This window comes from Mycolicibacterium llatzerense (assembly GCF_000878195.1).
Taxonomy (GTDB): domain Bacteria; phylum Actinomycetota; class Actinomycetes; order Mycobacteriales; family Mycobacteriaceae; genus Mycobacterium; species Mycobacterium llatzerense.
Genome location: NZ_JXST01000002.1, coordinates 57317 through 114987 on the forward strand (window position 1 = coordinate 57317; position 57671 = coordinate 114987).

A 57671-nucleotide genomic window follows, 5' to 3' on the forward strand; every position below is an offset into this window, starting at 1 on the left:
CGCGCTGATGCGGTCCACGCTTGCTAATGGCCCTCAAACATTCAGTCGGGTGGCGACAGCGACCTTTGGCAACTCAGTGAATAGCGAAGCAGGACTCGCGGCAATGGTGGACCTCGCCAGCTCACTGAAGGAGCGAGACCAGACCACTCCATTGTCGGCCCGCTATCACCTGTTTCTCAGAGCGACGGAGGGCGCCTTCAGCTGCCTCTCGTCGAAGGGGCCGCATGTCCAGTTGGCGCGGCACTCGGTCTGCCCTGAGACGGGATGCGAGGCACCCGTATTCGAGATCGGGTCGTGCAAGCGATGCGGCGCAGTCCATGTCTATGGCACGCCGACACCGGAAAACGGAGCAATCTACTTGCGGCCGAGAAAGGCTGGCAGCAAGGGGATTTGGCTTGTTCTTGGTGACCATGACGGGCTTACCGACGAAGACGAGGAAGCCGTAGTTGATGACCTCGACGAGGTCTCAGCCGACGGGGCGAAGCTGTGTACACACTGCGGTGTATTGGCGACGGCCGACGCGCAAGCGTGCGGCGGCTGCGGTGCTGCGGAGATGCGGTCGGTTCGCAAGCTCAAGCAGCGGGGCGACGAGATCGCGGGTTGCCTTGTCTGTGGGGCGCGCGGGACAGGCACTGTCCGTGTTTTCGAGACAGGGTCCGATGCCAGTGGTGCCGTTGTCACGACGGCGTTGTACCAAAACCTTCCGGTTGCAGACGATTCGCATGGTGCGCTGTCGCCGGGCGAGGGGCGAAAGCTGCTAGCTTTCAGCGACAGTCGACAGGCAGCGGCGTATTTTGCTCCCTACCTTGGAGATTCGTATGCGCGACTTCAACGGCGGCGTCTGATTTCGCAGGGCATGCTTGCGGCCCATGCTGATGAAGAGCCGGTCGGCATCGAAGACGTCGTGTTCAAAACACGCGCGAAGGCGACCACGGTGAAGCATTTCCCGACTCGAATGACCGCGCAGCAATCAAGCAGGGTTGTCGCGCCGTGGGTTATGGCCGAGGTGCTAGCGACAGATGATCGGCAATCGCTTGAGGGGCTTGGGCTTATCAGCGTGACGCTTGACCGAGACCCACGCTGGCCAGCTCCTGGGCCGCTACTTCAACTGGGGCTTACCGAAGATGAAGCATGGTCCTTCATTCAGGAGTTAGTCAGGACCTTGCGCCAGCAAGGCGCGGTGACCATGCCGGAAGACGTTGCACCGAATGATGAGATTTTCGCTCCACGCTTGGGGCCGATCCGTGTTCGCGGCGAAGCGCCGGAAGCGATACGAAAAGTGCTGTCCTGGATGCCCGGAAGGGGAACGAACCGCCGCGTTGACTATGTCCGCCGTGTCCTCGCCAAGCTGGGTAGTGCAGCTGATGCAGAAGTGCTGCTGAAAGGCGTCTGGGAGTTTCTTCGAAGAAAAGAGACTCCGGTTGATTGGCTGACCTCGTCAACGGAATCTGGCCTGGGACAGGTCTACCAAATTGATCATGAGTGCCTACGGCTGCGATGGGCAACTGGCGATGCGCCGGTCTATCAATGCGGAACGTGTAGGCGCACAGCCCCATTCTCCGTCTGTGGCGTGTGCCCTGCTCTTGGGTGCGAGGGTGCGCTTGAAGTGTTTGTGCCGCCGCCGTTGGGGCAGGACCGTGATCACTACCGGACGCTTTATCGTTCGATGAACGCAGTGCCTATGACGGCGAAAGAGCATACAGCCCAATGGGTTAACACCGAGGCGGCGGCTATTCAGCACCAGTTCGTCCGTGGCGAGATCAACGCGCTGTCCTGTTCGACGACATTTGAACTCGGTGTCGATGTTGGTGAGTTGCAGGCGGTGATGCTGCGGAACATGCCGCCGAGCACTGCCAACTATCTCCAACGCGCAGGCCGTGCCGGTCGGCGAGCAGGTGCAGCGGCTCTGGTGGTTACTTATGCCATGCGGCGATCGCATGACCTCACCCGGTTCAACGAACCTGAGGTGATGATCTCAGGCCAGGTGCGTGCACCCTACGTTCCGCTCGACAACGAGAGAATCGACCGCAGGCACGCCCATTCGGTTGCTATGGCCGCGTTCTTTCGATGGCTTTTCAAAACAACTGGCCGGATTGACCGCAGAGCCGGTGAGTTCTTTCTCGAACAGGACGGAAACGAGCCGTCAGTCAACCTCGTCAACGGGTTCCTCTCGCCGGTTCCAACCGAGGTCACGGAGGCGTTGCAGCGGGTCCTTCCTTCCGGCGTCGCAGCGGAACTGGATCTCGCTGGCGGTGGCTGGGCGACAGCCCTTGTGGTCCACCTGGAGAAGGTCCGAGAAGAGCTTGCAGAAGACGTCAAGACGATGCGGGAGTTGGAGCTGAAGGCGTCCGCCGACGGCAAACACACTCTGGCTCAGCGCTACCAGAAGGTTGGCAATACGCTCAGGGAGCGCGACCTACTCGGGTATCTGGGTAATCGAAATGTACTGCCTAAGTATGGATTTCCTGTTGATTCGGTGGAGTTGCGCACGGATTTTGGGACGGGTAAGTCTAAAGGCGGTCTACTCGATCTCACCAGGGACTTATCTCAGGCGATATACGAATACGCGCCGGGCGGGGAAATCGTAGCAGGGGGCAGTCTTTGGGTGTCGCGTGGTATTTACCGGCTCCCCGGCCGCGACCTGCAGGAGTACTTCTATTACATCTGCAAACGGTGTGGCGGGTTCCGTTATGGCATCGAATCTGCCGAGCAGTCGTGCCAGCACTGCGGACAAGTCGCCGATACCGTTGCTCGTACGGTTACGGTCCCGGAGTTTGGCTTCGTAGCGGCTCCCGATCCCGGTAAGCCGGGACCGCGGCCTCCTAGGCGTTCCTGGGGTGGCGCTGTTCACGTCCTGGCTGAACCCCCCGAAGCTCGCACTTACACAAGGCAATTGAGTGGAGGGTCAATCGCAGTAAAGGCCGGCCCGCGCGGACGACTCATCGCCCTGGCCGACGGGCCGAGTGGTATGGGCTTCTGGGTGTGCGACTGGTGCGGCCACGGGTCAGCCCGAGTTGCAAGCCCTAAGAAACCGCCGAGGCATAACCATCTGCTCAAGAACCAGCCATGCCCAGGGCATCAACGCCTGCTTGACCTTGGACACACGTACGAGACAGACCTTCTCTCGATCGACGTCAACGTCTTTGGAGCTCATGCTGGCCAATCCACCTGGCTCTCAGTGATGTATGCGATTGTTGAAGCGGCATCGGAGCTCCTGGAGATCGCTCGCGACGACATAGGTGGGTCGCTAACACCTGTTGGTGCCGACCGGTGGGCGATCACGCTTTTTGATGCTGTGCCTGGAGGCGCGGGACACGTACTTCAGGTTGAGGCGAATCTTGAGCGGGTCCTCCAACTGGCACTCAGACGCGTGAGTGACTGTGAGTGCGGTCCAGAGACCTCTTGTTACGGCTGCCTGCGCAGCTATCAGAATCAGCGTGATCATGATGATCTGTCTCGGGGCGCAGCGGCGAGTGTCCTCTGTCGGTTGATCGATGACATAGAGATGTCCGACATTCCGGACGTCGATATCGAGGTCATTCCTGACGTGATACCTCAAGACTGGGTTTACCTGTACGAATCTGCATTTGGCTCCGAGCGCGACCTATTGGTTGCTCTAGCAGAGGCAGACGTGACAAGGCCCGAGCTGGGGTTCGAGAGCGCCGGCGGGATTCCGATCGCTATTGCCTGGCCTGACCGGTTGATCGCAGTGGACTACGCGCTGGACGCCAACGACCGAGACGAACTCAAAAAGGACGGGTGGACTGTCTACCCGCTGGAAAAGTTGATCGACGGAAAGAGTCCAGTCTCCATCCAGCATGCCGGTTCATAGGAACCTTGGATTGATCAAGAGCGGCTGGCTAAGGTCACAAATGGAGGGATCGACCGGGAGGGTGGTTCAAACGGCTAGTCGGTGGGCGCGCTGTGCCTAGGTACAAGTTTCGGTGGTCAAACCTGTCCGGCGATCTTGTCGGCGAGCTCTGCCAGAACTTGTTCGACGACTGCACCGGACTCGACCCTGCGGTGGTACTGCAGGAAGCGTACGGCGCCCGCCCGAAGGAGAACTTCGTCGCGGAGGCCTGGGACACGCTTCGTGAATGCTGGTTGCTTCACGACAGCGAGTCGCGTTACCGCATTGTCGAGGAACTGCGGACACTCCGCCACGAAGATGGGCAGCTGAGAACCCGCAAAGACCAAATGGCCTATCTACGCGGGCTGAGTAATGCCAAGAATCTGCGAGCCGTCGTCTTGCAGACCTTCATCGACCGCGGCGAGGTCGAGGCAGAAGAGCCCGAGCCGCCCGAGATCGAACCCAAGCCACCCGCCAAGGCGAAACCCCAACCACCGATCGCAAAACCGAAACCCTCAGCACCACCGACCGGAGATGACGTGCAGACCGCCGCAGTAGACAAACCACAAGACCTCAACGTCGCCCCCGGATCGATCGTGGTCGTCCGCGACGAGGAATGGCTGGTCACCTCGGCCGAGCAGGGAGCCGACGGCTGGCTGGTCCGGGTGCGTGGCCTCTCTGAGTTGGTGGCCGAAACCACCGCCGCTTTCTACTCCAGTCTCGACAAGATCCAAGTACAGGATCCCAAGAAAGCGAAAGTGGTCCCCGATGGCTCGTCGGGCTACCGCGACTCCCGGCTCTGGTTGGAAGCACTGATCAGGAAGACGCCAGTTCCCTACGGGGACCAAAACCTGACCGTCTCGACCCACATGCTTGCCGATGCCCTGGCCTACCAGCGGGCGGCGGTGACCAAGGCACTCGATCCGCAGCACATCCGGCCACGCATCTTGCTCGCGGACGCGGTTGGTCTGGGTAAGACGCTGGAAATCGGCATGATCCTGTCCGAGCTGGTGCGACGTGGCCGTGGTGAACGCATCCTGATCGTCACGCCCAAGCACGTCTTGGAGCAGATGCAGCATGAGCTGTGGTGCCGCTTCGCGCTGCCATTCGTCCGCCTCGACTCGATTGGCATCCAGAAGGTCCGTCAGAAGCTGCCGGCCACCCGTAACCCGTTCACCTATTTCAAGCGGGCCATCATCTCCATCGACACGCTCAAGAGCCCCCGCTACAAGGCCCACCTGGAACGCCAGCAGTGGGATGCCGTGGTCATCGACGAGGCGCACAACGTCACAAACGTTGGCGTCATGAACAACGAGCTGGCTCGCGTCCTGGCCCCGAACACGGAGGCGCTGATCTTGGCGTCGGCAACGCCGCATAACGGGAAGAACGAGAGCTTCGCCGAACTGCTTCGCTTGCTGGACCCAACCGTGGTGCACGCCGACGGCACCTTCACCAAAGACGATGTCGAGTCGCTGCTGATCCGTCGACACCGGCACAGCCCGGACGTCGCGGCCGAGGTCGGCAGCGATTGGGCCGAACGCGCCGAGCCAGTGCACCTGCTGGTCAAGCCGTCCGTAGCCGAGGACGCGGTCGCCGCGGAGCTGTCGCAGACCTGGCTGCACCCCGCGTCCGGAAGCTCTCCCTACTCCGGTGACACCACGGCCCTGTTCCCGTGGACGCTGGCCAAGGCGTTTCTGTCGTCGCCGGCCGCGCTGGCCGAGTCGATCAAGCAGCGCCGCGCCAAGCTCGATCAGAGCGATCCCAAGCCGCGCGCTGAACTCAAAGCCCTCAACATCCTCGACGAGCTCAACAAGGAAGCCCTGGGCGAGCAGGCCGGCAAGTTCGCGGCATTGGTCAAGCGCCTCAAGCAGATTGGCGTCAGTAAAGGATCCGAGACACGCGCAGTGGTGTTCGCCGAGCGGATTGCCACGCTGACCTGGCTGCGCAACAACCTGCCCACAGCGCTCGGTCTGAAAGCCGAGAACATCGCCATGCTGCACGGCGGGCTGTCCGACGTCGAGCAGCAAGAACTCGTCGACAGCTTCAAACTGGAAACTTCACCCATCCGGGTGCTGGTGACCGGCGACGTGGCCTCCGAAGGCGTGAACCTGCACGCGCAGTGTCATCACCTGATCCACTACGACATCCCGTGGAGCCTGATCCGCATCGAGCAACGCAACGGCCGCATCGACCGCTACGGGCAGAAGCATCCGCCGGTGATGTCCTCGCTGATCCTGGAACCGTCCGACCCCGAATTCTCCGGTGACCTGCGGGTGCTGTCGCGGCTGCTGGAACGGGAGAACCAGGCCCACGAGACGCTCGGCGATGTGGCGTCGCTGATGGGCAAGCACAGCGTCACCGAGGAAGAAAACGTGATCCGCGATGTGCTCGCCAAGGGTGCCGAGCTCGACGACGCCGTCCGTACTGCTGCCGAGGTCGCTGCCGGGGACGACCTGGATGCGTTCTTCGCCGAATTCGACGCCGTCGAGGCCACCGCGATACCGCTGCCGGCATCGACACGCCAAAGCCTCTATCCTGATGACCTGACCTTCCTCGACGAGGCGCTGCACGCGGGATTCCACGACAAGCCGCACGCCAAACCCGAGCAGGGCGGCATCGGCTGGACGGTCAGTGCGCCGCACGGCATCGCCGAACTGTCCCCGCCGCGCGATCTTCGGCAACGGCTGGCTCAGCTTCCACAGAACTATCTGCACCACGGCCGGGTACTCGAGCGGCTCAAGCTCGCCACCAACCCGACGGTCGGCACCGCCCAGTTGCGCATCGCGCGAGAAGGCAAGGGCATCAACAACACCACCTGGCCCGAGGCACACTACCTTGGCCCGCTGCACCCCGTGCTGGACTGGGCCAGTGACCGCGCGCTGACGGCGCTGGGCCGCAACCAGGTGTTCGCGATCCGGGGCGACGTCGACGCCCCCACCGTGTTGCTCATGGGCACCTTGAGTAACAAACGGGGACAGCTGATCTCGCGGGTGTTCTCCACCGCGGTGTTCCCCAACCCGGCCAATCCTGATTTCTGCATGGTCGAAGCCCTTGAGGACATCAGCTTTCTCACCACGCAAACCGGCCTCAAACCCGGCTCATCCAATCCGGGACCGATAGCCGAAGCCGAGCGCTATCAGGCGCTGATCCCGATCGCCGTAGAACAGGCCCGCCTCCAGATGCGCACGGTACTCACTGCACAAGAAGCAGCCACCACCGAACGCCTGGCCCAGTGGCGCAAGCGGGCGCAGCGCTGGCACAACGATGCCGATCAACTCGAACTCTTCGGGGCGCAGCGCTCAAAGGTGAGCAAGCTCGGGCAGCGCATCAACGACGAACAGCGGCTGGCCGACCTGCTGGCCCCCACCCAGCAACTGGTCCGCCCGCTGCTGGTCATCGTGCCCACCGACATCCCCGTCGCCGGAAAGGAACTCTGAGCCATGCCGTCCTACGATTCCATCGTCGTCGGCGAGGACTGGATCAGCGAGCACTACTTCACCACCGACTCCACAAAGGAATCCTTCCAGGGCAAGGTGGTCGAGCTGCGCAAGCAGTGGGATGCCGAGGCAGCCGAGGGTCGGGATACGGTGCGCCGCCGGCTGTTGGCCGCTGCCGGCGAATTGCAGACCGAGTTGTCGACGTTGGCCGAGAACCCGGATGGGGCGCCCCCTGCGCACGCCACGATTCGGACCGTGCTCGGGTTTCCCGAGACGCTGGCCGACTACGCCGGCGAGCGCGCTGGTACCGAGCTGACACTGCCCAACGCCCGGCCGGCCGGTGTGACGAGCATGTTGTTGCTGCAGGCCCGCCCGGTCGAATCGGTCGATGACCTGCTCGACCCCGAAACCGGGCTGCTGCTCGACTCGGGGGAGGAGGACGGCAAGCCCATCGGCTCGGTGACCAAGGCGGTGTCGGCCGCATTCCGCGCTGATGAACCCCCTGCGTTCATCGTGGTGCAGGCCGGCCAGTGGGTGCTGCTGGCCGAGGCGCAGCGGTGGGCCGAAGGTCGGTACCTCGCCGTCGATTTGCTGGTGGTCACCGAACGTCGCGACGACAAGCGCGGTGGAGAACTCGACCGGGCAGCCGCGATCCTCGGCCGTCAGGCGCTACTGCCCGCGGCGGACGGAAATATCTGGTGGACAGGTGTTCTCGAAGATTCGGTCAAACACACCGTCGGGGTCTCCAAGGATCTGCGTGAAGGCATCCGGCTGTCCATCGAGATCATCGCCAACGACGTGGTGCGCCGCCGCGCCGACCGCGGCCTGTCACTGGAGGAGATCGATGCCCAACAGCTCGCCAAGCACTCGCTGCGCTTCCTTTACCGCATTCTGTTCCTGCTCTACGCCGAAGCTTCCCCGGAGATGCGGGTGTTGCCCTCGGGTGCACCCGAATACGGTGAGGGGTACGGCCTGGATCGACTGCGTGAGCTGACGTTGACCGAATTGGTGTCGCCCACCGCGAAATCCGGTACGCACCTGTATGAGTCGCTGGCCAAGCTGTTTCATCTTGTCGACGGCGGTCATCACCCGCGCACTTCCGAGGCGGGCGATGGAACCGACGATCCGGCCCCCGGTTTGGAGTTCAACGAGCTGCGCGCCGACCTTTTCGCACCTGTTTCAACTGAACTCATCGACCAGGCCGGGCTCAGCAACGAGGCCACGCAGCGGGTACTGCAACACCTGCTGCTGTCCAAGGAGTCGAAGGGCCGCAAGGGTACTGACCGCGGGTTCATCTCGTATGCCGAGCTCGGCATCAACCAGCTCGGCGCGGTCTATGAGGGGCTGATGTCCTACACCGGCTTCTTCGCCGACGAAGACCTCTACGAGGTGGCCAAGAACGGTGACCCGGAGAAGGGGTCGTGGGTGGTTCCGGTGACCCGCGTCGATCACCTCTCGGAGTCCGATTTCGTGACGACTGAGGACGAGGCCACCGGCGAAAAGATTCCGGTGCTTCACCGTCAGGGCACCTTCGTGTTCCGGCTCGCCGGCCGTGAACGCCAACAATCGGCTTCGTACTACACACCCGAGGTGTTGACGAAGTTCGTTGTCTCCCAGGCCCTCGAAGAGCTCCTCGACCAGAACGACGAGCGCACGACGCCGGAGCAGATTCTTCAGCTCACCATCTGCGAGCCCGCGCTGGGATCAGGTGCGTTCGCGATCGAGGCGGTGCGCCAACTGGCGGCGGAGTATCTCAAGCGTCAGCAGGAAGACCTGGGCAAGGTCATCGACGCCGACCGCTACCAGGTCGAACTGCAGAAGGTGAAGGCGTACCTTGCGCTGCATCAGGTGTACGGGGTGGACCTGAATGCCACGGCGGTGGAGCTGGCCGAGATCTCACTGTGGCTCGACACCATGGTCGCCGGGCTGCAGGCACCGTGGTTCGGTCTGCATCTGCGGCGGGGTAACTCGCTGATCGGCGCGCGGCGAGCCGTTTATGAGCCGACCTCGCTGGCGAAGAAGGCCTGGCTCAAAGCGGCGCCGAAAGATGTACCGTTTGGAGACGAGATCGGTGCCGCTATCCACCACTTCCTGCTGCCCTCTGAGGGCTGGGGCGCGGTCATCGACACCGTCGAGGCGAAGACCTACGCCCCGGACAAGCGTGAAGAACTGCGGCTGTGGCGCAACGGCATTCGCTCCAATCCAAGCCCGGCGATCAAGAAGAGGCTGGCTGGGCTAGCGCAGCGCGTGGAAACGTTGTGGGAGTTGACGTTGCGCCGGCTCACCATCGCCGAATCTGAGATCCGTCGTGACATAAACGTGTGGGGGCTGGAGGATCACGGCGCCTCGGGTGCGGTGGTTACCCGCGAACAGATCGAGGAAGTACTGCACAACGAGAACGGCGCTTACCGCAGGTTGCGGCGCGTGATGGATGCGTGGTGTGCGCTGTGGTCCTGGCCGCTAACAACGGACATCGAGCCGCCTGACTGGGATCAGTGGGTCGGTGGATTGGAGGCGATCATTGGGGTACCACCCAAGGCTGGCAAGTTTGAGAAGCATGGGCAGATCAGCCTGGCCGCCGACTTGAGCTGGCAGGACCTTGACCTCGCCGAGGACAACGACCGCACCTTCGCTCAAGCGCTTTCAATAGACAAGGCGCTCGATGGCTTTCCGTGGTTGAGGGTCATCGAGGCCATCGCCGAGACACAGGGCTTTTTCCACTGGGAATTGGACTTTGCACCGGTTTTCGCCCGCGGCGGGTTCGATCTGCAGGTCGGTAATCCGCCCTGGGTTCGGCCCGATTGGGACGAAGCGGCGTTTCTTGCGGAGATTGATCCGTGGTGGCAACTGGTCGAAAAACAAGCCGAGGAAATAAGAGTTTCGAAGCGCGACGAGACCATCGCTTGTGCGGGAGTGAGGAGCGCACTTCTGGCGGAGCGATCAAGCCTTGCCGGGTTAACTGAGCATTTGAGTTCAATTGCTGACCGGCCTGTGCTTGCTGGACTTCGTACGGATCTTTACCGGTGCTTCATGGACCGCACATGGCGGTCCATGGATTCTGCCGGGATTGTTGGTTTGATTCACCCTGAAAGCCATTTCACTGAATTGGCGGCAAATGGCTTGCGCCGCGAGACATACCGGCGTCTACGGCGGCATTGGCAGTTCCGCAACGAAAAGCGCCTATTTGAGATTCACAATGCAAAAGAATATGGCGTCCACATTTATGGCATCCCACGCGAAACGCAGTTCTTGCAGGCGGCGTCACTTTATCATCCAGAAACGATAGTCCGATCGTTTAAGCACGACGGCTCCGGTTCGGCGCCTGGGGTGAAGGATGAAGATGGAAACTGGGATCTTCGACCTCATGCCGAGCGCATCATCGAGGTGACGGAGTCTCAGCTTGCTACTTGGGCCACGCTCGTCGATGAGCCCGGAACGCCCGCTGCCGAGGCGCGAATGCTCTACTTGGTTAACAAGGCCAGCGCCCAAGTGCTGGATAAAATTGCAGCTGCTCCTCGGCTAGGGGACCTCGACTTTGAATGGACGCTAGGTTGGGACGAGGCGGCGGCGCGTAAGCGTGGGTTTATCGCAGTTTCATCAAGCGTTCCAGAGCGGTGGAACGATGTGATTTTGCAGGGTCCACACATCACGGTCGCCGCACCACTGCATCAGCAGCCGAACCCCACTATGCGTAGCAATAGAGATTACTCAACCATTGATTTGGAGAACATCGGCGAGAGCTTTATTCCCCGGACAAGCTACAAGATCGCCGCTCAACGTGACGAGTACTTCCGTGCATATCCGAGCTGGCACGGTGAGTCGAGTACGTCGTACTTCCGGCTTGGTTGGAGGGAGATGTGTAACGTCGCGAATGCGCGCACGCTGCATTCTGCGCTTCTCGCCCCTGGTCCGTCGCATGTCGGTGGAATCATGACGCTATCCACTTCGAAAGCTAGCGATCTCGTCGTATGCGCGTCGATTGCGAGCTCGTTGGAGTCCGACTTCCTGATCAAAGCGATGGGAAATGGTCATATCAAGGCTGGTGCCATTAGCAGGATCCCCCACGTCTCAGGTCACAGCCTCGAGGCTCGAATTCTTCTCCGCTCCCTGCGGCTTAACTGTGTAGTCGGTGCGTACGCGCCCCTCTGGGCTGAGCTATACAACGCAATGTGGCAACAGGATTCATGGGTACCGCATATCGGCGTCGACTACACCGGGCGCGCACCACTCGGGGCAGTCGGGCCGAAATGGGAGTGGCCGACACCGCTGCGTCGGGCAGCCGACCGTCGCCAAGCTCTTGTGGAGATCGACGCCATCGTCGCGATCATGCTCGGCATCACAGCCGAGGAACTACTCACGATCTACCGCACACAGTTCCCGGTGTTGCAGAGGTACGAGCGGGACGCGCTTTATGATTCGAACGGCCGGCAGCTGCCCGGCAAGCTCGCTTCCGAGTATCGCAGGAAGGGCACGGTGAAGCCCGAAGATCTCACTGTCGATGGCATCACTTTCGTTGAGCCGTTCGTCAGTGTAGATCGAGAGCGCGATATGGAGTTGGCGCACAAGCACTTCAGCGACTTGGCTGGCGTGCGCTATTAGCGGAATGTGTAGCCGGGGACCTGTAGATAGGGGATGCCTTACGGGTGAAATCAGGGAAGGTGCAACGTGAATGGAACCCACAGCGGCGGCACCTTGATGCGGCAGTTGCGTAGCAAGGGTGGCCTCTCATGAGTGCAGCTGGAAAGAACCGGTTCAGTGCCGCAGGGTCAGCACTCGGCTACCTAGCTCAGGTTGAGTACGCGTTGCTCATCGCGCTCGAACGAATGGACAGCGACGAGAGCTTCCGGCTGTCCTTGGAGACTCTTGACGACATCGCCTTCGAAGTCGAGGGGCAACCGCGCGAACTGTGGCAGACCAAACACCACGTCAATCAACAGGGTTCCTTAGGCGATGCGAGCCCTGACCTCTGGAAGACGCTTCACAACTGGATCGAGACCTCCACCAACTCGCCTGCTGCCAACTTCCTCTTCACGACTACTACCGCCGGCGCTGGCACTGCTGCAAGCCTGCTTGGACCCTCGCGCACCAGCCAGGACGTGAGCACTGCGCGCGAGAAGCTTGATGCCGTTGCTCGTGCCGCAGGCAACGCATCGTCCGCGGAGTACTACTCAAAGTACCTCTCACTTGATGAACAAGGGCGAACGGATCTGCTAAGTCAGACCGTCGTACTGGATGGCGCCGTTGTCGCAGAGGGCATTACAGATCGCCTCGTCGCAACCGTTCGAAAAGCCACCCCTCGGCAACGCCGCCTGCCCTTAGTCGAGCGGCTGCGTGGTTGGTGGCACGGCCGCGCGATGGAACACCTCACGCGTGTTGCTCTGGGCGAAATCGATTGGATCGACATCCAGGAGGTAGAGGACCAGCTATTGCTGATCGCGCAGTCACTGCGAGATGACAACCTTCCACTCGACTTCGAGAATGACCCGCAGCCGATGCAGCGTGACGTCGATGATGACGACAGGATTTTTGTTGAGCAACTGCAGGTGATCATGCTCCACCACGAGCGCATCAGGCAGGCGGTCTACGACCACAACAGGGCTTTCCTGCAACGGTCTCGGTGGCAGCGAGAACAGCTGCTCGCGATCGGCGAACTTGACGCGTACGACCGGCTCCTGGTGGATGCGTGGAAGCGGGTGTTCCTCCCGTTGGAAGAACCATCCGGCGATGAGGAAGCGACCGACGAACAAAAGTGCAGTAAAGCCCGGGAACTCTACGCGAAGCTGCAGCAACGCACTCTGCCCGAGATCCGCCGGGAAATGAGGTCATCGGGATATGTTCCGCTCGGGTCACTCCACATCATCGCCGACCGATTGGAGATCGGCTGGCACCCCGACTGGGTCGACGTCCTCAAACACCGCCTGGCCGAAGTGCGGAGCGGCGAAGAAGGACGTGGTGTCGCATGAGCGTCGCTGTGCCTCTCGTTGCCCCGGACTCCGAGACGAGCGCACTGTTCAACCCCGCCTTCTGCGCGGTACTGCTCAACGGCGCAACCAAGGCTTACGCGACCAAAGCCGGCGAACCGATGCCGGTTATATACGCGTTTCTCATCCTGCCCAGCGCGCTACATAAGCCGACGCGCGACGCACTGCCGTCCACGACCGCTTCGTCGATGTGGAGCTGGCTGAGAGCTAACCCGGTGCTGCTCATGGACTTCGCTGACCGAGTACGAACATTTCGGCCGTTCACCGCCGCCGCGATCATCTTTGGACTCCAACATGACATCTTGACTGGATCGCCGGCCGCGATAGCAGCGGCGAAGATGGGCCGTCGCCCCCGCACACTCCGTCCAACCGAGGACTGGACTGCCTGTCTTAAGGCCGCCGAGTTCCTTGGACGTTGGTTCGGAGGATCCGGCGCCGACGAAGCCACCAACCTCGCTCAATGGGGAGTTCGACCGTGATGCAGCTCGACGCACTCATCATCTACAACGTCGATGGCGACGTCCGACAGATCCAGTTCCGGCCAGGCCGGCTCAACGTCATCACCGGTGAGTCAGGAACGGGAAAGAGCAGCATCATCGGCATCCTTCGCTTCCTGCTGGGAGGCGACAGCCCGAACGTGCCGCTAGGTCCAATCCAGGACACTGTGGCCTGGTATGGGCTACTGGCGCATGTCGGTGACACTCGCTTCTTTATCGGACGTCCGGCGCCCGCCCATGGTGCGACAACTTCGCAAGCGATGCTCTCCATTGGGGAGATGGAGGTTCCGCTGTTCTCGACTCTGGAAGTCAATACGAACACCCGTGAACTCGTCGACTATCTCGGCGGTCTCGTTGGGATCGAAGAGAACCTCCACGTGCCCACTGAAGGTCAAACTCGTCGTGCCCTGGCCGCAAACCTCCGACATGCGCTCTATTACTGCTTTCAGGGACAGGGAGAGATCGCCAATCCCGATCTGCTCTTCCACCACCAGAACCGTGATTTTCAAAAGCAGGCAATCCGGGACACCTTCCCGTATTTTCTCGGTGCGCAGAGCTCCGATGCTCTGCGCAAACGCGAAGCGCTCTCTGTGCTGAATCGAGAGATCCGGCTGCACACCCGTAGGCTCGAGGAAGCACGTGCTGCGCGTGAGCTGGGTGTTGGCCGCGCCGCGGGACTTATCGCTGAAGCGCGAGCCAGCGGCCTGCTGCGTGCCGACACGGTGCCTGTCGACTTCGGCGAAGCATACGAAATGCTCTCGGCCGCAATCAATGCCGCCGAACCAGTGCTCGATCCCGGTGCCGTCGATGGTGACGCTGAGGTGGAGAGCCTGATTGCGCGTCGCGTAGAGTTGCGCGGCGCCCTACGTGACATCAATGACAAAGTCCGCGGGCTCGAAGAGTTCGCCAGAGTCGGTACCGAGTACGACGCTGAACTCAACGAACACCGCGTTCGGCTTGCCTGCATCGGGCTCATCCCCGGTGACACGGGTTCAGAGGCGGTCTGCCCTGTGTGCACGAGCCCGCTGGAGGAGCCCACCGTCCGCGAGGCAATCGAACATAGCCTCGGTCGCATCTCTCGCCGGATTGAGCTCGCTCAACGTGACCAGCCGCGCATCACCACTGCGCGTGCCGAGCTTCTGGAGGCCCGCGATCACGCGCGAGCAGAACTAGCTGACGTAGATATTGCACTGGACGAACTCGCGCGATCCGACGATATCCGGGCGGCGGCTCAACGGACCTGGGATCAGCAGAGTTTCGTCCGCGGTCGCATTACCCAATACCTCGACACGACCACGCTGGAGAGTGACGACTCTATTGCTGCCATGGAGCGCATGATCGACGAACTGAATGGCAAAGCGACAAGGCTCACCGAGGAACTGGATCCCGAAGCTCTCCGCTCAGCGGTGAATTCGCTCCTGAATATCGTAGGGCGTCGCATGACTGATTTAGCGCGTTCACTCCCTCTTGAGCACTCTGAGCATTGGGTGCGGATCGACCCGTACCGTCTGACTGTCGTCGCGGACACGGTCCACGGTCCGGCCTACATGGACGCTGGCGCCATCGGTAGCGGCATGAGCTGGGTCGGATATCACCTCGTGGCCTACCTGGCATTGCATCGTTTTTTCATCGAGGCGGCTCGGCCGGTACCGAGTTTCATCGTTCTCGATCAACCCAGTCAGGCATTTTTTCCGCGGGACCGTGTGACCGGTGGCGACCTCGCCGAGTTGTCAGACACCGACCGCGACAACACCAGAAGGCTCTACCAGATGATGTTTGACGTCGTCGCCGAGCTCGACGGCCAGCTGCAGATCATTGCTCTGGACCACGCTGACTTCAGCGACGCGTGGTTTCAGGAGTCCATCATTGAAAATTGGCGAGACGGTACAGCGTTAGTCCCAACTGCCTGGATCAACGCTCCGGGTACACATAGCAACCCCAAACGGAAGGCTTGATCGTTATGGGGACACTGCTACCCACTCTGCAGGCGACGCACCTGCGCGAAGGCTTGACCGATTATCTGGCAACAACATTCGCGTTGACGGACCCGGACGCGCAGGCGGTACTCACCGATTTCATAGGCGACTCCGAAAACGGGATGTTCAAGGGGCCCTACGTGCGGTTGCGGCTGCCGTTCGCGCCTGCGGGGGAGGGCTGGCGAAACCATCTAGATTGGTGGCCAAGCGAATTCGTTCCGTACGGGCACCAAGCGCGAGCGTTTGAGCGGCTCTCGACCAAGGAGCAAGAACGGCCGCAGCCCACACTGGTCACCACCGGCACCGGGTCGGGCAAGACCGAATCGTTCCTGTTTCCGATACTCGATAATGTGTTGCGCGCAAAGAAGTCGGGTGTCACCGGGATGAAGGCGCTGATCCTCTACCCGATGAACGCCTTGGCCAACGATCAGGCCGAGCGACTGGCCAAGCTGATCTCCGGTGACCCGGTCCTCGGTGCGGTCACAGCGGGCATCTACACAGGTGAGCAGAGTGGCGGTGGTCGCACCCGGGTCTCGGCCGACGGGCTGATCACCGACCGATCCCTGATGCACGATTCGCCCCCCGACATCTTGCTCACCAACTACAAGATGCTCGACCACATGTTGCTGCGCCCCGACCGCGCCGGCATGTGGCAGCTGTCCGCCGAATCGCTGCAATACCTGGTACTCGATGAATTCCACACCTACGACGGCGCGCAGGGCACCGATGTCGCGATGCTGTTGCGTCGTCTCGGTCTAACCATCAAATCCCACTGGACTGCCGCGTCAAGGGTCACCGACGACGACCGCGCCCGCCCGCTCGGCAAGATCACTCCGGTTGCCACCTCGGCGACCCTCGGTTCGCGCTCAGCCCCGACCGCCATGCTCGATTTCGCCTATACGGTGTTCGGCGAACCGTTCGGCGACGACGCGGTGATCGAAGAAACCCGCCTGACTCCCGACGAATGGCGCAGGGCGCGGCTGGGCACCGACGACCATGCCTGGCAGCCGATCGAACCGGCCTTGCCCGACGCGCTGGACCGGATCACGGCAATCGATCGGGTTGATGGCGATAACCATGCCGTCGCCGCAGCGGTTTTCGCCGAGATCTTCGAAAGGAAATCTCAAGCTGTTCTCTTTGGGAAGGCCACCCAAGCGGAACTTTTCGAGCAGCCCGTCCAATCTGAGCTCTTTGAGAAGTCCGCACATGCAGGTGTTTCGGCCACCGCGTCGGACCTGGACGCCGAGGAGATGCTCGATCAGCTCAAGCGGCATCGCTTCATCCAGGCGGTGTTGGAGAACGCCGTCGACGCGGTGTCGCTGCCCGACCTGGCCGAGCAGGTATTTCCAGCGGTGCCCGTCGATCGCGATGCCGCCCGCACCCGCGATATCCAGATTCGGTTCCTGGAGTTCGTCTTTGCGATGCTTTCGCACGTGCGCGCCGAGATCGGCCGCGCAGCGCTCGGCGTCGACGTGCACCTGTGGATCCGGGAACTCAGCCGTCTCGATCGGGCCGTGCGTGCCGCGACCGAATACCGCTGGTCCGACGACGGAACCTCCGTCGACGACGAGCTGTATCTACCCGCGGTCTACTGCCGGCACTGCGGACGCTCGGGCTGGGGTGCCCGGTTGGCACCGACCGGCAGCGCCCTCGACGTCACCGACGAGGCGATCCGCGCCGACCACGCCGCTGGCGCCTCGCGGTTCCGTGCGCTGATCTCGGCGCCCGCCGAAGCGCAGGTCGTCGGCGGCGTTCACGGTCTGCGGTGGTTCCATCTCGACCAGCGCGAACTCCTCGACACGACACCGGACCCGCAGAGCCCCGATGTTGTCGACGGACGGGTACTGCCGGTGCTCACCCTGATCGGGCCGGACGCCGACGAACAGTCCAAGAACGACGTGTGCCCAGCCTGCGGCGCCGCCGATGGAATTCGCTTCCTCGGCAGTGCAGTGGCGACCCAACTGTCGGTGACTTTGTCGAACCTGTTCGGCGACAAGCATCTTGACGCCGCCGAGAAGAAAGCGTTGATGTTCACTGACAGCGTGCAGGATGCCGCGCACCGCGCAGGGTTCGTGCAGGCACGGTCGCACAGCCTGAGCCTGCGCACGGCGCTGTGCGGAGCGCTCGGTGACGCCGAACTCGACCTGGACGAGCTCGCCCGAGCGGTCATCGACCGCGCCGGCGACGATCCGATGCTGCGCTACCAACTACTGCCGCCCGACATCGTGGACCGCGACGAGTTCGCCGCGTTCTGGAAGCCCGACGCGCACCCCAACTCGCGACGAGCCGCGGAAAACAAAGCCAAGCGGCGGCTGCGGTTCGACGTCGACCTCGAATTCGGTCTGCAGTCCCGTACTGGCCGCACCTTGGAACTCACGGGCAGCGTCGTCGCCGAGGTGTATCTCGGGGCGGCGCACAAGGCGCCGATCATCGGGAGGCGTGCCCTCGACAAGGCCGACCCCGCGCAGTTCCCGCTGACCGGGGTGTCCGATGCAGCACTGGCGCAGTGGGTGCGGGGGACGGTCGAGCGGATCCGCACCCGCGGCGGCATTCACCACGACTGGCTGCGGCCCTACCTGGAGAAGAACGCCAACCGCTACCACGTTTGGGGTGGGCGACCACGCGGCCAGGGCATGCCCGCCTTCCCGAAAGGTCGCCCCGCCCCGGCCTTCCCGGCCCTGAAATCCGGAAGTGGTGCTCTGCCAGAGGGATTCGACCCGATCACGGCCCCGTCCTCCTGGTATGCGCAATGGACGTCGCGGTGCCTGGACGTCAGCCCCCACGACGGCACCTTCCTCGCCAAGGCACTGTTTGTCGAACTTGCCGAGCAGATGTTGCTGTCCACCATCACCACCGAGACCGGTTCCACCGTCTACGGAATGACGTCGGCCACCGTCCAGGTCAGCGCTCCCACGCTGGAAGCGCTCCTCGACGAGCGGCACCTGCTCGCCTGTGACATCTGTCAAACCCCGGTGCCGGGCAGTGCCACCACCGTCGACGAACTCGACGGGGCGCCCTGCACGTTGATCCGCTGTCCGGGGCGGCTGCACCGAAGCGCGAAGACTGACAACTTCTACCGCCGGCTGTACGACTCGACCGAGATGAAACGCGTCGTCGCACGGGAACACACTGGCCTGCTGCCGACGAAGACCCGCCTCGAATACGAGACTGCCTTCAAACGCGGCGGCACCGACCCGCAAGCACCCAACGTGCTCGTCGCGACCCCGACGCTGGAGATGGGCATCGACATCGGTGACCTCTCCACCGTCATGCTCGGCTCGTTACCCCGATCGGTGTCGTCCTACCTGCAGCGTGTCGGGCGCGCCGGCCGGCTCACCGGAAACTCTTTGGTGCTGGCCTACGTTCGCGGCCGTGGCGAACATCTGCCCAAGTTGTTCGAGCCGCTGTCGGTGATTCAGGGGGATGTCCGCCCGCCGGCGACATTCCTGAACGCCGAGGAGATCCTGCAACGCCAGTACATAGCGCACATCGTCGATCAGTTCGCCCGTGACCCGCAGCTGGTGGCGCCCAAGGATGCACGGTCGGTGCTCGGAGACAACGGAGCGGACAGCTGGCTGGCCCGGCTGATGGACACCGCCGCCACCGACGCCGAAGCGTTGCTGGACCGCTTCCTGGCCCAGTTCGGGGAGCATCTCAGCCCCGACGCGGTCGACGCCTTGCGTTCTTGGGCGAGCGCACCACCTCAGGGCGGTCCCAGTGGCCTCACCCAACGCCTCATGGCCGCGGCCTACCAGTGGCAACTCGATCTCAAGGAACTCACCGAACGGCAGGCGACCGTCGAGGCCGACCTGCCCGAGTTCGAACGCCGGGCCATCTCCCCGGCCGCCACCGACGATGATCGTCGGGCCTACAAGATCGCCAAGGGATCACGCAAGCTGCTTGGCGCCCAGGTCACCTCGCTGACCCGCGACTACTGGATCTCGGTGCTCGAACGGTACGGCGTACTGCCCAACTACACACTGCTCGACGACGCGGTGACCCTGGATGTCGGCGTCACCTGGATTGATCCGGACAGCAACGACTATATGGGGGAGCAGCTCAGTTATCAGCGCGGTTCCCGGGTTGCGCTCACCGAGCTCGCACCTGGTGCCACCTTCTACGCCCAAGGCCTCGCGGTCACCATCGACGCGGTCGACCTGGGCACCGGTGAATCCAACATCCACGCCTGGCAACTCTGCCCGCAGTGCGGGTGGGTGCGCAGCAGCAGCGCGTCCGCGGGATCTGATCCGGTGTCGAGCTGCCCGCGCTGCCACAGCACCGGTATCGCCGACGTGAGTCAGCACCTGCCGGTCGTCGAAATGACCCGCGTTTCGGCGGAGGTGCGCCGGGATGAGGCCACCATCAACGACCTACGCGACAACCGTGCGCAGGAACCGTTCACCGTGGTGACCGCCGCCGACGTCGACCCCACCCAGGTGGGGCGCACCTGGTTTCGCTCGAGTTCGTCGTTCGGTGCGGAATACCTGCGGCGCTTGGATATTCGCTGGATCAACCTCGGCGGACGGACGTCCAAGGGAAAGACGAGGTTGATCGCCGGGCAGGAATCTGCCAGCGGCCTGTTCCGGGTCTGCGCGTCCTGTGGGCAACTCGACCGGGAGGCCGGGCGCAACAGTCGATACGAGCACCGCACCTGGTGTCGCTTGCGGGGTTCGGCCGTGGAGGACGTCCGAGACATCGCGCTGGCGCGACGACTACGGACGCAGGGCGTGCTGCTGCATCTGCCACCGCAGATGGAGTACGACAACTTCGCCCACCCCAGCCTGGCTGCCGCGATCCTGCTCGGCCTGCGCGAGGTGATCGGCGGATCACCCGAGCATCTCGACGTCGCCACCATCAGCGATGCGCTGTGGGCGCCTGACCGGCGCGCGCTGCTGATCCACGACACGGTTCCCGGCGGGACCGGCTATCTCGCCGAATTCGCCGACCACACCAAGGTTTTCGCGGTACTGGCCGCGGCACGGCAGATTCTGCGGGAATGCCCGTGCCGAGATGAGGATCGGCTGGCCTGCCACCGCTGCCTGCTGCCGTTCGCCGCGCCTTACGAGATGGACAAGGTGTCACGGCTGACCGCATTGAATCTCCTCGACGGCATTCTGGAGGTCGGTGCCCACGGAACTCCCGACCTGGATGCCTGGACCGCCGAGGTGACCGAGCAGGCACCGCCCAGCACGCCGCTCAGCGACGAGTCGTTCCTGGAACGCGACTTCTACTGCTCGTTCATCGAGCGGCTCAAGTTGATGGGTGCAGCCGTCGTGGAGAAACCGGGCACCTACGGTCCGTCGGCGACCATCACGCTGCAAGGCAGCAAGGTGCGGAAATGGTCACTGCGACCACAGGTTTCGCTTGACTTCGTCAAACCGGACTTTGTGTTGCAGACTGCTGATCCGGACATCCCGCGTATCGCGATTTTCGCCGATGGACGTGCATTTCACGCCGGAACCGGCGACCGTAACCGTGTCGCTGACGACGCCGACAAACGTGCCGCATTGCGGGCCGCGGGCTATCTGGTGTGGTCCTTCGGACATGAGGATCTGCAGCGGTTCAAATCTGGGGAGTCGATCGAGCCGGCTTGGTTCGATCAAAGGGCCACCAGCTTCGTCACCAGCCGGTTCCATGTTCAACCGGGTTTGGTTCGGCTGCAGGCCAAAGACCCGGTATCGCAACTGCTCGAGTTCATGGTTACTCCCGACATCGACGCCTGGCGACACTTCAGCAAGTGGATGCCGTACTTGTTCGTCCGCAGTGACAACCGCGCTCATTCGGAAGTGGAATCGGCGGTGGCGGCTGCCATCGCGGCGTTGGACGGTGGCACGCCGTTCTCGGCATCGGGGGCCGACATCTGCTGGGCGTACACCGCCGGCGCTATCACTCTCACCGCCGGCGTGCGCACCACAGCCGATCCGCCACGGGCAGTACTTGCCGTCGACGACCGAGATGAGCAGTTGGACGCCCTGCACGGCAAGGCATGGAAGGAATGGCTACGGCTGTCGAATTGGTTGGGGATCAGCGATCCGGGTCGCGTTACGACCCGCACCCTGCTCGAGTCGGCCCCGGCGTCAGCGCCGGAGCAACCCGATGAGTTCACACTGCCCGCGGAATGGAAACTGTTGCTCGACGAAGCGGTGTCTGATGGGGAACGCGCCCTGATCTTGAACTTGGCTGCGGCAGGTGCGGCGCCCCCCGAGCTGGGGTATGAGACGACCGATGGCGAGGTGTTGGATATGGCCTGGCCTGGCGCGTGCGTGGCTGTGGTGTTCGACGAAGGTGAACAGGTGGAGGGGTGGACGCTGTGCTCACCCGATGCCGATGAAATTGTGGAGGCGTTGAAAGTGAATGGGGTGGTGTAGTGGCGAATCTGGTTATCGCGTCGAACAGCAAGGGCATGTCCAAGCTCGACGGGTCGATCAAGAACAAGGTGTATGACTTCTTCGAGAAGCTGGCCGCCGACGACACCCAACCTTCTCTGCACATCGAACCGCTCCACGTGGCTGTCGATCCCCGGGTTCGGACCGGGCGCGTCGACCTGCACTACCGCGCGGTGTTGTTCCGGGTCGATGACAAGTCCAGCGGGCCGACGTACATCTACATGGGCACCTGGGGACATGACGATGCGATCAAATTGGCCGAACGGGCCACCCTCCGGGTGAACCCCATAAACGGCACCCTTGAGGGGCTGATCGGTGAAATGGCGCCCGCCGAGACAGACACTGTGACAACGGTTTCCGAACGGAAAGCGAAGCCTGCGCTGTCCTACCTGGCCGGGGTGGGGTACACGCTGGCAGACTTGACCGACGGGCTGGGCATCAATTCAGTGCTGGCGTCCAAGGTCATGGAGGCTCCCGATGAGTCGGCGCTGCTCGAAGTGGCTGCCGAAGGCCTGGAGTGGGAGGGCAGTGCCCTTCTGGAACTCGCCACTGGTGTGTCGATCGAGTCCATCCGGGAAAACCACGGATTCGGCAAGGGGCCGGTGGACACTTCTCTCGACGAGGACCAGCAGATCATCGCCGCGCTGGAGCGGCCGGCGTCGAAGATGCAATTCGCGTTCATCGAAGACAACGAAGAACTGCGTCGTGTCATCGAAGGTGGCGACTTCGCCGCATGGCGTACGTTTCTGCACCCCGAACAGCGTAAGTTCGTCGAGAAGGACTTCGAGGGGTCAGGTTCATTCAGATTGGCTGGTGGTGCGGGCACCGGCAAGACCGTGGTCGTGATCCACCGCGCACGCCGTCTGGCCCGGGCCAACCCGGAGGCCCGGATCATTTTGACCACCTTCAACGCGACACTGGCCCAGGGGCTCAAATCCGACCTCAAGTCCCTGGACCCAGGTCTGCGTATCGCCGACAAACCTGGCGAGGTCGGCGTGTACGTGGGTGGTATCGATGCGCTGGGCAGAGATGTGCTGCACCGATCTGGCGATTCCGCGGCAGAGGCCAGCCAGCGGGTGTTCGGCACTATTGTCGAATTTGGTTCCAAGCGAACGCATTCCGATGCAGTGTGGCGTGAGGTAACGCAGACCGTCGATACCGGGCTTGATGCGAAGCTCGCTACGCCCACGTTTTTGGATGCAGAGTATGTGGCGGTGTTCCTGGCGAATCGGATCACGACGCTGGAGCAGTACGCCAAGATCGCGCGATCCGGTCGGGGAGTGCGACTGAGTCGACCACAGCGCATCGCAGTGTGGAAGCTGGTCGAGGCCTACCGCCGGCACAGCCAGATGGACGAAACCATCAGTTTCCCGGAGGTGCTTGCCCTGGCAGCCGAAGCGCTGCGGGTGCGGACCGAACGTGATGGTACGCATCTCGCCGATCATGTCCTTGTCGACGAGGCGCAGGACCTGCACGCGACGCACTGGGCATTGCTGCGGGCGCTGGTGGCTGGCGGCGCGAATGATCTCTTCATCGCGGAGGACTCACACCAACGGATCTACGGTAGCCCGGTTGTGTTGAGCCGCTTTGGAATCAACATTCGGGGAAAGTCCCGTCGGCTGACACTGAACTATCGGACCACCGCGCAGAACTTGCACTTCGCGGTGAGTGTGCTATCGGGCGCCGAATACCGAGATCTCGAACAGGGTGAGGAATCGACCAGCGAATATCGGTCGGCCCGCAACGGTCCTGTTCCAGAGCTGGTTCCGTGCGCCGACGTGGCGGACGAGTTGCAAACGGTGGCCGACAAGGTCAGGTCTTGGCTCGCCGACGGTGATGTGGAACCCGAGAGTATCGCGGTGCTCACCCGCAGCCAGGACGAACGCGACCGCTTCGTCCGTGGGCTCGGCGAACGCGGTGTCACAGCCCGCGCCGTCGATAAGAACGCCCCCACACCAGGCCAGCCACTGGTGATGACGATGCATCGCGCTAAGGGGATGGAATTCTCAAGAGTTGTGCTTGTGGGAGCGGACGAGAAGCACGTGCCGTCGCCGGCGACGCTACGCAACGTGCCCGACGAAGAACGAGCAGAAGCGCTGCTGCGGGAGCGTTCACTGCTCTATGTCGCAAGTAGCCGGGCGCGCGACGCTCTCGTCGTGACGTGGAGCGGGAAACGATCCGAGTTGTTGGGCACTGCGAATTAGCCACCGACGACAAGATTCGAGCGCGAAGGCAGAGCATGGTCGACGCGATCGTTGACATCTGGCCTGTGCCCGTAGGCCACAAATCAGCAGTCGGACGAACCGAAGCCCGTTAGACGCGGCATGTTGGGCTGAGTGACCTCATCAGCGCAGGACTAGTGTTCCGGCGCAACGATTTTGCGAGGCGCACGGTATTGGCAGACCGAACAGCAACTGTATTTCCCGACAGCCGAATTGACTGCGGTGGCAAGGCTTTTGACAGTCTGTGCGCGGCTGCTCGACCAATCTCGGGTAAGAGTGAAGATAGTTGGTGGTTCTTCAATATCAGTCCAACGGACAAGACGGCTCTTGCGGAGTGTCGCAAGAGTATGTTGATCAAACCGCGAGTGAGATCGACGAAGACGAGATCGACGACGTTGCAGGGAGCGAGTAAGACGACGAAGACGAGACCGAGAATGACTAGGTCTCAAGCCCGTCGCTGTCGGCTGCGGCTGACCGGTTAGCTTCGCCGAATGTCGCCTTGAGCAGCGCGATCAACTCTCGCGCGATTTGCTCGTCGATTTGTATAGACTGGCTGCTCTTGGGCTTTGACTGGCGCATGTCTGAGCCAAAAGTGCTGAGATGCAAGAGTTGTGTTCCGTCGGATGCGTGAACGACGTTGTAAAAGCAGTCGACTTCCGATTCGTGCGGGCGAATCGACTGTATGCCTTGGCTGAGTGAGCGAACGCGGGCCATTAGGGCACTGTAGTGGACAGAAGCCTACGTGCTGCTGGCGAGAAGGACCGTAAGCGCGCTTGGTCGCCCGTTACCTCTTTGGCTTTGGGGAGCTCAAAGCCTGGTCCACGTACCGCACTATGAGCCTCGGCGCCGCGGAATCAACGGCTTTCAAAAGTACATTGGCGCCGCCGCCAGCTGCTGCCGCTGTGACTCCTCTGTCGTGGCGGGCCCTCCAGACCTTTGACCGCATGGTTTTATATGCATCGCGAGCAGCACCTGCACTCGTGGGTTTGATTCCGCCGAGCTGGCGAAACACAGCCTCCATGACAATGGGTTGAACCACCTTCAGCAGCCGGCTGAGACCGGCGACGGCGACTGGAAGAGCGTTGCTGGCCTGCGCCTGCAGGTTGGCGATCTTGTCGGCTCTGCTGAGGATGCGCCGTCCCAATTCTTCGAACTCCGCTTCGGTGCGTGGCTCGAATCCCCGCAGCAACGCGATGCACATCGCCAGTTCAGCGACCACCTCCTGAAGTGGTGGCGCCGCATCAGCGTATCGAGCACCGGCCGAAAGTTTGCGGACCGCTTGTCGTTTGACGATCTGAACCCGGCCTTCTGCGTCGACATCCGGGTGTTGGTGGTCGAGGTCGTCGACGATTGCCCGAGCAGCCGGTAGCTGGGCTTCGAATAGTCCGCCGAGCGCTGCTGCGGCGTCGTCGGCAGACGGCGGCGACATATCGGATCGGAGGCGCTCGTCGGCGTCGTCATCGGTTACGAGGTCTACTGCCATGAGAGACTTTGCGGCGTCGTCCCAGGTAATAGTGTCACGGTTCGATACGGCTGGTGTGGTGACGGCCGCCGAGTATGCTGCGAGTGTTTCACGCAGCGCCAGGGCGTCACGAATTTCCTTACCTCGGACGAGGCGTACAACAGGATTTGTTGGCGCGCTGGGGATTCTGTCGATGACTTCTTTGAAGAGAACCGCCAGATCAATGGCCAGTTGATGTTGAGCCTCGTACTCGGCTAGGAGCTGATCAAAATCCTCGTTCGGGTGGGCGCTGAGCCGGGACCCGATTCGCGCGAGTCGCTCAATCGCCCAGATCTCTTCGGCTGCGATCAGCAGTCGGACGCGATCTGCCCAGCCGCCTTGGACGCAGGCCAATTGGATTGACTCGTCCAAGAGATCGTCGGTGGTGTCGGCCAATCCCGCTGCGCCGAAACGAACAGCGGCGCGGAGATCGCTGACGATATTGGTGATAGCGCACTCCAAGTCACCACCAGTTTGAGTGAGGAAGGATGGCGATTTGAACGCGCGGCGCCTATCGGCGCGCAACTCGGTTAGGAGCGGACTGCCGGGAACATCGAGGCGGCCGACGACATCTGCGTCTTCATTTGTAAGCGGCGCGACGACATCGGCCGCATCGGCCAGCCTCTGTCGCCGTGCGGCGTATGCGGCCTCGGCCAGGAGCCCTTTCCTTGCATCGTCATTCGATTTTTCGATCGCGACCGTGAGGGTGGCGCCGCCAGCGCCGAACTTCCGCAACGTCACAGTAGGTGTCGTTGCGGCGATTTCGACGTCGGAATAACCGTCGGCAACGAACACGACGTCGGTGGCTGTGTAGTCCAGCAAGGGGGCAATCTCGATGAGGCGGTGCGCAGCTCCTCGAAGATCGGTTGGATCGACAGCTGTCTGATCGCCAGATGCCGTCATCTGAAAGGCAGATATTCCTACCTCTGTGCCAAACACGACCTCGAGGTGACCGCACCTAAGCGACACGGCAGAAGCATCTTCAGACATGGACTGATCGTAGATATCGCCACCGACACCAATCACAGGTCCACCAACTTCAGCTTGGTGACTCGCCACCCTGCTCAGAACCATCGGTACGCTCGCGCCTCAGCGCTTTACCTTTCTCACGAGCGCGTCCGAAGAAGCTGCCGAACCGCTCAAGTTGTTCGCTCGCGGCCTCGAGCGCGTGTGTTGCCGTTTCGCTGGCCGCCTCCAGCGCCGCCGTTGCCGTTTCGCTCACTCGCTCCACGGCAGCGTTCGCGGCCTGGAGAGGTGTCGGCGCTTTGAATTCTTGCCACTCCGACATATGTGCGCGGCGCGCACTTCCGAATCGAACGACGTCGGCGCGAAGCTTCGGCAGATTCTCTTGAAGGTCTTCGACCGACCAGTACCGGAAACCGTCGATCGCTTCAGTTTTGGCGACAGCGTCCAAAACGTCCCGTGCACGTCGGAACAGTGCATCATCGTCGGCGAGCTGCCGCTTGAGCAGATCGCGAGCGTCGTCGAGAACCTGCTGCACGTGTTCAGGTTGGGTTGCCTCGACACGAGCCAAACGAAGCCGCTGCCATTTGAACAACGACTCCTGCGAGATGACCAACAGGCTTAGTGTCTCTCCGAGTTGATCGCTATTCGCGGCGCGCTTTATGAAGTCCGCGCGCTCTTGAATCGGCTTCGTAGCATCGAAGGTCTGCAACGTGCGATCTGCATGATGGCGTAGCTGCTCGACGGTGCGGTTCAACGCTGGCCCAATTGATGCGATCGAGTCCCAGTCGGCATCGGAAAACGATCCGTGTCGATCGAGGTACGCAACCATTCGGTCGATGGTAACGCGATCTCCCAGGACGTCGCCAGACCGATTGGCGTGAGCCAAACGCAGAACCTCCTCGACCTTGCCTTCGACCCGCTTGACAGACTCTTCGACTTCGGCGATCGCCGCTTTGAGGGCCAGCTGTACCGCAATCATCTGCAGGGACATCATTCGAGCTGGCGTAACGCTGGCGTGTTTCCACTGCAGCTGGCTGACAAACTTGTTGTTCGCCCCGCGAGTCATCATCCGGTAAAAGCCATCGGTACCGGGGATCAACTGACCCTTCCGGATTGCCATGAGGCTCTCGGGGTGGAGTTGGACGAACTTCGCTGACTGCCCGAGGAATGCCGCCGCCCCCGCCGCCAGTCCAGCTGCATTGCCGAGCCCCGCTTGATCCACGCCCATGACGCCGACAGCGTTCGCTGCAATGCCGCGGACACGTTCAACGTAGACTTCGACTTCCGCTGGGTCTCCAGCAAGCAGAAGTCCTTCTGGTTGAACCACCACGGCGACCTCGCCGTCCTGCGGGATTACTGCAGGAAGTTCGTCGGAACTGGCGTCGACAGGTTCCGACCGCGCCGGGTCAAGGTTGCTTGCCATGTGCATCCCCTCTATTTCTGCTCCGAAGTGTAGGTGAGTCGCTATTTGCTGCGGTCGGCCAGCGATGATGAGCTCGCCGATAGTCCACGGCGAATCAGGCCTCTCTAGGAGGTGCATCTGATCTGAGCAGCACAACAAGTCGTCAGCCATTCGACGGACGAGCTGTGCTGCAACGTCATTCGAGTGCGGAGCCACACCGTGGCGTTGTCAGCCGCGCGTCTTCGTGCCGAACAGCGTCGGGTCGGGTGCCGGCTCTTGGTCGCCGCCCTCGTCCCACGGCCGGCAGTATGGGCACCAGGGGCGCAAGCGATGGTGCTGCCACGCCGAGTAGATGAGCGCGAACGTCCAGATATCACCCGGCACAAAGTATGCGCGCGTGACCGTGCCCTCGGTTGCGACATCGAAAATGGCTGGGCCGGCGAGAATTACGACCATCACAAGCGTAGCCGGCAGGGTTGTGGCGAAGTGAAAGAACCGCAGTGACCGGCGACGGCGTTGGGCACGGCTCGGCGCGTCAACCGGAACTTCTTCCATGCAACGTGTACACAGATGATCCCTATGGCGATGAAACAGCGCGGTGCCCCAGCACGTCAGTAGTGCGATGGCGACGAACGTGTTGATACCGGTGAGTAGGCCGAACCACGCCGCGACGCGTATCGGTATCGCCACCGCGAGTACGTAGATCAGTGCATGGGCCAGTAGTGATTGCATCCGCGATGCGCGCGACTCGTCTCCGAAATGTGCTGCCTTCATTGTCCATCCAGTCATATGGCGCCTGCCGGCGCGTGTAGTGAGAACTGGACAACGTATCGGCGACCACTGACATGTTGATGGCACCTCCAGCCACTGCGGAGGAAGCTGAAACTTGTCGGTGGTGTCTGTCAATCTGTAGGGCTCGCGGGAAGCGGGCATTTCCTCAGAAGGACGGAGAGCCCGATGACCACCTACTTCAACCGCGGCCGCATATCGGTCATCGCTGCCTTCATGGTGTTGGCGGGGCTGATTGGCTCGGCGCCTGCTCACGCCGACCAGTACGACTTCGTCGCGTACCTGGACAACAACGGCGTGTACTACTCGTCGGTCTCCGGGGTCATCGACGCAGGCAAGATGACCTGCCGGGTCTTGCGCTCCGGTGGTGGCGTACCCGGCGCGATGGGCTTCCTCGGGCGGGCGGGCTACGAGCGCTACGAGGCAGCGACCATCATCGTCGGCGCTGTCGACGACATGTGCCCTGACACGCAACCGGTGATCGACGCCTTCCTCAACCAAACTGCAGGCGGTAAAGGCATGCCGACATGATGGTCGATCGCCTCGATTCACGGTGCGAGTCCGTGACGCCGCTGCCGCGTCCGCAGCCCAGGCGCGCCGATCTCGCTTTCGCGCAGCCACGGCCAGTCGAATCGATCGTGATCGATGTGGCCGAATCGCACCTGGGCCATTGCTACGTCGCCGTCAGCGCGCAGCGATCGTGGTCGGGTGTCGTCGCAGCGCCGAACGCCGAGGTCGCGGTGCTCAACGCGATCGACGAAATCTGCGCCCAGCATCCCGAACAACAGCGCATCCGCTTCGTTGCCTGCGTGGGGAGCAGTAGTCCGTTGTGGCGCTACGCCGGCCAGATCTGGACTGCCACAACGGATTGGTGGATCGAGCGTCCCTCCCACGCAGACCGATCACTTGTTGAAAGCGCGGCCGCTCAATTAGAGACTGCGCGTCTGTCGCTGCCGCCGCTTCCCGTGGACCGTGGTCCCCTCACCGTTGCTACCGATGGCTCGATGCGGTGCCGGCACGCGGGCTTCGGTTGGCTGGCCTCCTCGGGTGAGCACGGACTTGCGGGGTTCGTTTCGTCATCGAAGCGGGTTGGCACCAACCCCGTGCTGGTGGCCGAGCTGTACGCCATCGGTAGTGCGGTGTGTGGACTTCCGCGTAATCGTCTGACGGTACTGTCTGATAGCCGCGCCGCGGTGGCGATGGTGAATCGTTGGAAACGTGGAGATTTCGTACTGCCTGCGGAATACCCGGTGGTGGAGTCCGGGTCCGATCGGAACTTGATCGCTATGCAACGTCGGATCCACGCCGAACGGAGCCGGATCACGCTGCGTTGGGTACACGGCCATCGTGGAGAGCCCTTGAACGAGGGCGCTGATGCATTGGCACGCCTGGCGTCACGCTATCGACGAGGCGATCGTGACTTGAACGATTGCGAGTATCGCCACCGTGCTGCGGGGATCGCCAAGGGCTTCGCGTTGGCGTACCGGCGGGCCAACCAGGTGGGGAGCCCTTGATGCGCGGCCATCTAGGCGGATGCGGTGCGATGATCAGCCTGTGACCGGCTACGACATCATCGGCGACATCCACGGCTGTGCCGACCCGCTCGAGTCGTTGCTCGATGCCATGGGCTACCGCCTCACCGACGGCGCCTATACACACGCGAGCCGACAGGCGGTGTTCGTCGGTGACCTGGTCGACCGCGGACCCCAGCAGCTCCGCGTCCTGGAAACCGTCAAGGCCATGGTCGACGCCGGCAGCGCGCAGATCACCATGGGCAACCATGAGTTCAATGCGATCTGTTACGGCATCCCACGTGCTGAGGGTGACTATCTGCGCCGCCACTCGGACAAGAATTCCCATCAGCACCGGGCCTTCTTGGAACAGTTGACCGCCGAGCAACAGCGGTACTACCTGGACTGGTTCCGCACCATTCCGCTGTGGCTTGACCTCAGCGGGGTGCGGGTCGTGCATGCGTGCTGGCATGAGCCCTCGATGAAAGTCGTTGAGCAGGAACTGGGTTCGAATGTCTTTGGTGCCGATGCGCAGTTCGCGACAGCATCGACCAAGGGGCATCCACTGTACGAAGCGATCGAGACACTCATCAAGGGACCGGAGCTGAGCCTGACCGCTCACGGCCAGTCGTCGTACCTGGACAAGGACGGTCACGAGCGCGAAGAGGCCCGGCTGCGGTGGTGGAGTACCGGTTCGACGCTGCGTGAGCTCGCAGAGATGACAAGCACTTTCACCACGCCGGACGGCTCGCCGTACCCGGAGTTGCCGGCGCTCTCGATCGCCAATGACGACCACGTCTATCGCGGCGGCGTTCCGGTGGTGTACGGCCACTACTGGCGGACAGGAACGCCGGTGCGCGGTCTCGATTGGACCGACCGCACGGCGTGCGTCGACTTCAGTGCTGTCAAGGGCGGGGCGCTGACCGCATACCGATGGTCGGGGGAAGAGACTGTGCGAGTAGAGAATTTCATCCAGATACCGTGCCATTCAGCCTAAGCTGATTGTCAGCTCAAATTGGCAGATTTATCGGGACGAGGGCAACCTGGTTCAGGAGTTGCCATTCGCGCAGGCTTCGGCACCTCTCGGTCAGCCGCTGGGAGGCTTGTGAGGTGCAGGCCGCCTTCTCGACACGTCAAACTTGATCGACGCTGCGTACGCGGGTCGGCTCCACATGAGTAGGCTAATCGCAGCTGGCACATGCTCCAGTCAACGACAGCTGCATACCGCATTCGCAAAACGCCGCCGTACGTCGGACGTCTTGACCACGCTCTCCACCAACCCGGGCTTCGTTAACTGGATGCAGCACGTACCACGTGCCTTTCCGGCTGCCGCTTTCGCCTCGGCTCATTTCACCCCCGGCGATGTTGATGACCTCATCCTCGGAAGTGAATCCATTGGTCGCACCGTAGTAGATGTGCAGATCACGAGAACCGTTGCTTCGCTTGGCGATGACGTAGGGTTTCCCGGGCTGGTCGACGACGCGATAACCGTCTGCACGGGCAGCGTCGGTGAGCTGTCGAATGAATTCGTGGTTCGCCGCGGGTATCCGTGCCTGGGACAGCGCTGTGATCAGTGATTCTGATGGTGGGTTCGAGTCCATGAGTAGCTTGTCTTCCATCTTCAAGGTGAGCGTTCGCTCGAGTATGTCTGTTTCGCTTCGCTTTCCGATGATGTCATCCCAGCAATGCGATCAGCCCTGAATGGTCGGTCTCGCCAGCCTGGCGCGGCACATGGTCGAACTCGCACGAGGTCACGCGGTTGGCAACTTCAAGTGAGGCGAACATGTAGTCGAGACGGAAGCCGTTGTTCCCGGGGCGGCTGTACCACGAATACTCGCGAGTGTGGGGATGCAACGATCGCCATATGTCGGTGTATCCTGACGCCGCAAGTCGGCTGGGCATTTCGGGGCCGATGAACTTGGCGCCCTTTGGGTCTTTGTCAAGGTCGTTGTTGCCTGTGTTGAAGTCGCCGACAAGTAGTTCGATACCCTCGCGTCGTGCGTGAGCGATGAGGGCTTCCCAGTAGGGCAGTTTGGCGGTGCGTTGCGGCATGTAGACGGCACACACTGTCATGTCTGCGATCTGCGCGCACCACAAATGATTGGCGTCCAGTTGATCGCTAAACGGCCATGAACGGTCGATTCCGCGCCGTGATGCAATGAGCACGGTGTTCAGCTTCGAGTCGACGTCAGGGTGAGATGTGGTGTAGCCGGCGCCCTCAAGTCGAGTGCGGAATCGAGAGCCGACTTCGTTCGCGCGGAATTCGGTGACCACCAGGACGTCTGCGTCGTATCCGAGCATTCGGGAAGCGAGTGCATCGGTCGACTTCCGTCCGCCATGACGGATGTTCAAGGTGGCGATGGTAGTGGTCATGAGAAACCCTCTCGCTCGGCGTGGAATCTCCCGCGAGCCGATCAGTATGAACGAAGGCGCCGACAAGTCGGATCGGTTCGAGGCCGAGTGCACAGGTCTCCTGGCGATCTGCGCGACTTGTCGGTGGTCGGTGTCATTCTGTTCGGCTGCTCGGAACGCAGGTAGCGACAGTGAGTGGGAGACAGGTGTGGACCATGTTGATGAGAACGGCCGTGCTGGCTGAATCGGCTCGATTGGTATTCGGCCGCCAGTGTGCGTGCCCAGGGATTGACGTTCACTCCCGTGCAGACGTAGGTGCACGATGAGTAGCAAGCGTTCATCTGATGGGTCGAACGCGCTGGGCGGCTTCATCTTCTTCGTGATTCTGCTCGTTGTGATGATCCCTAAGCCGGTCTGGATCGCCTTCGGGGTCATCACCGCCGTCGGTGTTGTGATCTGGGTTGTCTACGCGCTCGTCGCGGCTGCGGAGAAGCGACGCATCGAAGGCGAGGAACGAGCCCGCGTCGAACTGGCAGCACGGGCCGCAGCCGCCAAACGTCAACGGGAGGAACAGGTCCGCAAGGAAGAGCAACACCGCGTAAATACGCTGGGTAAACAGAACGCCGCGCTCCTGGAATCCGCGCTCAGCGCAGTGAAGCGGATAGCCGCGTCCGAGGCCGCTCGCGCCGGATGGCTGGGCGAGGTCGACTTCAGTGTCGACATCAATGGGATTACCGACAACTTCACGAAGGCGTACGCCCTGCGCAAGGTGACGAACACGCTGTCGGCGTTGAACAAGCCGACGAGAGAAGACCGGAACATCTTGGCAGAGGCCAAGAGCACGATCACAAGTCTGGAAACTGCTGCGACCGAGCGGGTGGAGCTCATTGTCAAATGTGCCATGGAAGCGCAACGCATCGACAAGTCGTTGCGCACCGAACGTGAGGATGCCCGGGTTGCCGAGCAGCGCGCCGAGCTGCACGCAAAATTGAGTGCCATGCTGTACGGGATCGAGGCGACTCAAGATGTCGGCCCAACGGATTCGGCGGTGGATGTGGTCATGGCGCGGGTGCAGGCCTACCGGGAGATCAAAAACCAGATTCTCGTAGCTCGCGGCGATGGAGCACCGTAGCTGCACTCTCGAACCGTCCCTTGCTGCGCCGGTACAGCCGTCGGCAGCCGGCCGGCGAACAGGCTCGCTAGCCTGCCGCGGCAATCCGCGCCCCAGGATCATCGAGTTCGTCCAGGACCCGGCCGGCGCCCCACACCAGTTTGCGCTCTGTCAACGTGCAGAAGACACTGGGTCGCGGAGAGGCTAACAAGGACTCAGGCGCGACGTCGGCGGTAGAACGATGGTATGACTTTGTGTGAACTCGAAGAAATAACAGGCACTTTCACCACCCCGGGACGTCTCGCCGTACCCCGAGCTACCGTCGCTCCCGATCGCGGACGACGGCCACCGGTACCGTGGCGACGTTCGGGTAGTTTATGGCAATTACTCGCCTACCGGCACACCGGCACACCGGCACACCGGCCGCGGGCCTGGACTGGACCGACCGCGCCGCGTGTGTGGAAATCAGCGCCGTCAAAGGCGGACCACTGAGCGCGTACCGGTGGTCCGGTAATCGACTGTGCGGGTGGAGAACTGCCTGCAAGGAGCCTGACGGTGCCGAGGCTATCGCGGAACCCCCCGGACCGGATCACCGATAGGGCTCAGATCCGGCTATTCGCACTGAATGGGTCTCCAAGTGCGGCGACCATCAGGCCGGGCAAGGGTGTCAGGGATGCTCTAGAGCGCTCGGGCAGGTAGTACGTGTAGGCCCCCGTCGGCGTTCCGCACGATATCTATCACGACATCAGATGCATCGCTTGAAGACTCGACGTCGTCGCCAATGTCGCGGATCCGATACGAGGCGTTGAGGACGCTGTTCACCTCACCGGAGGTGACCATCATGTTCATGACTCGACGAGACGACGTGAGTTTGACGCGAGATAGTGCAAGCAGAACTTCGTTGAGGCTGATGTCCAGTTGATCGATGCGCTTGGAGTCGGCTGCCAACGTGCCAATGAAATTCTGGAACGGATTGTCTGAATCCATCTGGGCGTGCTCAACCGCCTGCAGGACAAGTACTCGACGCTTTAGTGCGATTGCCAACCTGGCGAGTTCCAAATGAGCGCGGAATTCGCCGTCGGGATCATCGACGCCCGAAAAGGCGTTGCGGAGGGTAGAGAGCTCGACGTGGGACGGTAGTTTGGCGAATTCTTGCTGCCATCGGTCTACACGCCTGGCCGCCGTGGCGACTGCCGTGTCGATCTTGCCGACTGCGGTATCCAGCCCTAACGAGAGCCCGATTTTTCCACGATCAAGCAAGATCGCCGTCGCCTTCTCAATCGCGTCGCGGCAACCGTCGAGCTGATTTCGTTCGTCATCCAGCCTGTCTTGGTGCAGCTTTTCCAGAAGCTCTGTGATTCGCTCAAGCGCCTTCTGCCTTTTGTTGTCGGCATGGGCACTGATGCCAACAGCGACGGCCATCAGAATCAGCGGTGTAGCGATAGTCAGCGCACCTGCGCCCGCCGCGGCCCCTCTGGTGGTGGCTGGGCCTGATACCTGTACGAACGTGGCTTGTGCCGCAATGCCGCCTGATGAGTTCGTCAGTGCACCGTGTATGCCGCCGGCGACCACTTTGGACGGCATTGACGTCATGATGCCGCCGCTGAACTGTGCGGCGACTTTCGCCGGTACGACCATCCGGTATAGCGCTTCGCTGGTGGAGGCGAGGTTCACTGCCGTCGTATGCTTCGACGCATCTCTGATTAGCCCTGAAAGCTGTTGTGCCAAGGGACTTGCACTGTCCAACCGGAGTCCGACGCCTTTGTCCAGATTCGCTGGGATCGGATGCACCTCGAGGGTCGCAATCGATGTACGTGCCATGGCAGCGAGGACTGTCCGCAGCTCTGCGAGGCGTTCTGAGGTCATTGCCGCCTCGTAGGGGAATTGTGGGATGGATGCGTCGCCCGTAGTCAGCGTCCATACCGGCACAAACGAGGTCTCGTCGTCGGACATGCTGCACCCCTTTACGTCTGCGGCCGTTTCGGCCGCACGCTAATCGAATCGGAATCTAAAGGACCATACGACGCGGGGCTGACGTGCTTGGCACACTCGCAGTGGTGTTGAGTCCCTCTACGGGGCGTTGTTCATCCGCGACTGAGGTAGCTGCACCGCACTTCGGGGCCATTTGCGAAGGGACCCGCTGCGGCTTCGGCAGCGCTCAGCGCTGCGGCCGGGGTCATGCCGACCGCACCATAAGCATGGTTGAGTGGTTCGCCCACATCCCATGCCACGGCTGCACATTTGGGGCCGCTGGCCACCAGGTAGCAGTCGCTGGCGTGCTGCAAACGGGCACACTGCTGGAGAGCTGACACCTCGGCGTCAGCCTGCGACCGATTGGGGCCGCCAGCCCAGTCCAGAGACTCCCGTGAGGGCGATTTAGCTACAGCTACCCATCCACCCTCGGCGGCGGCTGGGGCGGCCGCGCAAACTGCGGCTCCAACGAGCAGGCCAGCGACGAGTACACACACATTGCAACGGATCATCGCGACTCCTCGGTTAGTGGACAACGTTGCCGGCCGTAGTGCGGACATTAGTGCGAGGCCCCGACAGGTGGTCATGTCTTGGCCGACAACTGCTACTTGTCGGTGGTCGGTGTCATTCTGTTCGGCTGCTTGAAATATGCCGAGAGGAACCGACATGCCGAATCACAACTATCCGACCCCATCGCCGGGTTGGTACTCAGACCCCAGCGGCCAGGCTGGCCAGCGCTACCACGACGGCCGACGGTGGACCGAGCATTTCGTGCCCACCCCGCCGGCTGCCCAGGCACCCGCGGTGGCGGTAGCAGTATCAGCCGGCGGCGGACCCAACCATGCACTGCACTTGATCCTGACCTTGCTGTCCTGCGGGCTGTGGCTGCCGATCTGGATCCTGATGGCGATCTTCGGCGGTGGTTCGTCCTCTTCGGTTGCTATTGCCAACGGAGCCAACGGTGTTGGCGCCGTGGCGCGGACTACGAGACGTCCCGGGGTCGGAGTTGCAGCAGTCTTCGGCGGGTTGTTTCTGCTGGGCCTGGCTCACGAGCACCCGTGGCTGTACGTGGTGCTGATCGTCTTCGTGGTGCTATCCGTGTTCGCTGCCTGGACGCTCAAGTCGGCCCAAGCTCGCGAAGCTCAACAGCGCAGGGAACAGTTCGAGCGAGACATGATCGCGAATCGGGCCGATCGGGAAGACCGGTTTTACGTCCAGGGCGATCCCCGCGGTACCTATGGCGGCTACATGCCGCCTGAGTTCCCGACGGGCACGGACAAGGCGTGAAATGCGAGGTGGTAAGGCCTGTCCATACCGATTGGGTGTGGTTGAGGCCGCCCGGGTGGTGGGGAGCGAAACGCTCACTCGCGCCCAGTCTCTTCGACGCGGATATCGGTGAGCTGATCCGGGTCAACCACGCCGGTCCATCCCATGTACTGATCTCCAATGAGGCCAAGTTGTCGCGCAACAGTCGGGTGGCCGATGAACTCGACTCTGATCCGGCCGTCGCTCAGCCTTCCCGTCAGGGAAACAGGTTGTCCGCCAAGCGATCCACTAACGTTGACACTGATCACCCCGTCGATCGCTGACCGCGGTACCTTCGCCCATGGCTTGTAATGGCCTTGCCCTGCAGGCGACTCGCCGCGAGCGAACGCATCGGGTATGTCAGCATCGGGGCCAGCCTGCAAAGCAACCCATTCGTTGGTACTGAACGAAATCTGGAATCGCTGGCCCCGGTATTCGGCGATCGCGCCGCTCACTGGTATCTCCATCAGTTCCGGCACTCGGTCCCGCGGCTTGTCGTCGAGCTGCCGCTACAGCTCGCGTGAGTACCGGCTGAGTTGGGTGCAGGCACCAAGAACCGGGCAACCGGGTCGACCATCCCCGCGCGACTGTCGTTGGGCATCACACAGGCGTTCCCCGATTGGTGCCTGGTTTCTCGATCAAGAGATCATCATGCAGACGCCGCCGACATGCGTCGGCGAAGTCGAGCGCTGCGCTCCTGTCGGACAGGAAGACTTCGGACTGCTGGGGTGAAATCTCGTAGTACTCTTCGTAATCCACCACGCCGTTGCTGACAGGGAGCGCGACGTAGTGTCTCCCCGAATCGAGCTCAGTGCCGATCGAGAACCGGTCTTCTCGGGAGACGAATACGCCGCTGAATCTCACACCATCCTCCGATCTACCGTTCGTCCTGGTGGGCTCTGAGTGGCTCAGCATGCTGGGCCTGCAACTCGGGAGTCTCGTCCGCCGTGGTGATTTCGCGGAGTGCCCATCCTGAAGTATCAATCGAGTTGGTCCGGACATACTCGACGAGCAGCGGGCAGACTTCGTCCGGCATGAGCACTTCGTTCTGGTGCACTTCGACCGCGGTGCCATCTTGTCGTGCAAGCGAAACCAGTGGTCCCTTGTCGCCTGGATGCCCGAGGGCGAACAGCTTGCCGTTCCTCATCAGTTCGACTGTCAGCCCTGCCTGAGTGCCGGTGGTCTGCACGAAATTGTCATCCGGTTCGACGTAACCTGACGTCTCGTCGTCCTCGGTCAGCTCGAATACGATCATGAAGAGCTTTCGATCACCGATGAGGCTGACGAGATGGTTGAGCTGCATCGCTGCCCGTGCCGGCTCGTCTGATAGCGCGACCGTAGCGAATTCTCTGACTGCGTACGTCATGGCACCCTTATCACCGGTCGGACACCGATCACCTTGACCGGCACTACGTTTTGATCGGGGAGTACCAATCGCGGCACGCGAGTCGCTGTGCGCTACTGCTTCGGCTTGCCCTTCACGGTCTTCGGTACGGCGTCACCCTTCGACTGTGCGACTTCGCTTTTGGCTACGGGTGCGCGACCAGCCGAGGGCTTCTCGCTGTCCGTTTCGGCTCCGTTGCTCTGCTGTTCGGCAACCGCCGTGTCTGAGAACTCTGGTTGTTCGCGCAGACTCCAGCCAGCCGGGACGGCGTGGGTTTCGTAGTAGTGCTCGAACAGTGCGATGGCGTCGGTGGCTGTGAGCACTTCGGAGGGGCGCACCATGTAGGTGTTGTCGCCGTTCTGAATTGGCTCGGTTTCGGCTGATTCGCCTGCGCCGCCCGACCGGCCGATCGTGTAAAGCCGATGCACGCTCTTGGAATCAGCTTCCTTGATCTCAACGGTGAGCCGGTCGGGGGAGACGCCAGTGGCCTGAATCCACTCGGTCGGGTGGACGGTCTCGTCGTATGCCACATCGGCGGGCAACGGATAGATCGACATGTGCGTGTACCGGCCGTCGCCCAGACGGTTGATGATCGCGGCGATCTGCCCAGGGATTTCCTCGGGGAACTCGCTCATCCATCCGGACGAGCGGTTCGTCGCCATGACGTGGGTGGGCCTATCGAGCCTCATTCGCCTGGCACCGTTTCCACGCGAACCTTGCTGACCTTCACGGTTTCTACGACCCCTTGCTCATTGGTAATGGTTACGTACGCCGGATTCGTCGGCGACACCAGTTTGTCGAACTCGCGCTGTCCTGCTGAGAGAGACGCCGAGCCGGACTTCACCTCAATAGCCTCGTAGGTGCCATCCGGCAGGCGTCCCAGACCATCGTAAAACCGGCCGCCGGGTGCGCCCCCATCGACGGTGGCCTTCCTTTGCTCATTGGTGACCCATCGCCCCGGATTGCGGTCTTTGTAGTTCTCTATACCCTCGGCTTCGCGTCCTTTGGCGTAGTTGCCGCCGTTGCGTCCCGTGATGTGCCCGTATCGGTCCCTACCGTCGCCGCGGTCCACACCTTCGCCCGGGCGCCCGGTGTGCGCGTGCATGATGGTCACCGGATTGAGCGCCGCATCGTGCGACAAGTCGATTGCTCCGGCGGTGGCGATGGTTCCGCCGGTGGCAATCATTGCCGCGCCGGCCACGTTCACCGGAACTCCGACTATGGCGCCCACGCCGGTGGCGTCGAGGATGATGCCCGGCACTTCGATGCCGGCTCCGCCGGCGATCAGCGCGGCCCCGCCGATCATCCCCAAGGTGTCGAGCGGGTTGTGGATCGCAGCGTTGCCGAAACTCGCCGCGGAGTTGACCACGTCAGCGAGCACGTTGTACGCGGCGTCGCCGAACTGTTGGAGTTCCATCTTGGCCCACTCGGCCATCGTCGACGCGATCGCTTCGGCAGCCGCGATGAGTGGCGCGAGCAACTTGGCCAGAGCATCAACTTCGGCTTTGAAGTTGTTGACCACGACGCGGATGTCGTCGGCGATCTTCTTGATCTCGTCCTCGTCCTCGCCGGTGAGGAGGTCCCAGACTTCACGGATCCCGGTCATTGGGTTCACGATTCGCGACAGCAGGTCCAGGATCGCAGCGTGAGTGGCGTCGATGTGTCCGGCGTACGAGTTGAGGTTCGAGGCGACCTGGACGCACTGGCCGAAAAGCGCCGTTGCGTTGGTATTGCCGGCGACCACGGCTTGCGCTACCTGCGGGCCCTCCGGAATCTGTTGCGCCGTAACCACGCCCAGCGCACCCAGCAGTGGAGCCTCGGCGCCGAGAAAGGCCGACCCCGCCGCCGTCCATGCCCCGGCCGCGGCACGCAGCTTGCTCGGGCTTCCGTCGGGCCAGATCATGCCCAGAAAGGGCTCGACGAGGGACCAACCAGGCGGCGCCCCTTCGTTACTGCCCTGAGCCGACGGCGGCACCTGTGCACTCACGAACGCGGTCGGTGCGGCGGCGGGCAGCGGTGCTCCGCCCGTGCCGTGAGTGTTCGACGCGACCTCGGCCCGTGAATAGCTGGTCGCGCTGGCCCGGATACCGTCGCCGATGCGGGCCATGCCATTTCGCAGATCGACCATCGATTCGAGCATCGCCTTGGCCGACTTGTCATATGCCTGGCCATGGACGATGCCGGCGGGGTCATCGCCCGACATGCCACCGCTGCCCGACAGCGCAGAATGCAGGGTGTCGATGGCCTTTCCGAGCGCTTCGGCCTGAGTGTCCACGGACTGCCCGGCGCCGTCGAGCGCGCGCGGATCAACAACGATCGGTGCCATAGGGTTTCGTCGCCTATCGCACCGTCAGCCGGGTCACCGCGACCACATCGTCTGATTGCTCTTGGCGGCGCCCGTGTAATTGCCGTGTGCCTTGTGCGCCGCCCCGCGCAGCTTGACCAGGGCCTCGCGCATCTCCTGCGCGCCCTCGGTCCAACGGCGATGTGCGTCAGCCTGCGTCGCCGCCGCCGTGCCTACCCACGTGGCGTGCAGTCCCGAGACCTCGGCATGCGCCTCGGTGATCATCGCCTCGATCCTGGCCTCTAACTGGGCCATCTTCTCCACAATGCCCATCAACTTGTCGGTATCAACTCCGAATTCATCAGACATCGTGCGCCCTACCCGCCGATTCTCATCTGCGTGCTGAGCGCTGCTCCAGAGTGACTGTCTTGGCTCTCGTAGGCGCCGGCAGCAATCCCGAGCAACGACGCCATCTCGGCAAGACCCGTGTGTACGTCCTTGGCGCCCGCGTGCCACTTCCAGAACGATTCGGCGAACGCGCCGCTGGACAACCCCGTCCAGCCAGAACCGACGAAGCCGGACACCTCGCTGTCAATCGCCTGCAACTGCGTGGCGAGCTCATCGGCCAGGGAGTCGATCGACCCCGACACCCGCCGCAAATCTTCTGGGGAGACCCCCAGAATTCCCCCTCCGGCCATGCGATACCCCTAACGCGTACTGGCTGACGGTTGAAGCCTACCCAGGGTGCGAGAGGGACACCGACGCGAATTTCGTTGCCGCTCACAGGTTTTAGACAGGTTTCTGCCAGATTGCTGGCAGGAACGGCTTCCGAAGGGTGCCGCCAGTGTGAGCCGGGCAACGACCAGCCCCATACACCGACTGGATCTCTCGCCGACGAGAACCCGCTGGTCCCGCCTGCAGCCAAGATTCGCCGTGGCCAGGGATTTCGGCGGCCTCTCGTAGGGTCGGACCCGTGCATGTCTACCAACTGGCTTTCGAATGGACGGATACGAACCGACGCTGGCTGGTCGAGGTCCCGATCCGCATCGTGTCCTACGGCGTCATCGCCCTCATCGCCCGGTTGGTGCTGCACCGCCTGATCGACAGCGCCACCACGGGTCGGGCCGGCAAGGCTGAGGCAGTAGACGAGCAGTCGCAGGCCAACCGCCCGCCGCTGCTGCGCTACCTGCGCGACCGGAGCCAGTCGTCCAACGCACGCAAGGCCGCCGAACGGCGCCGCCAGCGCGCCCAGACCATCGGGTCGGTGCTCAAGTCGACGGTGTCGATCCTGCTGCTGGTGTGGCTGGTGCTGGCGATTCTGAGCGTGCTGGGGGTGAACATCGCGCCGTTCATCGCCTCGGCCGGTGTGGTCGGCCTGGCGATCGGCTTCGGCGCGCAGAACCTGGTCCGCGACTTCGTCAGCGGCATCTTCATGCTGCTCGAGGACCAGTACGGCGTCGGCGACAACGTCGACCTCGGCGACGTGACCGGCGAGGTGCAGAGCGTCGGCCTGCGCATCACCACGGTCCGCGACGGCGACGGCACCCTCTGGTACGTCCGCAACGGTGAGATCAAGCGCGTCGGCAACATGAGCCAGGACTACGCCGTTGCGCACGTTGAGGTTCCGGTCGCATTGACCGCGGACCTCGACCGGGCCGAGCTGGTGGCCATCGAAGCTGCGGAGGCCGCCATCCTCGATCCGGCGATCGCCGCCAACGTGCTGGGCGATCCGGAAATGCTTGGTGTGCAGGAACTCTCGCCTGATCTGCTCATCCTGCGGATGTCGGTGAAAACCCGGCCGAATACGCAAGGCGCAGTGCAACGCCGGCTCCGCCGCGAGGTTCTGCGCGCCTACGACGAGCACGGCATCGCACTGCCGTATCCGCAGGGGCGGATTCACGCGGTGGTCGGCGGTCGCACAGCGGAGTAGTGCCTTGGGCTCCCCGAACAACATTGGTCGGGGAGCGGTCAGCGTCCCGCCGTCTCCTTCGGGTTCACCCCGTCGACGGCGAGAACCGTGATCGCCATGCTCCGACCGGATTCTGTCACGTATCTGCGTGTTTCGCCGACGTGAGTGGCGACGAGTGCTTTGCCCAGCGGACACTCCACGGAACAGGTGTCGCCCAGCGGCTTGGCGTCGGCGGGGAGAACGAGCTGGAAGACGTCGGTGTCGTCGGGGTCTCCGTTGAACGACACGGTGACCCATGCGCCCGGCACGGCTTGGCCCTCGAGGATCAGCTCGTCGCGGGCATCGATTGTGTTGGTGGATGAGGTTTCTCGCGGGTGCCGGTCTGCGATGACCGCACCGTGTTGTTCAGCGGCATTCGATGACACCGAGTGTGAGGGCGGAACCCTTGACGCGGTGTTCGGGTGAATTACAGCGTCCACACCATCACTATCCGTCGATGCGCGGGTCGCGACGCGTGCACGCGAGCTTGTTTGCCGTGATGTCACGCGATGTACGTCCGGGTGTCAGGCTGGCGCCGCGGGAGTCCGGACCGTCGCATCGGGCACCATAGTGACGTGCCGCTTTCCGAAACGTCGCTGTTCAACGTTGCCGGTGATCTCGTCTTCGCCCGCGGCGAGGACTACGTCCGCTACGTTCGTGGGCTTCGGATCACCAAATCCAAGGCGTACGCATCGATTCAGGCCAAGCGTGTCTACCAGGTGGAGCTCGATTGGTCCGGCCCGCTGCCTGACGGAGTCTGCACCTGCCCGCACAACGCCGACGGCAACTTCTGCAAGCACCTGGTCGCGGTTGGGCTCGCCGCAATCGACAGCGGACGTGTCCCCATCGAAGTTCCCCCCGATGCCTCGGCTGACGGAGCGCTGGAAGCGGTAGTGCAGGCGATGAGTGTCGATGAACTACGAGACTTGGTCCTGACACTCGCGCAGCAGGACAGCGGGGTACGGCGCCTACTCGATGTTCGCGCTACGGCGGTTTCAGGAGACGAGGCGCCGGCCCAAGCCGAATTCGAAGCCTACGTGCGAAACATGTTGGAGTTCAGGGGCGAAATCGACTACCGGCGATCGTTCGAGGTCGCGGGGACGGTCAGTGACATGCTCGATGAACTTGAGGACCACCTGAACAACGGCGCAGCCGAGGTTGTGCGGCCGGCTCTGTTGCTCGCACTCACCAAATTGCGCAAGCTGCTGCAGCATGTAGATGATTCCTCGGGTTCGATCGGAGACCAATCCCAGCGGTCTGCCGACCTCTATGCGCGGGCATGCAGGCTCGGCACGCCTGACCCGACGAAACTGGCAACGTGGTTGGTGAAATTCCGCGCTGAATCGCCAGGTTGGCCGATTGTCGTGTTGGCGGACTTCGTGGATGCATTCGACGAGAAGGCACTTAAGGCGTACCGCCGGGCGGTGGTCGCGCTCGACAAGAATCTGGCAGACCAACCAACAGGGCGACACGAAGTCGACGCCATGCTCCTGGAGCTCGCCGATCACGACGGCGATGTCGACCTCGCCGTTCAGCTGCTCAGCGAAGGGCCCTATGTCCAGTACGGAGCGATCGTTCACCGGCTGCGCGCAGCTGGTCGTGCCGACGATGCGGTGGCCTGGATCGACCTCGCTGTTTCCGCTGGCAAGGTTCGGAGCCACGGCGGCGACAACGAGTATTGGTTGAATCCGGACCATGTTGCCGAGACGTACAAAGGCTTGGGCCGCACCGATGATGCAATCGGCGTTCTCCGAGCCGACTTCGCCCGGCAGCCGTCGGTGGGCTCCTACCGTGTCCTGCTGGATTTCGCAGCGGGCGTCGACCGTGTCGATTCCGAACGCAGGTGGGCCTATGACCACGCGCGACACCTGGCCGCGACGGACCGCTTCCTGTTCGGCACAGTCCTCGTGCAGCTCTGTATGAGTGACGGCGACATCGACGCGGCCTGGGAAGCTGCTGACCGGTACGGTGCCGGCTCAGCGTGGCGGGAATTGGCCGATCGAGGGGCCAAGGCGCGGCCCATCGCGGCCGCCGACCTGTACCGGCCGGGGCTTGCGAAGGATCTGCGGGAGCCCAACAGCAAGCTGTATCCCGACATTGCCGCGAGGCTGGCGACGATGGCCAAGCTCTACGAAAAAGGCGGCCGCGGTGCTGAATTCGTGCTTTTCATGGCGGAGATACGTCAGCAGTACGGGAACCGGCCTGCACTGATGAGAGCACTGGACGCCAAGCGGCTCTAGCGGTGTTCAGTGGTCGCGCCGAGAACGATTACCGACGACTGGCGTGCAGATGCAGAACGATGTCATCCGTTGGAATGCAGAGGTCAGGCAGTGTCGCGAGCAGTGCGGCGTTGTCCGTCCTGCGGGTTGCAATGCCCAGCTGCCGAAGCGCGACAGCCTCGACCGAAGTGTTGGAGGCGCGCGCCAGCAGCTCTAAACGCTCCATCAGGTCGTCGGGCACATTCCGGATCTGTAGCGATCGCATCTATTGATGGTAGGAGCGCGCACGCGGGACGCAAGCCGTTTGACACCGCCCGATAGCGTCGATCCGGCTCTCCTGCAGCACATGCGATTTGGAGCCGTCAAGGAAACTGGCTCTGTTGACGTATGTGTGGGTGATTTTGGGGTTTGAATAGCCGAACGCCGTTCCCGGTCTAGGTTTCTGGCTTGTCGAAGGTCAGTCACCAAAAGAGCGGAGAACGGCGTGCGGGATGCCAGCTTATGGCGCGTCTTGTTGTGCGTCCAGAACACGGTTGTCGAGGATGTCGAGTTCGACCAGACGGCACAGGTATTGGTGGCCCATGTCCGCCCGCAGCGTGCTGCGGCGGGGCGGTGCGGCCTGTGTGGTGCGCGGGCCCGCTGGTATGACCATGGCCGGGGCCGACGACGGTGGCGGACGCTGGATATGGGCACCACCGAGGTGTTTCTGGAAGCCGACGCCCCTCGCGTTGACTGTCCCACTCATGGGCCGACGGTGCGCCAAGTTCCCTGGGCCCGCCACGGCGCCGGGCACACCCATGCTTTCGATCAGCAGGTGGCCTGGTTGGCGACCTGCTGCTCCAAACGCATGATTACCGAACTGATGCGGATCGCGTGGCGCACAGTCGGATCGATCATCGCCCGGGTGTGGGCCGACACTGCCGCCGGAATCGATCCCTTCGCTGGCCTGACCCGGATCGGAATCGATGAGATCTCCTACAAACGCCACCATAAGTACCTGACCATCGTGGTCGACCACGACACCGGCCGGCTGGTGTGGGCCAGCCCCGGCCGGGACCGAGCCACCGTGCGGGCCTTCTTCGATGCTCTGGAAGCCTCTGGCGAGGGCCGGTGCGCGCAGATCACCCACGTCTCGGCCGATGGAGCCAACTGGATCGCGGACGTGGTCGTCGAACGCTGCCCCGACGCGGTGCGCTGCGCCGATCCGTTTCACGTTGTCAGCTGGGCCAACGAGGCCCTCGATGAGGTCCGCCGCGCCGCATGGAACACCGCCCGCAAAGCGGGGCAGACCCGCAGCCACGGATGGGTCCGCGGCCGCCGTGTCACCGTGGCCACCGGAGACGCATTGGCGTTGCGCCGCAGCCGATATGCCCTCTGGAAGAACCCGGAGAACCTCACCGAACGACAACGAGTGAAGCTGGCATGGATCGCCAAAACCGATCCCCGGCTCTACCGCGGCTACCTGCTCAAAGAAGCGCTGCGCACGATCTTCAAACTGCCCACCGACCAAGCCGCCGACGCCCTCGACAGGTGGATCTCGTGGGCGCGCCGCTGCCGCATCGAATCATTTGTCCTACTGCAACAACGCATCACCCGCCATCGCACCCAGATACTGGCCGCCATCGAACACGGTCTGTCCAACGGACTCATCGAATCGGTCAACACCAAAATCCGACTCCTCACCCGCATCGCCTACGGATTCGCCACACCCGAGCCCCTGATCGCCCTGGCCATGCTCACCCTCGGCGGACACCGCCCAGCCCTACCCGGCCGTCAATGACCCACACATACGTCAACAGAGCCAGGAAACTTGACGGCTCCAAATCGAACATGTCAGGAGAGCTCGCAGAGCCAACGCAGCGAGCGTGCGCAGGGATCGCGAAACCCATCTCAGCCACGCACTACCCGCACGCTCGAAGCGTCAACCCGCAGAAACCGGCTCGCTACCCGCAATCGTTCGCGTCCGCTTGTACATCCACGTCAGCACCGCCGCGAAGGCCGCGACGCCAATGACTTCGGCAATAGATCCGTTGAAACCAGAGAACAGCGCAAACGGCTCGTCGGAACCAGTCCCGGCGACGAAGCCCGCGAACACCACCCCGTACAGGCTCTCGCCGACGATCATGCCCGTCGCCAGCAGCACGCCAATCCGCTTCTTGCGCTCGACATCTCCGCCCGCTCGGTCAGCCCAGCGGTTGTAGAAGTACCCGAGCGCGGCGCCCAAAGGAATGATCAGCGTCAGGCTCATGGGCAGGTACATGCCCATCCCGACAGCCAGCGGCGGCAGCGCGAATCGCGATGTCCGGGTGAGGGTCTCGTCGACGAGAATCGCGACCACCCCGATCACCGCGCCCAATCCAATGAGCCCCCAGTTCAAAGAGCCGCCGAAACCCCCTTGGCCAACGAAGAGATCAACGCGGCCTGCGGAGCCGCCAGCGCGTGGTCACCGGCACCGGGCGCGCCCAGGAATCCGAACGCACGCTGCATCAGGTTGAGCACGGGCGGAATGATCGCGGATCCGAACACCACACCAATCACCAACGCCACCTGCTGTTTCCACGGTGTGGCGCCGACCAGCTGGCCGGTCTTGAGGTCCTGCAGGTTGTCGTTGGAGATGGTCGCAACACCGAACGTGATGGCCGCCGCGAACAGTGTGTAGGCCACCAGCGCCAGAGACTGGCCATCGTCGGCATGCCCGAACACCACCTTGATCAGCACCGCGGCGATGAGCACCGTCAGGATGCCGACGCCGGAGATGGGGCTGTTGGACGAGCCGATGAGCCCGGCCATGTACCCACACACCGACGCGATGACCATGCCGATGACGAAGATGAACACCAGGCTTGCCACGATGATCCCGGCCGAATGCCCTTGCAGCGCAGTGCCGCGACCGAAATCCCACAGCAGCACGGCGATGGGCAGCAGAAGCAGCACGACGGTGCCGATGACGATGGGGAAGGGGATGTCGCGCTCGGTGAGGTCGACCAGCTGGCCCTGGCGCCGATTGCGCGCCGACGTCAACGCGTCGGTGATGCCCTTGATGATGGGCCGCAAGATCTTCAGCAGCGTCCAGATGGCGGCGACGGCGATCGCGCCGGCGCCGACGAATCGCACCTCGTGCACGAAGATGCCGTCGATGATGTCGCCGATCGGCTCACCGGTCCCGAAGGCCCCGATCGTGCGGATCGGCAGCAGCACCCCGAACGAGATGACCAGCCCGACGAGCATCGCGATACCGACCGTCATCCCGATCAGGTGCCCGACGCCGATCATCGCCATCGACAATCCGGCGCTGAACATCGTCCCGCCGGCACCGATACGGGTATACGCCGTAACAGAATTCGCGAGCAGCTTCATATTGGCCAGCAACCCGAAGCCGGCCGACACCAGCGAGCCGAAGATGATCACCCGCAGCCCGGTGCGGTTGGCCTCCGCGCCGCCGGTGCTGTCGCCGACCTTGAGCACCTCGGCGGCCGCGACTCCTTCGGGATAGGGCAGGTCCGAGCCGGTGACCAGGGCGCGCCGCAGCGGAATGGAGTACATGACGCCGAGGGTGCCGCCGACCGTGCACACGGCGAGGGTGATCCAGTAAGGGAATCCGGTCCACCAGCCGATCATGATGAGGCCCGGCAGCACGAAGATGATCGCCGACAGCGTGCCCGCCGCCGAGGCGATTTTCTGCACGATGTTGTTCTCGACCACCGAGTGATTGGCGAAGCTGCGCAGCACCGCCATCGAGATCACCGCGGCCGGGATGGACGTGGCGAACGTCAAACCGACCTTGAGTCCGAGGTAGACGTTGGCGGCGGTGAACACCAGCGTGATTACACCGCCGAGCAGAATCCCGCGGACGGTCAGTTCACGCAGGGTCGGGGTGGCGGGGGTCGCGACGGCCAACTCGTCGTCCTCTCTCTTACGGGTGCTCTACACCGTAAGGGCTGAGGACCGACGTGCGCCCGCTATCAGGGCGTGCCGCTAGCTCTCGGCTGCGGCCACCAGAGAGCGCAGCTTCACCGACGGGTTGTCCCGCTGGAACCCTTCGAGCCGCCACGGCGTCGAGAACAGCACCAGCAGCACGCCGTCGGAGCGGGTCAGCACCTCGCAGGACACCTGCTTGTTCATGAACTCGGCGTCCTCGGGGTCGACGACCCGCGCCACCTGGTACGGCAGCGATTCCATCGTGATGGCCGCGCCGATCTCGGTCGCCATCCGGTGCGCCGCCACCTCGAACTGCATGGGGCCGACGGCTGCGAATACCGGCGCCTGCTCACCGCGCTTGTCCGAGCGCAGCACCTGGACGACGCCCTCCTGGTCGAGCTGCTCGATGCCCTTGCGGAACTGCTTGTGCTTGCTCGGATCCTTGCCGCGGACCACCGAGAAGTACTCGGGGGAGAAGCTCGGGATCGGCGGAAACTCCACGGGCGCATCGCGATACAGCGTGTCGCCGGGGCGCAGCGCCGCCGCGTTGGCCAGGCCGATCACGTCACCGGGCCACGCGTCGTCCAGCGTCGAACGCTCCCGGCCGAACACCGACTGCGCGTACTTGGTCACGAAGGGCTTGCCGGTCCCGGCGTGGGTCAGCACATCACCGCGCTCGAACGTGCCCGAGCACACCCGCGCATAGGCGATGCGGTCGCGGTGCGAGCTGTCCATGCCGGCCTGCACCTTGAACACGAACGCGCTGAACGGCGAATCCACCGGACGCGGCTCTTTGGCGACGTCGATGATCGCGCCGGGCGAGGGCGCCAGATCGACCAGCACGTCGAGCAGCTGGTTGACGCCGAAGTTCAGCGCCGCCGAGGTGAACAGCACCGGCGAGGACTCGCCGGACAGGAAGGTCTCGCGGTCGTAGTCCGAGCCGTCCATCGACAGCAGTTCGGACTCTTCGACGGCGGTGTCCCAGTCACCCTCGGCGGCATCGTGCGCCTTGTCCGCGGGAATGTGCTCTTCCGGCGCGGCGGTGGCGCCACCGGCGGTGCGGGTGAAGCGGATGTAGTGGCCCTTGCGGCGGTCCATCACACCCTTGAAATCGCCGGCGATGCCCACCGGCCAGGTCAGCGGCGTCGTCCGCAGCCCGATGCGCTCGTGGATCTCGTCCATCAGCTCCAGCGCGTGCCGGCCGGGGCGGTCCCACTTGTTGATCACCGTGATGATCGGGATGCCGCGGTGCTTACACACCTGGAACAGCTTCAGGGTCTGCGGCTCAAGGCCTTTCGCGGCGTCGATGAGCATCACCGCGCAGTCGACGGCCGTCAGCACCCGGTAGGTGTCTTCCGAGAAGTCGGCGTGGCCGGGGGTGTCCAGCAGGTTGATGACGCAGTCGCGGTACGGGAACTGCAGCGCCGTCGAGGTGATCGAGATGCCGCGGGCCTTCTCCATCTCCATCCAGTCCGACACCGTGGACTTGCGGCCGGCCTTGCCGTGGATCGCGCCCGCCTCGGTGATCACCCGGGCATGCAGGGCCAGCGCCTCGGTCAGCGTCGATTTACCGGCGTCAGGGTGACTGATGACGGCGAAGGTTCGGCGACGGGCGGCTTCGGTCGCGACCCGGCCGGTGGCGCGGGTATCGCTGGCGGGGGCGGTGTCGGTCATAGCACCAGACATGCTATTGGCCGACCAGGTAAAACCTGTAATCGCGACGGCGTGACCTGCAGGTTTGCCTACGGGCGGAACCGGCACAGCAGGCGGCGGACGGCACTGCCCGGCTCCGGCGGCCGCCGGCTCACATACGGCCACGGATCGTTGCGCTCTGGTACCGACGCCGTCCGGACCAGCTTGAGCTGTGTCCGCAGATGCTGGCGCAGCTCGTGCAGGCTGGGATCGGCCCAGCGGTTGGATGCCTCGATCGGGTCGGAGGTCAGGTCGTAGAGCTCCCACTGATCGTCGAGCGGATCGGTGCGGTAGGTGTCGCCGCCCCGGCTGTTCGCCGCCAGATGCCGCACGCCCGGTTCCGTCCAGGTCGCCGGATCGTCGAACGTGCGCACGAGCTTCCACAGGTGCCCGGAACCACCGGACGCCTCGGCGTTCGTGACACGCGAGACCAGCCCTTCGAAGTTGGCCGCGACGTTCGCGGGCACCTTGATGCGCAGCAGCGCAGGCGGATTCGTGTTGGCGCCGATGGCCTGCGCCGCGCCCGACGCGCCGGTGTCACCCTCGAGGATGTTGTCGCGGGTCATGATGTAGATCGGCCGATCCTGTTCGGCCACAGCGCCATTCACCACCGGCATGAGGTCGCGGCCCGGCAGGGGATGCACCTCGCTGAACGTGGCGGCCAGGGTTTCGGCGGTTGCGGCGACATCGACCCCGGCAGCGCCGAGCAGTGTCGGCACCAGGTCGACGTGTGACGTCGGCGCCTCGACTTCGCGGGCCGCGGTCGCGTCCGCGCCGATCCGGGCGATGACGAACGGCACCCGCGTCGCCTCGTCGTACAGGTTGAACCACTTCTGGTGCAGCCCGCCGTGCGCGCCGAGCAGGTCGCCGTGATCGGAAGTCCGTACCAGCACGGCGTTTTCGGACCCGCCGTCGGTGACGGCCCGACGGACCCGGTCCAGCGGGCCGTCGACCTCGGCGTGCAGCCGGTAGTAGAGGTCGCGGTACTGCTGGGCGTTACGACGGTAGGTGCGTTCGATCACCGCGGCCGGGCCGTAGCCGGAGTAGTAGGCCTCGCGGAAGGCGGCCTGTGCGGCGGGCTTGTCGCTCAGGTCTTCGGTGGCCGTCGGCGCCGCGGGCACATGCGGCGGTTCGAGGACGGGGTAGTCGAGCAGCGGGCTGCGGCGCACCCACCCCGGAAACAGCACGATGTCATGGGGATTGACGAAGCTGGCCACCAACAGGAACGGGCGCAGCGCATCCGCGTCGCCCGCGCGCCGCCGCGCGTACCGGTCCTCGAGCCACGAGACGACCCGATCGGCGACCAACGGGTCGCGCCGAAAACCGCTGTTGGACATGGCCGCTCCGTGCGGCTCGGGTCCGACCCAGCCGGAGAAGCCGTACGGTCCCAGCGGATCGGCATCGAGGTAGGCCTGCACGGCCACGAGGTCGACGACACCGTCGGCGTCGTTGGTGGCCAGCGGCTTGCCGGTCTTGGGGTCCTCGAGGTCGGCGTGCGAGATGTGCCACTTGCCGTCGTAGTGCGTGTCGTAGCCCGCGGCCCGCAGCCAGTTGCCCAGCGTCGGCACCTCGCCGCGGCGCAGCCACCGCAGCCGCGAGTCGTCGTACCGCTTGCCGAGACCGTCGGTCTGCGTGACGCCGTGCAGGTCGGGGTACTGACCGGTGAACAGTGTCGGCCGGCTGGGTGCACACGCCAGCGAGCCCGTGTAGTGCCGGGTGAAGCGCACACCGTTCTCGTCGAACCAGCGCCGGCCGGTGAGCGTGCGGTGGCGCCAGTCCATAACGTCGTCGGCCTCGTAGGGCGGGATCGCGCGCTCTTCGTCAGTCATGAGGATGACGATGTCGGGCCGCTGCGGCGTCATCTGGGTGCTCCCGTCGGAGGACTGGCCTATGTGGGCTACAGCGTCATCCAACACGAGCAGCGACCGCAACGGTGCAAATTGGCGTGATCGACAAATAACGTTCTGTTAACTGGAGACGACTCGTGCCCCAGTGGGCTGAGGCGCCCCAAATCAGTAGTGCCGCAACCGCGCCCGGACTGTCGGCCGTCAGTCGAATTGACCGGACAGAAACTCCGCGCGCGAGGCAGTGCGGGCCAGTTTTCCCGACGTCGTACGGGGGATGCGGCCGGCCGCGACCAGTCGCACCTCGGCGACGCGAACCTGGTGATGACGCGACACCGCGGCCCGCACCGCCTCGGCCACAGGCTCCAACTCGGCGCGGCCGGCACCCACTGCGCGCTCGGCGACCACGACCAGTTGCTCGCCCGAATCACCAGGCACAGCAAAGGCTGTCACGTAGCCGGAGCGCACGGCCGACGAGGCGCGACTGACCGTCGCCTCGATGTCCTGCGGGTAGTGGTTGCGCCCGTCGACGATCACCAGATCCTTGATCCGGCCGGTGACGAACAGCTCGCCGCCCACGTAAACGCCCAGATCGCCTGTGGCCAACCACAATGCGTTGTCCTCGGCGCCGTCGGCGTGGCTGACGGTCTGGCGGGTCTGCAGCTTGTTGCCGAAGACCCGCTCGGACTCGTCGGGCCGGCCGAAGTAGCCCCGGCCGATGTTGTTGCCGTGCAACCAGATTTCGCCGACCGTGCCGTCCGCGGCCTCGTCGCCGTCGGGGGTCACGATGGTCACCCACTGGTCGGGGATGGCCCGCCCGCACGACACGTGGGGGACCGCGCCATCGGCATGCCGGCCCACCACGACGGCCCGGCCCGCCGCGAGCTCTTCGCGGTCCAGATATGTGGCGCACGGCTTTTCGTCGGCGGCGATGCTGGCCACCGACAGCGTGGCTTCGGCCATGCCGTACGACGGCTTCACCACCGTCTCGGGCAGCCCGTACGGCTTGAACGCTTCCATGAACTGCTCGATGGACGGCAGCGTCACGGGCTCGGATCCGTTGAGCAGCGTCACCACATTGCTGAGGTCGAGCGGCTCGCCGGCCGGCGGCAGGCCCCGCTGCGCGCACAATTCGAAGGCGAAATTGGGTGCGGCCGCGAAAGTCCGGCCGTGCGCGGCCTCGTCGGCCAGCCGCCGGATCCACCGGTAGGGCCGGCGGACGAACGCCATCGGGTCCATCAGGCTGATCTGGCCGCCGCACAGCGCGGGGAACATGATCATGATCAGGCCCATGTCGTGGTACAGCGGCAGCCAGCTCACGCTGCGGATGTCGGTGTCCAGGCCGCCGGCCAGGATCATCTGAATGACGTTGGTGCACACATTCCGATGTGTGATCTCCACGCCGGCGGGAGTGCGCGTCGAGCCCGAGGTGTACTGCAAGTAGGCAACGTCGTCGGTACCCGTCTCCGGGCTGACGTGCATCTCGGCCAGGGTGGCGGGAACGGCGTCGACCGCGATGACCCTCGGGCGCTCGGCCGCGGGCAGCGTCTTGATGAATGCGCGGACCGCTTCCGCGGCGGCGGTGGTGGTGAGCACCGCGGAGGGCTTGGCGTCGGACAGCACCGCGGCCAGTCGCTCGGTGTGGCCGGCGAGGGCCGGCGCGAACAGCGGGACGGCGATGTTTCCGGCGTGCACGGCCGCGAAGAACGCCGCCACGTAGTCGACGCCCTGCGGCGCCAGGATCGCCACCCGGTCACGGGGCTTGGTCACCTGCTGCAGCCGGGCCGCGACGGCGTTGACCTGAGCCCAGAGGCCGTTCCAGCTGAGTTCGATGATCTCGCCATCGGGGTTCTGCGCGTAGTCGATGAACCGGTACGACGGGCTGTCGCCCATCGCCGCGCGGTTGCGCTCCAGGAACGACGTCAGCGTGATGCCGTCAGGTATGACGATCTTGCCGTCCGGCTGAACGTATTGCTCCAGCGACTCTGCCGCCCCAATAATGCTGTGACTCAAGGCTTCCCGACCCATATGTCGACACTAGTAGCGAATCTAACTAACCGACGAGTCAGACAACGGTGAAAGTCACCACTGCGAACAACGCGATGTGATGCGGCCCACCGACGATTTGGCGTGGGACGCGGTCCCGCGCATATCGGCCGCGAAATTATTCCCGGAGATATACCCCCCTCGGGTACTATGATTTGAGAAACCGATACCCGAACCGGAGGCCGACGTGACGCATCGCAGCACGCGCGTCCATGTCGGCTGGCGGGTTGTCGGGCTGCTGGTCTTGATCGCGGGCATCATCGGCATGCATTCGCTGATCGTCGCGCCCGCTCACAGTCCGTCGCATCATTCGCAGGTGGCTGTTCATCAGCACGCGAGTGCCTCGGCTGCGCAAACGTCCTTGTCGGATGCCTGCGACTGCAACGGACACAACGGCTTTCACGCCTGCGTCTTCGTCATGACCGAACTGCTGACCATCCTGGGTCTGGCTTTGCTGTACTGGCTCGGCGTCGCACCTGCGCAGAACGTGCAGGCGCGGATTCGACAGGCGTTGCGGCGCAGGCAAAGAGCCCCGCCGTGGACGGTGCTCACCCTCGCGGAACTATCCCTGCTCCGAATCTGATGGGCCGCGCCCCGCGTCAACCCATCCAATTCTCAAGGAGTTCAACCATGTTCAAAATCGCATCAATCGCTATCGCCGGAACCGCTGCTGCCATCGCACTCGCGGCGTGTAGCCCGCCGAGCGAGCACGCCTCGACCCTGCCCGCAACCAGCTCGTCCATGCCGATGTCGGGCCACAACATGCCGGGTATGCCGGGTATGTCGGGCGGCAGCACCGCGCCGGCTGCCAACTTCAACGACGCCGACGTCATGTTCCTGCAGATGATGTACCCGCACCACGCCCAGGCCGTCGAGATGGCCAAGCTGGTCCCGACCCGCTCGCAGAACCAGCAGGTCAAGGATCTCGCCACGGCCATCGAGAACGCTCAGGCCCCCGAGATGCAGCAGATGACGACGTTGCTGGCGGGCTTCGGCAAGCCCGCGCCGTCGGCCACCATGAGCCACTCGATGCCGGGCCTCATGACCCCGCAGCAGATGACCGAGCTGACGGGCCTGTCCGGCGCGGCGTTCGACAAGATGTGGCTGCAGATGATGGTCGAGCATCACCAGGGCGCCATCACCATGGCCAACGACGAGCTGAAGAACGGCACCAACGCGGACGCCAAGAAGATGGCCGAAGCGATCATCGCCGCGCAGCAGGGTGAGATCGCCACGATGAACGGCATGCTCGCCAAGATGTAGGGAATGCCGAGACGCGGCAGTCACAGCTGTGACTGCCGCACCGGTGTCTCTTGGCAACTTTCGTTGGGAAGCGTCAACTTTCCCTGACGCGTCAGGGAAAGTTGACGCTTCCAGATCGTATGTCTCACAAGGCAGGACGACACGCCCGACGACGACACGCCGGCGGCAGGCGTCCTAGATCATGTCTTTCTCGGTCAGCCAGCGCATGACGGGCCAGCCGATGAACACCGGCAGCCAGCACGTCAGCACCCGGTAGAGCAGCACCGACGGCACCGCGACGGCTGCGGGCAGGCCGAACGCGGCCAGGCCACCGATCAGTGCGGCCTCCACGGCGCCCACACCGCCGGGCGTCGGCGCCGCCGACGCGAGCGTCCCACCGATCATCGTCACGACGCAGACCGTCACGAACGACGTCGACCCGCCGAAGGCCTCGACGCTCGCCCACAGCGCCAGCGCCGCCCCCAGAGTGGTTGCGGCGCAACCCAACACGATCAGCCCGAGGCGCTTGGGCTGGCGGGCCAGCGCGACCAGGTCGGCCCACACCTCCGTCAGCCGCGGTCGCACCGACGTACCGAGCCAATGCCGCCAGCGCGGCACCAGCATGAACGTGCCCACCACACCGAGGGCGGCGCCGGCGAGCAGATAGAGGATCGTCGACGACGGGACGAAATGCGACAGGTCGGCCGACGCCCCCGCGGCCGCACTGAAGAAGATCAGCAGCGCCACGTGGGTGAGCACCTGCACCGACTGCTGTAGCGCCACCGCAGCCGTCGCGCGCAACGCGCCGAGCCCGGCCTTCGTCAGGAACCGGGTGCTGAGCGCCAGGCCGCCGACGCCGGCGGGCGTCGTCGTCGCGGCGAAGGTGTTGGCCACCTGCATGATGGTCAGGTTCTTGAAGCTCACCGCCTCCGACGCGCTGGCCCACAACGCCGCCGCCGCCCCGACATACGTCAGCGCCGAGACCGCCAGCCCGAGCAAGGCCCACCACCAGTTGGCCGACCGCAGCTCGGAGAAGAACGTCGGCACCGTGCTGATGAACGGGTAGGCCACGTAGACCAGGGCGATCATCAACACCAGCTGGATGACCTGGTTGCGGGTGAAGCGGGTGATGGTCTCGGTCTGGATGCGGTCGGCGCCGGTCTGGTGCTTCACCTCGTCGCGCGCCGCGGTGATCACGGCGCGCGAATCGGGCAGCGACTCGCGTAGCCGCAGCGGCATCGCCGATTTCGTCAGCCGGCGCGACGCGGTCAGCACGGTGTCCTCGCCGAACTGCTCGATGGCCGCCGTCACCGCGGGCTCGGCGCCGTACATGGCGGTCGTCGTCACCAGCAGTTGCGCCATGTCAGATTGCAGCTGCACATCCGAGGCCCCGTACTCGGCGTTGCCCAACCCACCGAACACCACCGTGCGGCCGTCGACGGTGATCTCGGAGGCGCGTAGATCGCCGTGCGAGATCTGGTGGTGGTGCAGCGCGTTGAGCGCCTGCCATACGTCGGCGACCGGCGTCTCGTTGGTCAGTGGCACCCCGCACGCCGGGGTGTGCGCGAACATCGTCCAGCCGCGGTCGAGTGCCGCGAGCGCCACGGTCCGGGTGTTCGCCAGCTCGAGGTCGCCGACCGCGATGGTCATGAGCGCGCGGTGCTCGACGGCGCGGCGCATCGAGGTCTGCAGGGGAGCGGTCTCGTCGTTGCGCAGCGTGATCTTGCGCCAGAGCTGGCTCATGGCACCGCCCACGCGTTGGTTCGGCCCGTACAGCTCGACGACGGCGCGGGTGCCGTCGGCCGAATCGGCGCTGAGGACCAGCGGCCCCGTCCCG

Annotated in this window: 38 protein-coding genes and 1 pseudogene (2 of these 39 running past the window's edge); 19 read left to right on the forward strand and 20 right to left on the reverse strand. The window is 63.4% G+C overall.

The window, feature by feature from the left end; genetic code table 11:
- From TL10_RS01645 to TL10_RS01680, 8 genes are all read left to right on the forward strand, one after another.
- Window positions 1-3832, forward strand: partial view of a DEAD/DEAH box helicase family protein gene (locus TL10_RS01645; protein WP_043984259.1) — the 3' portion only. It extends 1172 nt beyond the left edge of the window; the window shows 3832 of its 5004 coding nt (coding positions 1173-5004); the start codon falls outside the window, past its left edge; the stop codon is at window positions 3830-3832.
- A 158-nt stretch (window positions 3833-3990) separates the two neighbouring features.
- Complete coding sequence (locus tag TL10_RS01650; RefSeq protein WP_423136050.1) at window positions 3991-7287, forward strand: helicase-related protein; 3297 nt, start codon at window positions 3991-3993, stop codon at window positions 7285-7287.
- A 3-nt stretch (window positions 7288-7290) separates the two neighbouring features.
- Window positions 7291-11886, forward strand: coding sequence for an Eco57I restriction-modification methylase domain-containing protein (locus TL10_RS01655; protein ID WP_043984260.1), 4596 nt, complete (start codon window positions 7291-7293; stop codon window positions 11884-11886).
- A gap of 128 nt (window positions 11887-12014) precedes the next feature.
- Window positions 12015-13250, forward strand: coding sequence for an ABC-three component system protein (locus TL10_RS01660; protein ID WP_043984261.1), 1236 nt, complete (start codon window positions 12015-12017; stop codon window positions 13248-13250).
- The gene (locus tag TL10_RS01665; RefSeq protein WP_043984262.1) at window positions 13247-13747 is read left to right on the forward strand and encodes a three component ABC system middle component; all 501 of its coding nucleotides are present in this window, start codon (window positions 13247-13249) and stop codon (window positions 13745-13747) included. Before TL10_RS01660 ends, TL10_RS01665 begins: the two co-directional genes overlap by 4 nt.
- Window positions 13747-15720 carry a DUF3732 domain-containing protein gene (locus tag TL10_RS01670; RefSeq protein WP_234711348.1) on the forward strand — a complete coding sequence of 658 codons (1974 nt, stop codon included), beginning with the start codon at window positions 13747-13749 and terminating at the stop codon, window positions 15718-15720. The genes TL10_RS01665 and TL10_RS01670 overlap by 1 nt, the downstream gene beginning before the upstream one ends.
- Before the next feature lie 5 nt (window positions 15721-15725).
- Window positions 15726-22109, forward strand: a complete 6384-nt coding sequence (locus tag TL10_RS01675; protein WP_043984264.1) for a DEAD/DEAH box helicase — start codon at window positions 15726-15728, stop codon at window positions 22107-22109.
- On the forward strand, window positions 22109-24331 hold the full coding sequence (locus TL10_RS01680; protein WP_043984265.1) for a UvrD-helicase domain-containing protein: 2223 nt from the start codon (window positions 22109-22111) through the stop codon (window positions 24329-24331). Before TL10_RS01675 ends, TL10_RS01680 begins: the two co-directional genes overlap by 1 nt.
- Window positions 24332-24787: 456 nt before the next feature.
- On the opposite strand, the gene TL10_RS01685 is transcribed toward TL10_RS01680, so the two are convergent.
- The 4 genes from TL10_RS01685 to TL10_RS01700 form a co-directional block, all read right to left on the reverse strand.
- Window positions 24788-25063 (reverse strand): hypothetical protein, encoded by a 276-nt coding sequence (locus tag TL10_RS01685; RefSeq protein ID WP_043984266.1) that lies wholly within the window; start codon window positions 25061-25063, stop codon window positions 24788-24790.
- Between the two features lie 70 nt (window positions 25064-25133).
- On the reverse strand, window positions 25134-26840 hold the full coding sequence (locus tag TL10_RS01690; protein WP_131630660.1) for a hypothetical protein: 1707 nt from the start codon (window positions 26838-26840) through the stop codon (window positions 25134-25136).
- Between the two features lie 49 nt (window positions 26841-26889).
- Entirely contained in the window at window positions 26890-28239 is a 1350-nt protein-coding gene (locus TL10_RS01695) for a hypothetical protein (RefSeq protein WP_043984359.1), read from the reverse strand.
- 207 nt (window positions 28240-28446) lie between these two features.
- On the reverse strand, window positions 28447-28992 hold the full coding sequence (locus TL10_RS01700; RefSeq protein WP_043984268.1) for a hypothetical protein: 546 nt from the start codon (window positions 28990-28992) through the stop codon (window positions 28447-28449).
- Window positions 28993-29175: 183 nt separating this feature from the next.
- Here TL10_RS01700 and TL10_RS01705 point away from each other — a divergent pair, with 183 nt between their 5' ends.
- From TL10_RS01705 to TL10_RS31125, 4 genes are all read left to right on the forward strand, one after another.
- On the forward strand, window positions 29176-29538 hold the full coding sequence (locus TL10_RS01705) for a DUF732 domain-containing protein (protein WP_043984269.1): 363 nt from the start codon (window positions 29176-29178) through the stop codon (window positions 29536-29538).
- Entirely contained in the window at window positions 29535-30521 is a 987-nt protein-coding gene (locus TL10_RS01710) for an RNase H family protein (RefSeq protein ID WP_234711345.1), read from the forward strand. The genes TL10_RS01705 and TL10_RS01710 overlap by 4 nt, the downstream gene beginning before the upstream one ends.
- Window positions 30522-30540: 19 nt before the next feature.
- Window positions 30541-31515 (forward strand): metallophosphoesterase, encoded by a 975-nt coding sequence (locus tag TL10_RS01715; RefSeq protein WP_043984270.1) that lies wholly within the window; start codon window positions 30541-30543, stop codon window positions 31513-31515.
- Between the two features lie 262 nt (window positions 31516-31777).
- On the forward strand, window positions 31778-32095 hold the full coding sequence (locus TL10_RS31125; RefSeq protein ID WP_157850339.1) for a hypothetical protein: 318 nt from the start codon (window positions 31778-31780) through the stop codon (window positions 32093-32095).
- 97 nt (window positions 32096-32192) lie between these two features.
- Here TL10_RS31125 and TL10_RS01725 read toward each other — a convergent pair whose 3' ends face one another.
- Window positions 32193-32891, reverse strand: a complete 699-nt coding sequence (locus TL10_RS01725) for an endonuclease/exonuclease/phosphatase family protein (protein WP_043984272.1) — start codon at window positions 32889-32891, stop codon at window positions 32193-32195.
- A 301-nt stretch (window positions 32892-33192) separates the two neighbouring features.
- Here TL10_RS01725 and TL10_RS01730 point away from each other — a divergent pair, with 301 nt between their 5' ends.
- Window positions 33193-34002 carry a hypothetical protein gene (locus TL10_RS01730; protein ID WP_043984273.1) on the forward strand — a complete coding sequence of 270 codons (810 nt, stop codon included), beginning with the start codon at window positions 33193-33195 and terminating at the stop codon, window positions 34000-34002.
- A gap of 657 nt (window positions 34003-34659) precedes the next feature.
- On the opposite strand, the gene TL10_RS01735 is transcribed toward TL10_RS01730, so the two are convergent.
- Window positions 34660-35934, reverse strand: a complete 1275-nt coding sequence (locus TL10_RS01735; protein ID WP_043984274.1) for a hypothetical protein — start codon at window positions 35932-35934, stop codon at window positions 34660-34662.
- A 684-nt stretch (window positions 35935-36618) separates the two neighbouring features.
- On the opposite strand from TL10_RS01735, the gene TL10_RS01740 reads away from it, so the two are divergent.
- Window positions 36619-37239: a DUF2510 domain-containing protein gene (locus TL10_RS01740; protein ID WP_043984275.1), complete on the forward strand. Its 621-nt coding sequence runs from the start codon at window positions 36619-36621 to the stop codon at window positions 37237-37239.
- Window positions 37240-37313: 74 nt separating this feature from the next.
- Here TL10_RS01740 and TL10_RS01745 read toward each other — a convergent pair whose 3' ends face one another.
- From TL10_RS01745 to TL10_RS01775, 7 genes are all read right to left on the reverse strand, one after another.
- Entirely contained in the window at window positions 37314-37712 is a 399-nt protein-coding gene (locus TL10_RS01745) for a hypothetical protein (RefSeq protein ID WP_234711346.1), read from the reverse strand.
- 145 nt (window positions 37713-37857) lie between these two features.
- Window positions 37858-38121, reverse strand: coding sequence for a hypothetical protein (locus TL10_RS01750; RefSeq protein WP_043984276.1), 264 nt, complete (start codon window positions 38119-38121; stop codon window positions 37858-37860).
- A gap of 13 nt (window positions 38122-38134) precedes the next feature.
- A complete protein-coding gene (locus TL10_RS01755) occupies window positions 38135-38623 on the reverse strand; it encodes a hypothetical protein (RefSeq protein ID WP_043984277.1) in 489 nt (162 codons plus the stop codon).
- A gap of 92 nt (window positions 38624-38715) precedes the next feature.
- Window positions 38716-39330, reverse strand: a complete 615-nt coding sequence (locus TL10_RS01760) for a hypothetical protein (protein ID WP_234711347.1) — start codon at window positions 39328-39330, stop codon at window positions 38716-38718.
- Window positions 39327-40967 (reverse strand): WXG100 family type VII secretion target, encoded by a 1641-nt coding sequence (locus TL10_RS01765; protein ID WP_043984278.1) that lies wholly within the window; start codon window positions 40965-40967, stop codon window positions 39327-39329. Before TL10_RS01765 ends, TL10_RS01760 begins: the two co-directional genes overlap by 4 nt.
- A 33-nt stretch (window positions 40968-41000) precedes the next feature.
- Window positions 41001-41294: a WXG100 family type VII secretion target gene (locus tag TL10_RS01770; RefSeq protein WP_043984279.1), complete on the reverse strand. Its 294-nt coding sequence runs from the start codon at window positions 41292-41294 to the stop codon at window positions 41001-41003.
- Between the two features lie 8 nt (window positions 41295-41302).
- The gene (locus TL10_RS01775; protein WP_043984280.1) at window positions 41303-41623 is read right to left on the reverse strand and encodes a WXG100 family type VII secretion target; all 321 of its coding nucleotides are present in this window, start codon (window positions 41621-41623) and stop codon (window positions 41303-41305) included.
- A gap of 275 nt (window positions 41624-41898) precedes the next feature.
- Here TL10_RS01775 and TL10_RS01780 point away from each other — a divergent pair, with 275 nt between their 5' ends.
- Window positions 41899-42855, forward strand: coding sequence for a mechanosensitive ion channel family protein (locus TL10_RS01780; RefSeq protein ID WP_043984281.1), 957 nt, complete (start codon window positions 41899-41901; stop codon window positions 42853-42855).
- 38 nt (window positions 42856-42893) lie between these two features.
- Here TL10_RS01780 and TL10_RS01785 read toward each other — a convergent pair whose 3' ends face one another.
- Entirely contained in the window at window positions 42894-43313 is a 420-nt protein-coding gene (locus tag TL10_RS01785; RefSeq protein ID WP_157850340.1) for a GreA/GreB family elongation factor, read from the reverse strand.
- A 135-nt stretch (window positions 43314-43448) separates the two neighbouring features.
- Here TL10_RS01785 and TL10_RS01790 point away from each other — a divergent pair, with 135 nt between their 5' ends.
- Window positions 43449-45113 (forward strand): SWIM zinc finger family protein, encoded by a 1665-nt coding sequence (locus tag TL10_RS01790; protein WP_043984282.1) that lies wholly within the window; start codon window positions 43449-43451, stop codon window positions 45111-45113.
- Between the two features lie 28 nt (window positions 45114-45141).
- Here TL10_RS01790 and TL10_RS01795 read toward each other — a convergent pair whose 3' ends face one another.
- Window positions 45142-45357 carry a FitA-like ribbon-helix-helix domain-containing protein gene (locus tag TL10_RS01795; protein ID WP_043984283.1) on the reverse strand — a complete coding sequence of 72 codons (216 nt, stop codon included), beginning with the start codon at window positions 45355-45357 and terminating at the stop codon, window positions 45142-45144.
- A gap of 219 nt (window positions 45358-45576) precedes the next feature.
- Between TL10_RS01795 and TL10_RS01800 the strand changes: the two genes are divergently transcribed.
- The gene (locus TL10_RS01800) at window positions 45577-46872 is read left to right on the forward strand and encodes an ISL3 family transposase (protein ID WP_043984284.1); all 1296 of its coding nucleotides are present in this window, start codon (window positions 45577-45579) and stop codon (window positions 46870-46872) included.
- A gap of 141 nt (window positions 46873-47013) precedes the next feature.
- Here the strand turns inward: TL10_RS01800 and TL10_RS01805 are convergent.
- From TL10_RS01805 to TL10_RS01820, 4 genes and pseudogenes are all read right to left on the reverse strand, one after another.
- A pseudogene (locus TL10_RS01805) lies at window positions 47014-48989 on the reverse strand (OPT family oligopeptide transporter).
- A gap of 78 nt (window positions 48990-49067) precedes the next feature.
- On the reverse strand, window positions 49068-50684 hold the full coding sequence (locus tag TL10_RS01810) for a peptide chain release factor 3 (protein ID WP_043984285.1): 1617 nt from the start codon (window positions 50682-50684) through the stop codon (window positions 49068-49070).
- A 68-nt stretch (window positions 50685-50752) separates the two neighbouring features.
- Window positions 50753-52564, reverse strand: coding sequence for a sulfatase-like hydrolase/transferase (locus TL10_RS01815; RefSeq protein ID WP_043984286.1), 1812 nt, complete (start codon window positions 52562-52564; stop codon window positions 50753-50755).
- 186 nt (window positions 52565-52750) lie between these two features.
- Window positions 52751-54574, reverse strand: coding sequence for a fatty acyl-AMP ligase (locus TL10_RS01820; RefSeq protein ID WP_043984287.1), 1824 nt, complete (start codon window positions 54572-54574; stop codon window positions 52751-52753).
- A gap of 205 nt (window positions 54575-54779) precedes the next feature.
- Between TL10_RS01820 and TL10_RS01825 the strand changes: the two genes are divergently transcribed.
- Together TL10_RS01825 and TL10_RS01835 are read left to right on the forward strand one after the other, a co-directional pair.
- Window positions 54780-55175, forward strand: a complete 396-nt coding sequence (locus TL10_RS01825; protein WP_043984288.1) for a DUF6153 family protein — start codon at window positions 54780-54782, stop codon at window positions 55173-55175.
- 47 nt (window positions 55176-55222) lie between these two features.
- The gene (locus TL10_RS01835) at window positions 55223-55855 is read left to right on the forward strand and encodes a DUF305 domain-containing protein (RefSeq protein WP_338048602.1); all 633 of its coding nucleotides are present in this window, start codon (window positions 55223-55225) and stop codon (window positions 55853-55855) included.
- A gap of 174 nt (window positions 55856-56029) precedes the next feature.
- Here TL10_RS01835 and TL10_RS01840 read toward each other — a convergent pair whose 3' ends face one another.
- Window positions 56030-57671 carry the 3' portion of a lysylphosphatidylglycerol synthase transmembrane domain-containing protein gene (locus tag TL10_RS01840; protein WP_043984291.1) on the reverse strand. Its footprint extends 722 nt past the window's final position, so the window shows 1642 of its 2364 coding nt (coding positions 723-2364); its start codon lies off the right edge, out of view — the gene reads right to left on this strand; the stop codon is at window positions 56030-56032.

Bases quoted from the DNA above. Each gene is read 5' to 3' on its own strand.
- TL10_RS01700 (WP_043984268.1), bottom strand. From the start codon at position 28,992: ATGAAGGCAGCACATTTCGGAGACGAGTCGCGCGCATCGCGGATGCAA.
- TL10_RS01660 (WP_043984261.1), top strand. From the start codon at position 12,015: ATGAGTGCAGCTGGAAAGAACCGGTTCAGTGCCGCAGGGTCAGCACTC.
- TL10_RS01770 (WP_043984279.1), bottom strand. From the start codon at position 41,294: ATGTCTGATGAATTCGGAGTTGATACCGACAAGTTGATGGGCATTGTG.
- TL10_RS01755 (WP_043984277.1), bottom strand. From the start codon at position 38,623: ATGACGTACGCAGTCAGAGAATTCGCTACGGTCGCGCTATCAGACGAG.
- TL10_RS01775 (WP_043984280.1), bottom strand. From the start codon at position 41,623: ATGGCCGGAGGGGGAATTCTGGGGGTCTCCCCAGAAGATTTGCGGCGG.
- TL10_RS01730 (WP_043984273.1), top strand. From the start codon at position 33,193: ATGAGTAGCAAGCGTTCATCTGATGGGTCGAACGCGCTGGGCGGCTTC.
- TL10_RS01665 (WP_043984262.1), top strand. From the start codon at position 13,247: ATGAGCGTCGCTGTGCCTCTCGTTGCCCCGGACTCCGAGACGAGCGCA.
- TL10_RS01815 (WP_043984286.1), bottom strand. From the start codon at position 52,564: ATGACGCCGCAGCGGCCCGACATCGTCATCCTCATGACTGACGAAGAG.
- TL10_RS01675 (WP_043984264.1), top strand. From the start codon at position 15,726: ATGGGGACACTGCTACCCACTCTGCAGGCGACGCACCTGCGCGAAGGC.
- TL10_RS01835 (WP_338048602.1), top strand. From the start codon at position 55,223: ATGTTCAAAATCGCATCAATCGCTATCGCCGGAACCGCTGCTGCCATC.
- TL10_RS01820 (WP_043984287.1), bottom strand. From the start codon at position 54,574: ATGGGTCGGGAAGCCTTGAGTCACAGCATTATTGGGGCGGCAGAGTCG.
- TL10_RS01705 (WP_043984269.1), top strand. From the start codon at position 29,176: ATGACCACCTACTTCAACCGCGGCCGCATATCGGTCATCGCTGCCTTC.
- TL10_RS01740 (WP_043984275.1), top strand. From the start codon at position 36,619: ATGCCGAATCACAACTATCCGACCCCATCGCCGGGTTGGTACTCAGAC.
- TL10_RS01715 (WP_043984270.1), top strand. From the start codon at position 30,541: ATGCGGTGCGATGATCAGCCTGTGACCGGCTACGACATCATCGGCGAC.
- TL10_RS01695 (WP_043984359.1), bottom strand. From the start codon at position 28,239: ATGGCAAGCAACCTTGACCCGGCGCGGTCGGAACCTGTCGACGCCAGT.
- TL10_RS01690 (WP_131630660.1), bottom strand. From the start codon at position 26,840: ATGTCTGAAGATGCTTCTGCCGTGTCGCTTAGGTGCGGTCACCTCGAG.
- TL10_RS01760 (WP_234711347.1), bottom strand. From the start codon at position 39,330: ATGAGGCTCGATAGGCCCACCCACGTCATGGCGACGAACCGCTCGTCC.
- TL10_RS01795 (WP_043984283.1), bottom strand. From the start codon at position 45,357: ATGCGATCGCTACAGATCCGGAATGTGCCCGACGACCTGATGGAGCGT.
- TL10_RS01810 (WP_043984285.1), bottom strand. From the start codon at position 50,684: ATGACCGACACCGCCCCCGCCAGCGATACCCGCGCCACCGGCCGGGTC.
- TL10_RS01655 (WP_043984260.1), top strand. From the start codon at position 7,291: ATGCCGTCCTACGATTCCATCGTCGTCGGCGAGGACTGGATCAGCGAG.
- TL10_RS01710 (WP_234711345.1), top strand. From the start codon at position 29,535: ATGATGGTCGATCGCCTCGATTCACGGTGCGAGTCCGTGACGCCGCTG.
- TL10_RS01735 (WP_043984274.1), bottom strand. From the start codon at position 35,934: ATGTCCGACGACGAGACCTCGTTTGTGCCGGTATGGACGCTGACTACG.
- TL10_RS01670 (WP_234711348.1), top strand. From the start codon at position 13,747: ATGCAGCTCGACGCACTCATCATCTACAACGTCGATGGCGACGTCCGA.
- TL10_RS01725 (WP_043984272.1), bottom strand. From the start codon at position 32,891: ATGACCACTACCATCGCCACCTTGAACATCCGTCATGGCGGACGGAAG.
- TL10_RS01765 (WP_043984278.1), bottom strand. From the start codon at position 40,967: ATGGCACCGATCGTTGTTGATCCGCGCGCGCTCGACGGCGCCGGGCAG.
- TL10_RS01685 (WP_043984266.1), bottom strand. From the start codon at position 25,063: ATGGCCCGCGTTCGCTCACTCAGCCAAGGCATACAGTCGATTCGCCCG.